Origin of the sequence: Desulfonatronum thiodismutans (assembly GCF_000717475.1) — a bacterium.
Lineage (GTDB): Bacteria > Desulfobacterota > Desulfovibrionia > Desulfovibrionales > Desulfonatronaceae > Desulfonatronum > Desulfonatronum thiodismutans.
In genome coordinates this window covers 1-56,297 of record NZ_JPIK01000026.1, presented here as the reverse complement: position 1 = coordinate 56,297, position 56,297 = coordinate 1, and the positions used below count along the sequence as shown (strand labels likewise).

The 56,297-nt window shown below is 57.9% G+C and carries 59 protein-coding genes and 1 riboswitch; of the genes, 44 read left to right on the top strand and 15 right to left on the bottom strand.

Annotation, left to right across the window (positions count from 1 at the left end; all coding sequences use genetic code 11):
* Positions 1-133: 133 nt before the first annotated feature.
* The 6 genes from GY33_RS0118010 (at position 134) to GY33_RS0117985 (ending at position 6,033) form a co-directional block, all read left to right on the top strand.
* Positions 134-1,129, top strand: coding sequence for a glycosyltransferase family 2 protein (locus GY33_RS0118010; RefSeq protein WP_051822819.1), 996 nt, complete (start codon positions 134-136; stop codon positions 1,127-1,129).
* A 13-nt stretch (positions 1,130-1,142) separates the two neighbouring features.
* The gene (locus GY33_RS0118005) at positions 1,143-1,967 is read left to right on the top strand and encodes a glycosyltransferase family 2 protein (protein WP_084185355.1); all 825 of its coding nucleotides are present in this window, start codon (positions 1,143-1,145) and stop codon (positions 1,965-1,967) included.
* Positions 1,964-3,049 carry a DUF1972 domain-containing protein gene (locus GY33_RS0118000; protein ID WP_031388657.1) on the top strand — a complete coding sequence of 362 codons (1,086 nt, stop codon included), beginning with the start codon at positions 1,964-1,966 and terminating at the stop codon, positions 3,047-3,049. Before GY33_RS0118005 ends, GY33_RS0118000 begins: the two co-directional genes overlap by 4 nt.
* A 47-nt stretch (positions 3,050-3,096) precedes the next feature.
* On the top strand, positions 3,097-3,246 hold the full coding sequence (locus tag GY33_RS21305; RefSeq protein WP_153304596.1) for a hypothetical protein: 150 nt from the start codon (positions 3,097-3,099) through the stop codon (positions 3,244-3,246).
* Between the two features lie 140 nt (positions 3,247-3,386).
* Entirely contained in the window at positions 3,387-4,508 is a 1,122-nt protein-coding gene (locus GY33_RS0117990) for an ATP-binding protein (protein WP_031388656.1), read from the top strand.
* 10 nt (positions 4,509-4,518) lie between these two features.
* A complete protein-coding gene (locus tag GY33_RS0117985; RefSeq protein WP_051822816.1) occupies positions 4,519-6,033 on the top strand; it encodes an MraY family glycosyltransferase in 1,515 nt (504 codons plus the stop codon).
* 48 nt (positions 6,034-6,081) lie between these two features.
* Here GY33_RS0117985 and GY33_RS0117980 read toward each other — a convergent pair whose 3' ends face one another.
* Both GY33_RS0117980 and GY33_RS21865 read right to left on the bottom strand, forming a co-directional pair.
* On the bottom strand, positions 6,082-8,334 hold the full coding sequence (locus GY33_RS0117980; protein WP_152555253.1) for an STT3 domain-containing protein: 2,253 nt from the start codon (positions 8,332-8,334) through the stop codon (positions 6,082-6,084).
* Positions 8,335-9,088: 754 nt separating this feature from the next.
* A complete protein-coding gene (locus GY33_RS21865; protein WP_035272644.1) occupies positions 9,089-9,544 on the bottom strand; it encodes a type II secretion system protein in 456 nt (151 codons plus the stop codon).
* A 237-nt stretch (positions 9,545-9,781) separates the two neighbouring features.
* Positions 9,782-9,888: riboswitch (cyclic di-GMP riboswitch) on the bottom strand.
* Between the two features lie 169 nt (positions 9,889-10,057).
* On the opposite strand from GY33_RS21865, the gene GY33_RS0117965 reads away from it, so the two are divergent.
* The 7 genes from GY33_RS0117965 to GY33_RS21160 all read left to right on the top strand — a co-directional run bounded on the left by GY33_RS0117965 (position 10,058) and on the right by GY33_RS21160 (position 13,107).
* Positions 10,058-10,294 (top strand): AbrB/MazE/SpoVT family DNA-binding domain-containing protein, encoded by a 237-nt coding sequence (locus GY33_RS0117965; RefSeq protein WP_031388653.1) that lies wholly within the window; start codon positions 10,058-10,060, stop codon positions 10,292-10,294.
* The gene (locus tag GY33_RS0117960) at positions 10,291-10,686 is read left to right on the top strand and encodes a PIN domain-containing protein (RefSeq protein ID WP_031388652.1); all 396 of its coding nucleotides are present in this window, start codon (positions 10,291-10,293) and stop codon (positions 10,684-10,686) included. Before GY33_RS0117965 ends, GY33_RS0117960 begins: the two co-directional genes overlap by 4 nt.
* Before the next feature lie 275 nt (positions 10,687-10,961).
* Positions 10,962-11,216, top strand: coding sequence for a hypothetical protein (locus GY33_RS0117955; RefSeq protein WP_051822814.1), 255 nt, complete (start codon positions 10,962-10,964; stop codon positions 11,214-11,216).
* On the top strand, positions 11,213-11,623 hold the full coding sequence (locus tag GY33_RS0117950) for a type II toxin-antitoxin system VapC family toxin (RefSeq protein ID WP_031388650.1): 411 nt from the start codon (positions 11,213-11,215) through the stop codon (positions 11,621-11,623). The genes GY33_RS0117955 and GY33_RS0117950 overlap by 4 nt, the downstream gene beginning before the upstream one ends.
* A gap of 359 nt (positions 11,624-11,982) precedes the next feature.
* Positions 11,983-12,252 (top strand): ribbon-helix-helix domain-containing protein, encoded by a 270-nt coding sequence (locus GY33_RS0117945; protein ID WP_031388649.1) that lies wholly within the window; start codon positions 11,983-11,985, stop codon positions 12,250-12,252.
* The gene (locus tag GY33_RS0117940; protein WP_031388648.1) at positions 12,233-12,565 is read left to right on the top strand and encodes a type II toxin-antitoxin system RelE family toxin; all 333 of its coding nucleotides are present in this window, start codon (positions 12,233-12,235) and stop codon (positions 12,563-12,565) included. The genes GY33_RS0117945 and GY33_RS0117940 overlap by 20 nt, the downstream gene beginning before the upstream one ends.
* Positions 12,566-12,873: 308 nt before the next feature.
* Positions 12,874-13,107: a hypothetical protein gene (locus tag GY33_RS21160; protein WP_152555252.1), complete on the top strand. Its 234-nt coding sequence runs from the start codon at positions 12,874-12,876 to the stop codon at positions 13,105-13,107.
* 105 nt (positions 13,108-13,212) lie between these two features.
* Here GY33_RS21160 and pstB read toward each other — a convergent pair whose 3' ends face one another.
* The 6 genes from pstB to GY33_RS0117905 form a co-directional block, all read right to left on the bottom strand.
* Positions 13,213-13,983 (bottom strand): phosphate ABC transporter ATP-binding protein PstB, encoded by a 771-nt coding sequence (gene pstB, locus GY33_RS0117935; protein ID WP_235185560.1) that lies wholly within the window; start codon positions 13,981-13,983, stop codon positions 13,213-13,215.
* A 302-nt stretch (positions 13,984-14,285) separates the two neighbouring features.
* On the bottom strand, positions 14,286-15,956 hold the full coding sequence (gene pstA, locus GY33_RS0117930; protein WP_031388646.1) for a phosphate ABC transporter permease PstA: 1,671 nt from the start codon (positions 15,954-15,956) through the stop codon (positions 14,286-14,288).
* A gap of 519 nt (positions 15,957-16,475) precedes the next feature.
* Positions 16,476-18,782 (bottom strand): ABC transporter permease subunit, encoded by a 2,307-nt coding sequence (locus GY33_RS0117920; protein WP_200874892.1) that lies wholly within the window; start codon positions 18,780-18,782, stop codon positions 16,476-16,478.
* 125 nt (positions 18,783-18,907) lie between these two features.
* Positions 18,908-19,870: a PstS family phosphate ABC transporter substrate-binding protein gene (locus GY33_RS0117915; RefSeq protein WP_031388644.1), complete on the bottom strand. Its 963-nt coding sequence runs from the start codon at positions 19,868-19,870 to the stop codon at positions 18,908-18,910.
* A gap of 430 nt (positions 19,871-20,300) precedes the next feature.
* A complete protein-coding gene (locus GY33_RS19430; protein ID WP_035272641.1) occupies positions 20,301-20,945 on the bottom strand; it encodes an acyloxyacyl hydrolase in 645 nt (214 codons plus the stop codon).
* Complete coding sequence (locus tag GY33_RS0117905; protein WP_161788504.1) at positions 20,917-21,990, bottom strand: beta-ketoacyl synthase N-terminal-like domain-containing protein; 1,074 nt, start codon at positions 21,988-21,990, stop codon at positions 20,917-20,919. Before GY33_RS0117905 ends, GY33_RS19430 begins: the two co-directional genes overlap by 29 nt.
* A 414-nt stretch (positions 21,991-22,404) precedes the next feature.
* Between GY33_RS0117905 and GY33_RS20110 the strand changes: the two genes are divergently transcribed.
* The 7 genes from GY33_RS20110 (at position 22,405) to GY33_RS0117870 (ending at position 29,095) form a co-directional block, all read left to right on the top strand.
* Positions 22,405-23,223: a hypothetical protein gene (locus GY33_RS20110; protein WP_152555251.1), complete on the top strand. Its 819-nt coding sequence runs from the start codon at positions 22,405-22,407 to the stop codon at positions 23,221-23,223.
* A 30-nt stretch (positions 23,224-23,253) separates the two neighbouring features.
* A complete protein-coding gene (gene fabG / locus GY33_RS0117895) occupies positions 23,254-24,000 on the top strand; it encodes a 3-oxoacyl-ACP reductase FabG (protein WP_031388640.1) in 747 nt (248 codons plus the stop codon).
* A 144-nt stretch (positions 24,001-24,144) separates the two neighbouring features.
* Positions 24,145-25,365: a beta-ketoacyl-[acyl-carrier-protein] synthase family protein gene (locus GY33_RS0117890; RefSeq protein WP_031388639.1), complete on the top strand. Its 1,221-nt coding sequence runs from the start codon at positions 24,145-24,147 to the stop codon at positions 25,363-25,365.
* Positions 25,362-26,846: a phytoene desaturase family protein gene (locus GY33_RS0117885; protein ID WP_031388638.1), complete on the top strand. Its 1,485-nt coding sequence runs from the start codon at positions 25,362-25,364 to the stop codon at positions 26,844-26,846. The genes GY33_RS0117890 and GY33_RS0117885 overlap by 4 nt, the downstream gene beginning before the upstream one ends.
* Positions 26,837-28,087, top strand: a complete 1,251-nt coding sequence (locus tag GY33_RS0117880; protein ID WP_031388637.1) for a beta-ketoacyl-[acyl-carrier-protein] synthase family protein — start codon at positions 26,837-26,839, stop codon at positions 28,085-28,087. The genes GY33_RS0117885 and GY33_RS0117880 overlap by 10 nt, the downstream gene beginning before the upstream one ends.
* Complete coding sequence (locus GY33_RS0117875; RefSeq protein ID WP_031388636.1) at positions 28,068-28,319, top strand: acyl carrier protein; 252 nt, start codon at positions 28,068-28,070, stop codon at positions 28,317-28,319. The genes GY33_RS0117880 and GY33_RS0117875 overlap by 20 nt, the downstream gene beginning before the upstream one ends.
* On the top strand, positions 28,316-29,095 hold the full coding sequence (locus GY33_RS0117870) for a lysophospholipid acyltransferase family protein (protein WP_051822811.1): 780 nt from the start codon (positions 28,316-28,318) through the stop codon (positions 29,093-29,095). Before GY33_RS0117875 ends, GY33_RS0117870 begins: the two co-directional genes overlap by 4 nt.
* Before the next feature lie 20 nt (positions 29,096-29,115).
* Here GY33_RS0117870 and GY33_RS0117865 read toward each other — a convergent pair whose 3' ends face one another.
* A complete protein-coding gene (locus GY33_RS0117865) occupies positions 29,116-30,360 on the bottom strand; it encodes an AMP-binding enzyme (protein ID WP_051822810.1) in 1,245 nt (414 codons plus the stop codon).
* A 38-nt stretch (positions 30,361-30,398) separates the two neighbouring features.
* On the opposite strand from GY33_RS0117865, the gene GY33_RS0117860 reads away from it, so the two are divergent.
* The 16 genes from GY33_RS0117860 to GY33_RS0117780 all read left to right on the top strand — a co-directional run bounded on the left by GY33_RS0117860 (position 30,399) and on the right by GY33_RS0117780 (position 45,539).
* A complete protein-coding gene (locus GY33_RS0117860; RefSeq protein ID WP_031388633.1) occupies positions 30,399-31,442 on the top strand; it encodes a radical SAM/SPASM domain-containing protein in 1,044 nt (347 codons plus the stop codon).
* A gap of 50 nt (positions 31,443-31,492) precedes the next feature.
* On the top strand, positions 31,493-31,963 hold the full coding sequence (locus GY33_RS0117855; RefSeq protein WP_051822808.1) for an ApeP family dehydratase: 471 nt from the start codon (positions 31,493-31,495) through the stop codon (positions 31,961-31,963).
* Positions 31,960-32,601, top strand: coding sequence for a LolA family protein (locus GY33_RS0117850; RefSeq protein WP_031388631.1), 642 nt, complete (start codon positions 31,960-31,962; stop codon positions 32,599-32,601). The genes GY33_RS0117855 and GY33_RS0117850 overlap by 4 nt, the downstream gene beginning before the upstream one ends.
* 4 nt (positions 32,602-32,605) lie before the next feature.
* A complete protein-coding gene (locus GY33_RS0117845) occupies positions 32,606-35,122 on the top strand; it encodes an MMPL family transporter (RefSeq protein WP_031388630.1) in 2,517 nt (838 codons plus the stop codon).
* 32 nt (positions 35,123-35,154) lie between these two features.
* Positions 35,155-35,427 carry a hypothetical protein gene (locus GY33_RS0117840; protein WP_146164766.1) on the top strand — a complete coding sequence of 91 codons (273 nt, stop codon included), beginning with the start codon at positions 35,155-35,157 and terminating at the stop codon, positions 35,425-35,427.
* Positions 35,420-35,830, top strand: coding sequence for a type II toxin-antitoxin system VapC family toxin (locus GY33_RS0117835; RefSeq protein WP_031388628.1), 411 nt, complete (start codon positions 35,420-35,422; stop codon positions 35,828-35,830). The genes GY33_RS0117840 and GY33_RS0117835 overlap by 8 nt, the downstream gene beginning before the upstream one ends.
* 1 nt (position 35,831) lies before the next feature.
* A complete protein-coding gene (locus GY33_RS0117830) occupies positions 35,832-36,566 on the top strand; it encodes a DUF3261 domain-containing protein (RefSeq protein WP_031388627.1) in 735 nt (244 codons plus the stop codon).
* A complete protein-coding gene (locus GY33_RS0117825) occupies positions 36,563-36,976 on the top strand; it encodes a hotdog family protein (RefSeq protein ID WP_051822807.1) in 414 nt (137 codons plus the stop codon). The genes GY33_RS0117830 and GY33_RS0117825 overlap by 4 nt, the downstream gene beginning before the upstream one ends.
* 4 nt (positions 36,977-36,980) lie before the next feature.
* Complete coding sequence (locus GY33_RS0117820; RefSeq protein ID WP_031388625.1) at positions 36,981-37,451, top strand: acyl-CoA thioesterase; 471 nt, start codon at positions 36,981-36,983, stop codon at positions 37,449-37,451.
* Positions 37,436-38,719: a B12-binding domain-containing radical SAM protein gene (locus tag GY33_RS0117815; RefSeq protein ID WP_031388624.1), complete on the top strand. Its 1,284-nt coding sequence runs from the start codon at positions 37,436-37,438 to the stop codon at positions 38,717-38,719. Before GY33_RS0117820 ends, GY33_RS0117815 begins: the two co-directional genes overlap by 16 nt.
* A 21-nt stretch (positions 38,720-38,740) precedes the next feature.
* Positions 38,741-40,255, top strand: coding sequence for a lipid biosynthesis B12-binding/radical SAM protein (locus tag GY33_RS0117810; protein ID WP_084185347.1), 1,515 nt, complete (start codon positions 38,741-38,743; stop codon positions 40,253-40,255).
* Positions 40,256-40,274: 19 nt separating this feature from the next.
* On the top strand, positions 40,275-41,726 hold the full coding sequence (locus GY33_RS0117800) for a B12-binding domain-containing radical SAM protein (RefSeq protein ID WP_031388669.1): 1,452 nt from the start codon (positions 40,275-40,277) through the stop codon (positions 41,724-41,726).
* Positions 41,716-42,915, top strand: a complete 1,200-nt coding sequence (locus tag GY33_RS0117795; RefSeq protein WP_031388622.1) for a DUF2062 domain-containing protein — start codon at positions 41,716-41,718, stop codon at positions 42,913-42,915. The genes GY33_RS0117800 and GY33_RS0117795 overlap by 11 nt, the downstream gene beginning before the upstream one ends.
* Positions 42,915-43,877 carry an LpxL/LpxP family acyltransferase gene (locus GY33_RS0117790; RefSeq protein WP_035272638.1) on the top strand — a complete coding sequence of 321 codons (963 nt, stop codon included), beginning with the start codon at positions 42,915-42,917 and terminating at the stop codon, positions 43,875-43,877. The genes GY33_RS0117795 and GY33_RS0117790 overlap by 1 nt, the downstream gene beginning before the upstream one ends.
* Positions 43,878-44,052: 175 nt before the next feature.
* On the top strand, positions 44,053-44,307 hold the full coding sequence (locus GY33_RS0117785; protein WP_031388620.1) for a phosphopantetheine-binding protein: 255 nt from the start codon (positions 44,053-44,055) through the stop codon (positions 44,305-44,307).
* Positions 44,304-45,539, top strand: coding sequence for a beta-ketoacyl-[acyl-carrier-protein] synthase family protein (locus GY33_RS0117780; RefSeq protein ID WP_235185559.1), 1,236 nt, complete (start codon positions 44,304-44,306; stop codon positions 45,537-45,539). The genes GY33_RS0117785 and GY33_RS0117780 overlap by 4 nt, the downstream gene beginning before the upstream one ends.
* Positions 45,540-45,553: 14 nt before the next feature.
* Here GY33_RS0117780 and GY33_RS0117775 read toward each other — a convergent pair whose 3' ends face one another.
* Positions 45,554-46,711, bottom strand: coding sequence for a hypothetical protein (locus GY33_RS0117775; protein ID WP_031388618.1), 1,158 nt, complete (start codon positions 46,709-46,711; stop codon positions 45,554-45,556).
* Positions 46,712-46,736: 25 nt separating this feature from the next.
* The gene (locus tag GY33_RS0117770) at positions 46,737-47,300 is read right to left on the bottom strand and encodes a class I SAM-dependent methyltransferase (RefSeq protein ID WP_051822806.1); all 564 of its coding nucleotides are present in this window, start codon (positions 47,298-47,300) and stop codon (positions 46,737-46,739) included.
* A gap of 530 nt (positions 47,301-47,830) precedes the next feature.
* Here GY33_RS0117770 and GY33_RS0117765 point away from each other — a divergent pair.
* The 8 genes from GY33_RS0117765 to GY33_RS0117730 all read left to right on the top strand — a co-directional run bounded on the left by GY33_RS0117765 (position 47,831) and on the right by GY33_RS0117730 (position 53,326).
* On the top strand, positions 47,831-48,604 hold the full coding sequence (locus GY33_RS0117765; RefSeq protein ID WP_031388616.1) for a hypothetical protein: 774 nt from the start codon (positions 47,831-47,833) through the stop codon (positions 48,602-48,604).
* Positions 48,605-48,652: 48 nt separating this feature from the next.
* A complete protein-coding gene (rfbA, locus tag GY33_RS0117760; RefSeq protein ID WP_031388615.1) occupies positions 48,653-49,573 on the top strand; it encodes a glucose-1-phosphate thymidylyltransferase RfbA in 921 nt (306 codons plus the stop codon).
* Positions 49,570-50,115 carry a dTDP-4-dehydrorhamnose 3,5-epimerase gene (gene rfbC, locus GY33_RS0117755; RefSeq protein WP_031388614.1) on the top strand — a complete coding sequence of 182 codons (546 nt, stop codon included), beginning with the start codon at positions 49,570-49,572 and terminating at the stop codon, positions 50,113-50,115. Before rfbA ends, rfbC begins: the two co-directional genes overlap by 4 nt.
* Positions 50,116-50,287: 172 nt before the next feature.
* Positions 50,288-50,530: a hypothetical protein gene (locus GY33_RS0117750; RefSeq protein ID WP_152555250.1), complete on the top strand. Its 243-nt coding sequence runs from the start codon at positions 50,288-50,290 to the stop codon at positions 50,528-50,530.
* Between the two features lie 58 nt (positions 50,531-50,588).
* Positions 50,589-51,683, top strand: a complete 1,095-nt coding sequence (yedE, locus tag GY33_RS0117745; RefSeq protein WP_031388612.1) for a YedE family putative selenium transporter — start codon at positions 50,589-50,591, stop codon at positions 51,681-51,683.
* Between the two features lie 16 nt (positions 51,684-51,699).
* Entirely contained in the window at positions 51,700-51,918 is a 219-nt protein-coding gene (locus GY33_RS0117740; RefSeq protein WP_031388611.1) for a sulfurtransferase TusA family protein, read from the top strand.
* Entirely contained in the window at positions 51,915-52,466 is a 552-nt protein-coding gene (locus tag GY33_RS0117735) for a DUF3343 domain-containing protein (protein WP_407637404.1), read from the top strand. The genes GY33_RS0117740 and GY33_RS0117735 overlap by 4 nt, the downstream gene beginning before the upstream one ends.
* Positions 52,454-53,326 (top strand): NAD(P)H-hydrate dehydratase, encoded by an 873-nt coding sequence (locus tag GY33_RS0117730; protein ID WP_031388609.1) that lies wholly within the window; start codon positions 52,454-52,456, stop codon positions 53,324-53,326. Before GY33_RS0117735 ends, GY33_RS0117730 begins: the two co-directional genes overlap by 13 nt.
* 110 nt (positions 53,327-53,436) lie before the next feature.
* Here GY33_RS0117730 and GY33_RS21300 read toward each other — a convergent pair whose 3' ends face one another.
* The 4 genes from GY33_RS21300 to GY33_RS0117710 form a co-directional block, all read right to left on the bottom strand.
* The gene (locus GY33_RS21300) at positions 53,437-53,607 is read right to left on the bottom strand and encodes a hypothetical protein (protein ID WP_153304595.1); all 171 of its coding nucleotides are present in this window, start codon (positions 53,605-53,607) and stop codon (positions 53,437-53,439) included.
* A gap of 211 nt (positions 53,608-53,818) precedes the next feature.
* On the bottom strand, positions 53,819-54,760 hold the full coding sequence (locus tag GY33_RS20765; RefSeq protein WP_084185343.1) for a DUF1848 domain-containing protein: 942 nt from the start codon (positions 54,758-54,760) through the stop codon (positions 53,819-53,821).
* On the bottom strand, positions 54,761-55,675 hold the full coding sequence (locus GY33_RS21155; RefSeq protein ID WP_152555249.1) for a hypothetical protein: 915 nt from the start codon (positions 55,673-55,675) through the stop codon (positions 54,761-54,763). It lies immediately after the preceding gene.
* Positions 55,676-55,777: 102 nt separating this feature from the next.
* Positions 55,778-56,086, bottom strand: coding sequence for a hypothetical protein (locus GY33_RS0117710; protein ID WP_031388605.1), 309 nt, complete (start codon positions 56,084-56,086; stop codon positions 55,778-55,780).
* Positions 56,087-56,297 lie beyond the last annotated feature (211 nt).

Here is a 56,297-nt window from a genome sequence, read left to right as displayed (position 1 = left end):
CCGAATCGGCAAGCAGGAACAGCCGCCGGACATTGTCGAAAGGTACCATGAACTCGTGGCCGCCGATTATTGTTGACCCCGCCTTTTCCGCCTTTGATTGCGGAACGTTCTGGTGACATCTGAGACTTGAATCATGCATGATCAGCACAACAGCACCTTCTGCCTGAACAACGACTACAGCACCACCCGGCTGGTGACTCGGGAAAAACCTGTCATCGAGAGCAAGTCTGGGGACGCGTTCGAAACGGTCCTGTTCCTGCCCGAGAGCGAAAACCGCACCGGACAAGGCGGCTTGCGCACCCAGGGGCTGTTCAAGCGCAGCCTCCCGGACAAGCCCCTGATCACAGTGATCACCGTGGTCCTCAACGGGGCGAAACATCTGGAAGAAACCATTCTCAGCGTCCTCAACCAGACCTACGATAACGTGGAGTATATCGTCATCGACGGAGGGAGCACGGACGGGACGCTGGGCATCATCCGGAAATATGAACATGCCATTGATTACTGGGTGAGCGAGAAAGATGAGGGAATATATGATGCGATGAATAAAGGAATAAGATTATCATATGGTTTTTTTATAGGAATTTTAAATTCAGACGATACATACTATATCTATATAATTCAAGATATTGCAAAAACATGCAAAATATATCCAAAAATTGATTACGTATATGGATATATCAATCTTAAAAACAAGAATGGAATTATATTTGGATACAGAAAAACGCTTCAAAGCAATGAAATTTACGAAAAAAGATACAAAGAGAATCCTTTATCACATCAATCATGCTTTATATCTTTAGATGTATACAAAAAAATACACTTTTATAATACATTATATAAATATTGTGCTGACTACGACTTCAACATTAGAATGATAAATTGTAATTATAATGGAATGAATATAAAAAAACAATTCGGAGAATACAGGGTATTCGGAAAAAGCAACACTGTATTTTCATTTTATGACAACTATAAAATTTATAAAAAAAACAAATTACCTTTATTAATTATATATAGAATTATTACTTTATCAATATTCAAATACTATTTAAAATTTATCATTCCAAACAAAATTATCAAATATATTAAAAAATACTTCAAAGATACTTCATACATATATAAATAATTATATATAAATCATGTTAGACATATTGCTTTCTACTTATAATGGAGAAAAGTATTTAGCTCAACAGCTAGATTCTCTTTTTGCACAAACATATAGAAATTTTAAAGTTTATATTCGCGATGATGGTTCAATAGACAAAACTTTAGACATCATTCGTTATTATTCAAAAAGAAATCCTCAATTAATTGAAATTATAAACGACAATTATGGAAATATTGGCGCATTCAAAAGTTTTATGAGATTGCTTAATATTTCTCAAAGTCATTATATCATGTTTTGTGATCAAGATGATATCTGGTTTCCAAAGAAAATTGAGAAAGCAATTTTAAAAATAAAGGAAATTGAGTCAAAACATGAAAACAACAAACCTATACTAATTTTTACAGATCTTACGATAGTTGATGAAAATCTCAACGTAATTAATAGATCTTTTTGGAAACATCAAAAAATTGATTGTAGAATTTCGTTAAATTGGAAAAATTTATTAGCACAAAATGTTGTTACGGGATGTACTATAATTATTAATCAGGCTGTAAAAAGTATAGTATTTCCTTATCCTGAAACAAATATTGTTCACGATCAGTGGATATCTATAAATGTTTCAAAAAAAGGATATATTTTCTGGATAAATGAACCGACAATTTATTATAGGCAGCATAATGAAAATTTAGAAGGTGCTAAAAAATTTTCTCTTCAGTATTCGTTTAAAAAAATTACAAAAATCAAGGTAATTATTGAATTTTACAAAAATATGTCATTATTTTTTAATAACGAAATATCGGTAATAAATATTATAGCAAGAAAAATAATAATTAACATTCAAAGACTTATGATGTGATAGTTTCAATCATTGGCACTACTGGTATTCCTGCTCAATATGGAGGATTTGAGACACTTGCTGAGTATATAACAAAATACTCAAGCAACACCTTATTATTCAACGTTTTCTGCAGTTCAAAGAAATATTGTATAAAAATTCAAACCTATGGTTATGCTAAACTAGTCTACCTCCCCCTCTCTGCCAACGGCATCCAAAGCATCCCCTACGACATCCTTTCCATGCTACACGCCTCCCGAAAGGCCGACGTGCTCTTGATCCTCGGCGTTTCTGGTTGCTCGTTCCTTCCAATTTTCCGGTTGCTCTTCCGCAAAAAAATCATCGTCAACATTGACGGCCTTGAGTGGAAACGGGCGAAGTGGTCCGGTCCGGCGAAGTCTTTCTTGAAATATTCTGAAAAGATGGCCGTGCGCCACGCCGATGTGGTCGTGGCGGATAGTCGTGTACTTGTTGAGTATGTTCGTAAGGAATATGGGAAGGAGGCTGTTTTCATCCCTTACGGTGGGGATCATGCAATAAAAGTCCCGATTGCGGATGAGACGCGCGAGGTATTTCCCTTCGTGAGCTCCCCGTACGCCTTTAAGGTCTGCCGCATCGAACCGGAAAACAATGTCCGCTTGATTCTCGAGGCCTTCAGGGACTGCTTCGCGCTGCCCCTCGTTGTCGCGGGCAATTGGCAGAACAGCGCATACGGCAGAAGCCTGCGCCGGAAATTCGAGGACTGCCAAAACATTTACATGCTCGACCCCATCTATGACCAGAACCTGCTCAATCAATTGCGCGGCAACTGCGTACTGTATGTTCATGGTCACAGCGCCGGCGGCACGAACCCATCCCTGGTTGAGGCCATGCACCTCGGCCTGCCCATCGCGGCCTACGATGTCGACTACAACCGGGAGACCACGAACCAAGAGGCATTGTACTTTTCCGACACGGCAGGACTCAAATCAATCATCGATTCGCTGAACCCGGAGCACAGCGGCAGGGTCGGTGCCGCCATGGCCGCGTATGCTCGGGAGCACTATACATGGGATATCGTGTCTCAGGCCTATTCCAGTTTGTTTGCTGGAGGGGTACATTGAATGCGCACTGGCCATGAATTTGCCTCCAACTCAAGATATAACAGCTCATGGGGACCCATACTTTCACCTCCAATCCTCTGGCCTGGATGATCACGGTCAACGGTCTGCTCGTTGATGCCCGGGATATCCCCCTGGAGGTTCAGAAAATAGCCTCCGCTAAGGGTTTGATCCCCAATATCCCGAGTAACAAGGCATAGGCCGCGACAGCCAGGGATCAGAATATTGGGAGGGGGCTAAGAACATATCCGCCCGGTACATGCCACAACCTTTCTTGCCTCCATTCCAAAAATAGCATAATTTCATTCGAATGAAATCGAAGCATTTTATATTCCGAGAAATGGAAGAACGCGTCCAGAAGCGCTTGTTTCTGGGCAAAGCCATCATCGTGCTTGGTCCCAGGCAGTCCGGCAAAACGACTCTGATCAAGAAGGTGCTTGAGAATTCTGGCAGGTCGTTTCTGCTCCTCAATGCCGACGAGCCTGATGTGCGCGAACTGTTGGACAGTCCGACGTCCACAAGGCTGCGCACCATTATCGGCCGACATGAAATCTTCTGCGTCGACGAGGCCCAGCGTGTCCCCAACATCGGTCTTACCCTGAAGCTGATTACGGACCAGATTCCCGAAACCCAGGTCATTGCAACCGGCTCGTCCTCACTGGAACTGCATTCCAGCATCAACGAACCACTGACCGGTCGGAAATACGAATTCACGCTTTTCCCACTTTCGTTTGCCGAGCTGGCGCAGAACCACGGCTTGCTCGAAGAGCGGCGCTACTTGGAACATCGCCTTGTATTCGGCTCCTACCCCGAAGTCGTCACCAACCCGGATCAGGCCCAGGAATTGATCAAGTTGCTGGCCGGAAGCTACCTGTACAAAGATCTGCTGATGATGGAGGGTCTCAAAAAACCGGTCCTGTTGGAAAAAATCGTCAAGGCTTTGGCGTTGCAGCTCGGCTCTGAGGTCGCTTTCCACGAAATCGGGCAACTGACCGGAGCGGACAGCCACACCGTCGAACGGTATGTCGATCTGCTGGAAAAGGCTTTTGTCCTGTTCAGGCTCCCGGCCTTTAGCCGAAATGTCCGCAATGAGATCAAGAAAGGCAAGAAAATCTATTTTCTGGACAATGGCATTCGTAATGCGCTGATTGGAAATTTTCTGCCCTTGACAAGCCGCACCGACGCCGGGGCGTTGTGGGAAAACTATATGGTTTCGGAGCGGCGAAAACTGCTTTGCAACAAGGGAGTCGATGTCTCTGGATATTTCTGGCGTACCACTCAGCAACAGGAAATCGACTACATCGAAGAGAGGGCGGATAGGCTTTTGGCTGTTGAATTCAAGTGGAATCCGGGCCGGAAGGCCTCCTTCCCCAAAACCTTCACCAACGCCTACCCCGAGGTATCGACCATGGCCGTGTCCCCAGCGGACTATGACCTGTTTTTGACCCAACCGGAAAGCTGACCCCGCCCCCATGACCACTATCCTGGCCACCTTTTTCCTCGCCCTGCTCCTGGGGCTGATCCTGATCCCCCTGGCCGGGCGGTTTGGACGGGCAGTGGGCGCGGTGGACCGACCGGGAGGGCGACGAGAGCATGACGGGATCATTCCTCGGACCGGCGGGCTGGCGATCTTCGTTGCCGTGGCTTTGTCCCTGCTGGCGGCTTGGGTGTGGGGTACGGACGTCTCCCGGCTGATCATCCCTGACCGATCCTTGCTCGGTTTGCTGGCCGGGGCAGTGATCGCCCTGGGGCTGGGGCTCTACGACGACCTTTTTCGACTGAATGCCTGGAAAAAACTCCCGGTCCAGATTCTGGCGGCCTCGGCGGCCTATGCCGGGGGCATCGCCCTGGACAAGTTCGCCCTGTTTGGCGTGGTTGTCTTCTTCGATCCGGTCACGTCGTATCTTCTTACCGTGTTCTGGTTTCTGCTGTTCATGAACGCCCTGAACCTGATGGATGGGATGGACGGCTTGGCGGGGGGGATTGTTTTTTTTGCGTCCCTGGTGATGATCGTGCTGGCCATTCCGCGGGAGGATTATCTCACGGCCCTGTTCTTCGCGGCCCTGGCTGGTGCGGTGCTGGGCTTTCTGCGCTCAAACTTCCACCCGGCCACGATTTTCCTGGGGGATGCGGGCACGTATTTTTTGGGTTATGCCATCGCCGGTTTCGGACTGATCACCTCGGTCAAGACCCACGTGGGCGCCGCCATCCTCATCCCGGTCCTGGCCATGGGCCTGCCCCTGCTGGACACCCTGCTGGCCACCCTACGCCGCTTTACCCAGGGCCGCCACATTTTCCAGCCGGACACCGACCACATCCACCATCGCCTGCTGCGTATGGGACTGGATACCCGCAAAGCGGTCCTGATACTCTATGCTCTGACCGCGGCCCTGTGCATCCTGGCCATTGTGCTTGTGCAACTTCGTGATGAACGCAGCGGACTGCTGCTGATCCTGATCGGGGCCGGGGCCTTTTTATTCGCCGGACGGCTGGGCTACATGGAAACCCTTCGGCTGCGCTGCATTCCCGGTTGGGGAGAAAACATACTTCGGCGCAAGAGCGACCTCGCTCCCGGCCAGGGTACGGTCCTGACTGCCCTGCTGCAGAAACTGGAAGCCAGCCAGAACTTGGCCACCCTGCACCAGGAGATCAAGGCCGCAAGCCGCGCCTTCGGCTTCGAGGGGAGGCTTATTGTGCCTGATGTTGCGGCTGAGCCCGGTGCGGGTTCAAGGGGGGGAAAGCATGCTTTTTCTGGGGCTGTTTCCGATTCCGACCCCGGAAGGAATGCCGGACACAACTGCCTGCAGTTGCGAATCCCCCTGCTTGATGAGCGAGGCAGCCTTCTTGGCACGCTTGCCCTGGTGAAGGCCCCTCAAAACCGCTCCATGACCGGCTCCTCCCTGGCCGACGCCGAACTACTCCGGCGATCAGCGGCCACGGCCCTCAAGCGTCTGGCGGCCGACCGGAAGCGACCGACACACTTCTGATCACATTTCAGACCGCCTCCTGCCGATACCGCAATCCACACCGGACAACTACCGAACCCGGTAGACCCTGGCCCAGGGAAAGCGATCCACTATCAGCTCGAAATATTTCGCGAACTCCCCAGGGTCGGCCAGAAGCATCCGAACCAGCATGGACTTGTACAGGATCCTGTCCATCAGTAGTAACTGCTTCAGGGAGTCGTTATACACGGCAAAACGACCACTGTCGTTTTCCCACAATTGTTCTCTCGAACTCTTTCCCTCGATATGGAGAAACCCGTCCAGCGGGATCGGCTCCCCTTCCGCCGGAACGAGAAAGCCGGTTTCCAGATCGAAATGCACATCAGCGGATACGCGCTGCATCCTTCCGCCCTGCCCCTGCCCCGTGCGCAGATCCCAGTTGCCGAACGTGGTGATCCATGGGGAAAGGTTCAGGTTGTCCCAGGACAGTAAGAAGAGCTGCTCCGGGAGATCATCCAGCCAACCACGAGGAACCGCGGCTAGACTGTCCACAACGGATTGAACCTCGTCACCGGGAAGGTCTCGCCAGTCGGTCAGGGGCCGTTGCAGGTAGAGCGGCCAGGGTATCTGTCCGGATTCTTGGTGCGGCGCGCCGGCCTGGTGCCAGCGTTCCATCTGGCTGGACGTGACCAGCTTGATCATCTGCGCCGCCTGCAGCGGCGAGTGCGTGGAATGGACCAGCGCCATGGGGTAGAGGTAAGAACCCGAGTTCAGGGTGCCGTCACCGAAACTGGCCCGTTGGCTGTAGTATTGCGTGGCGTAGCCGTAGTCCCACCACAGCCAGATCCGCGCATCCTGGGCCGCGACATGCCGCAGTTCCTGAAGGGTTTCAGCGAAAGTCCTGGCCATGATCGGCCGAGGTGTCAAACCCTGGACCTGGGCCCAGATCAGGGCCGCGGCCACAAGCCCGAAGGCGGTGAGCACCAGAGTTGCGACGCGCTGACGCAGCCCCAGATTGCGCAGCAGCAAGGCTAATCCGATTCCCAACCCCAGCCCTGCGGGCACCCCGCCGTACATGGTGAACCGAGCCCCCAGTTTGACCGAGCCGAGGGCCAAAGCCATTAACGGTAAAAAAATCAGGTATAAGGGCCTGTGCCAACAAAGATAGACATAGCCGACCACCCCGGCAGCGAAAAGCCACCACGTCCCTCCGGAGCGCTCGGCCATGAAAAACGGCGAGAGCACCCGGGCCTCTCGCACGCTTTGCATCACCGACGGCCAGACCAGGTCAGCGGAGGTTTGATTGCCTTCGCCGAGCATTGGGGCGTATTTCCCTAGCTGTCGCATGACCTCGTAGAACAAAATGTGGATTTCCGCGCCGATGAGCATCAGCCCTGCCAGTCCGGCCACCGCCACGCCCAAGGGCCATCCCTGCCCAAAGCGTTTGACCAGAGGCCCGAAAACCAGCCCCACCAGTGCGAGAATCAGCAGTCCCAAGAGCGGGTTCACGGCCAAGACGTACAAGCCTCCGAGGGCTAGCCCCAGCAGGATGCGCCGGCGCATGTCCCCTCCCAGCAGCACAACCAGAACAAGCCCCATGACCACTGTTCCCGCCAGGATCGGCTGGCCGGAGGCGTAGAAGCCCAGATATCCCCAGCCCAGCAGCCCCAGGCCCAGACACCCCGCAATCAGGCCGCCCATCCCCGCTTCCGGCCTATCGCTTGACGGGTTGGTACGGCTCGCCAACCAACGATCCAGAAAAACCAGCAGCCCAGCGGCAAAAAGCACGGGCAGCAAAAGGGAGAGCATGTCGTGGTCATAGTAGCCCAGCCGAGTGCGCACCAAAAAACCCATGCTCCCCCCGGCCAGGATGCCCATGGGCAGAACCGCCTCGGGCATTCCCTCCCGCCAAGCCAGCCAGGCCAGGGGGAAAACCACCAACGGCGCAAGAAACACCGGCAGCCAGAACCCCAGTTGATTCAGAGACATCCCGGTGACGGTTTGGAAAATCCGGGTCAACCGGAAAAAGCCTTCATGATCCGGGTGCGGTCGCCCCGTTCCCTGGGCTCCGGCCAGAAAATAATAGGCATCATGGGTGGCCATCAGCGGCTCGCCTTGAACCTGAAACCGTTCCTGACTCCAGGCCGGGGCTTCCACCAACCGCAGGTTCAAGCAGATCCCGTAGGCCAGGACTGCGGCCAATATCGTGACCAGAAGCAAGGTTCGCGGCAGGAGGGTGGTGACAGGGGCGGGTGGTGATGCGAGAAGAGAGCCGGGCGACGGCTTGCAGGAGGGCTCTGAAGCAGGATCGGATGCAGAATCGGAAGATGGGCCGTCGGTCATTTCATCTCCTGGTGTGCGGTAAAGGGGTTGATCTGAGGAATTGATCATGTTCCGTTTTCAACGGCTTCGTATAGCAGCGACCAACCCACCCCTGCTCGACTTGTCCACCAGCGCCTCAAAGACTTCCAGGGATTCGACATTCAGCAGGCCGATGGAAAGAGAGCCGTTCAGTGGTTAAAGCCTTTGGTCTATGGATAGGTTTTGGGTGCGCAGTGAAGGCATTTTTCAGAAATGGAAACCATCGTGTGCCTTCTGGATGCGTGCGCCCGTTTTCCCAAAAACCTTCTCGAACAACCCGACGCGCCTAGTCCGAACGTAGCCGGATTCCTGGCTCTGATCTTCGGCTTTCGTGGCTTTCAGTAAAGGGCAGCGGGGGAAAGCGGGCAAAAGGTCGACCAGAGATTACCCGTCAGAGTGGACGGCATGATAATGTAGAACAACTGCTCTGACACAGCACTTCACTAGCGATCAAGCCGATGGCCATGTCGTCGACAACGTAAAAATCGACCTTAATAATTACCGAGTCAAAGATTTCTTGGTATGCAAACATCGGGAGGTGTAATCTGGAAGGAATGGCTCTAATGGAGTTGGGGCAGGAGAGGATCAAATAAATACAATAAGAACAAGTCGTTAAACTTATACCTTATTATGTAAAAAGTAAAAAATGAAATTTTACATGCAATATTTTGAATTTTTATGTTTCAAATTAAAAAGGCGGCCTGCCGTGGCCGCCTTCTTAATTAATAAAAGATATTTATGGACATGTAAGAGCGTCTGGGTCACCAAGAGCCGACGGACAACATTTAAAAACTCCTGTAGGATCTTGCAAAGCTGTGCAGGTGACTGCAACATTGCTTACATTATAATTACCTCCATCGTATTCAATCTTACCATCACCTGTAAGTTCTATCACTTCAGGCGTGCTACCATCATCATCAACAAAACAATCCCATGCGTAAGTTGAAGTAGATTCGTCATAACGAAATGTTGCATTTTCATCACCAGCAGCGTCACCGGCTGCATATGCGGCTGAAAGTTGATTCATGCATGTTTTTACAGTTGCTGTAGCAGCCGCAGCCGCTGACCTTGCCTTATACTTCCCAAACTGCGGCAACGCAATCGCCGCCAAAATCCCAATAATCGCCACAACGATCAACAATTCGATCAACGTAAAGCCTTTCTCACCTTTTCTTGGCATAGTCAGAGACATGATGCCCTCCTTCGGTTTTTGAGTAAAATGGTTTGCCCGATTTCGTTCCAACAATTACCTGAACGCCGCCACAACGAGTCACTAGCACTGAACGACCGTCCTTTTTGGCGCGGGCTTTTTCAGAGGGCTGAGGGCTTAAAACAGAAGGCTGAAACCTGAGACCTGAGGTTTCTGCTCTGCATTTGCTCAACCTTGTCGGGCTTGGCCATGAAAATCTTACGGCGTCTGCCCGTTTCGTCCGGCAACCCTGCCGCCCTATCCCGCCCGCATGATGGTCACGGCGGGCGGAACGTAGGCCGTCGGCTTTGCGTCCCACCCTTTCGGATGGTTTGCCCTTGGCGGACTTCGTCATTCAGTTACTTTCATTAATACGTCCCCGGAAAAAAGAATGTCAAGGGGGGAAGGCAAGAAATAATGGTTGACGCCGCAAGCAATAGGGGCGTGACCCTCTCACTTGACGAGCAAAGACCAGTTCCTTACCTTTTGGTAAGAAAAGCAAGAATGGAGGATGTCATGCAAGCAACTTTGACCAGCAAAGGGCAACTCACCCTACCAAAGGCTTTGCGGGAAAAACTCAGCCTCTCGGCCGGTGATCGATTGGAATTCATTTTTGATGAAGAACAGGGAGTGCGGTTGGTGGCCAAACACGGTTCCATGCGCCGCTTAAGAGGCATGCTCCCCAGACCCGAGCGACCGGTATCCCTTGAGGCCATGGACAAGGCTATTCTGGAAGGGGCGGGAAGTTCATGATCGGCTTGGATACCAATATTTTGGTCCGGTATTTGACCCAGGACGATCCCGACCAGTCAGCACGGGCCAATCAACTGATTGAAAGTCGCTGCACCAAGGACGAGCCGGGGCTGGTGTCACTTGTCGTTCTGTGCGAGCTGGCATGGGTGCTGCGTGGGGCATACGGATACGATAAGCGTTTGGTGGTGGAGGTTCTTGACGCGATACTTGCCGCCAGCGAGCTGAAGGTCGAAAACGAACAGGTCGTGAGGTCCGCCCTGGCTCATTTTCGCAGGGGAAGCGCTGATTTCGCGGACTACGTCATTACGCTTGGCCATCGCGACGCTGGGTGCGAGGCGACCTACAGCTTTGATCAAAAACTGGCAAAGAATAAGTTTGTCCGGATGCCCTGATCGCGAGCTTGAGCATCCAGGTCAAAAACAATCGTAACTATTCAGCACATTGAGGGTAAAGCCTCATTTCGGCACTGGATTCCCGCCTGCGCGGGAATGACTTGTTTTGCCATGCCGCCTCATAATCAGTCATACCCGCGAAAGCGGGTATCCAGTCCGCATCTCATCGGATGAGCTGAGTAGTTACAAACAATCAATCCTGTTGATGCGTTCCAAGATCCGAACCCAGATCACGATGTCATACAATGATGTCAACACGCACAGAGGAGGATATCATGACGACTATCAGTCTTCGAGGAATTGATGCGGATACCAAGCAAATGCTCAAAGCCGAGGCCGATCGTACCGGAACCAGCATCAATTCTTTAATTCTTGGATATGTCAGGAAGGGCCTGGGAATAGGCCAGGATCTAGGGGCGCCTCATGACGACCTGGACCACTTGGCCGGCACATGGACTGAGGCGGACGAGAATTCGTTTCGCGAGGCCACGGAGCCTTTCGGGCAGATTGACGAGGGTATGTGGAAATGAAATGCGTCTTGATCGACACGAACGCTTACACAGCCTTCAAAAGAGGTCTTCCGGAAGTCGTTGAAGTCATCGGGAGAGCCAAGGCGATCCGTGTCAGCGTCATTGTGCTGGCGGAACTCCTGGCCGGATTTCACTTTGGCAATCAAGAACAACACAACCGCATGGAACTCAATGATTTTTTGACATCGCCTCGCGTTGCCTGCGTACCGGTGGACAAGGAAACAACGGAACACTACGCACGGATTTATCGGCAGCTCCGTGAAGACGGCAAGCCTATCCCGACAAACGACCTCTGGATCGCGGCAACCGCCATGCAGCACGGATGGCCCGTCCTGACCCAGGACCGACATTTTGCCTTCATCCGCAACCTGCTGCTTTTACGGTCTCCAGCGGATATGCTTCCTTAGAAATTGGCTGAAAGATATCAGAAAGAAATCCGAAGACCTTTGGAGTTTATACTCGTTTAGGCTGAAACATTATTTTTTCCATGATGCCATTTAGGGTCCTTTCAGGGCTCTTTCTTGTTTCATGACCTCATCCCAGGGCAACGCCCTGGGATGCCATATGCCGCCCCTTTGGGGCTACATGCAAGCCCTGAAGGGGCGGCATAAAAAGGCTGAAACTCGCACCTCTCGGCACAGCGGCAAATTAAAATCCTCAACCTCAGGCAGTATAAGAGGCTTACTGCCGCTCCACAAAGTGCTTGCAGGGCATATCCGAATTTGCATATATTATTGTTTTACAACAAGACAACGGGATAAATCCTATGCGTGAACCAACGAAATTGCAAAAACAACAAGTGGGCCTTCGACTGCCCAGGTATCTTGTCGATGAGCTTGACGACTTCACCCGGCAGTACGACCTGAACCGCAGCGAACTCATCACCGAGGCAATTCGGGCCTACATTGAGGAGCAGAAAGCACAGCGGTTTTATAGGGAATTCGATATGGCCGCACGGGAACTGAAAGCGCATCTCCAAGGAGAAAACAAGGTGCAATCGCTGGAGGCGCTGATCCATGAGCTTGAGGATCATTAGCCTGCCGTCCTTCAAAAAGGATGCAAAAAACCTTTCCAAGAAATACAAGAACCTGACGGCGGATCTCAGGCGCTTGCATCAAGTCCTGACCGGCGATCCACGATCAGGAATCGCGTTGTCCAAAAGCCTTTACAAGCTCCGCCTGGCCAACACGTCCACGACATCAGGCAAAAGCGGAGGATTCCGCGTCATCTACTATTATATCGACCACCAAGGCGCCATCTATCTCCTGAAACTCTATTCAAAAACAGACATCCCCTCGATCAGCGAAAGCAGGCTGGTGGAAATCCTCAAGGAAAACAACCTGGAATGACAGCCGGCGGGACGATGCCCCCCTTCCTCTGTTTTAAACAATTGCAGTAGGGGCGACCGGCCGGTCGCCCCTACACCGAATGGATGCCTGAAAGAAGGCGTTACGATTTGTCAACCAATTCTGAACCATCCCCTACTCAGCACAGGGTAATTGCCGTTGCCGGGGTCGGAATCGGGATCGGTATCGAAAACGCTGAGAAACTGTCTGAAAAATATGCAGACCGATCAGTGATGGTTCAGGTCAGATTGACACAGTGACATCCTGTTCCAGATGATCGTCGGCATAATCGCGTCGTGTAGGGGCAGGCCTTGCGCCTGCCCTTCGCTCATATCAACATGGCGGCACGGTTGATCTTTTGTTCGTCGTTGCTCCTCGTTGCCTCGCCCACCCAGGGCGGCCGCGAGGGCCGCCCCTACATTTGCGGCGAATTTTCACGGCAACAAAATGTGTCAAACAATTTTCCCGACAAGATGAACCATCTCGATTCTGTTCCGGTGGTTGAAACCACCGGCTCTACGACGCCTCCCCTTCAGGGAGATTGAGCAGTCAACCCGCACGTATTTCAGGCTCAACTTGCGCAATCAGCATTGAGGAGAAAGGGGGTCACCAGGAATCCGACAAAGTTCAGGAATGAACGAGGGACGAACCTACCCGAACCGACCGGTGATGTAGTCCTCGGTGGCCCGTTGTTTGGGCTGGGTGAAGAGAGTGATGGTGTCCATGTATTCCACCAGATTGCCCAGGTACATGTAGGCCGTGTAGTCCGAGACCCGGGCGGCCTGCTGCATGTTGTGGGTGACTATGATGATCGTGTATTTCTCCTTGAGTTTGAAGATAAGGTCCTCGACCTTGGCCGTGGAAATGGGGTCCAGGGCCGAGCAGGGCTCGTCCAGGAGGATCACTTCCGGCTCAATGGCCACGGCCCGGGCAATGACCAGGCGCTGCTGCTGGCCGCCGGACAGGCCGAAGGCGTTTTCGTGCAGCCGGTCCTTGACTTCCTCCCACAGAGCCGCGCCCCGCAGGGCGTATTCCACCACTTGATCCAGCTTCTTCCTGTCGTTGACCCCTTGCAGCCGTAGACCGTAGGCCACGTTCTCGTAGATGGACTTGGGAAAAGGGTTGGGCTTCTGAAAGACCATACCCACCCGCCGCCGCAGCTCGGCCACGTCCACGGTCCGGTCGTAGATGTTCTCGCCATCAAGCTTAATGCTGCCCTCGATGCGACAGATGTCGATCAGGTCGTTCATCCTGTTGAAGCAGCGCAGCAAGGTGGACTTGCCGCAGCCGCTGGGACCGATGAAGGCCGTGACCCGCCGGGTGGGGATCTTCATGGAGATGTCCTTCAGGGCTTGGTCCTTGCCGTAGTAAAGCTGAAGGTTCTCCACTTCCAGGGAAAACGTTTCCTTGCTGAAATCCATTTTTTCTCGCGGATTGTCGGCAAAAAAGTTGGCCATGACGCCGTGGGGCACCGGGGAGTTGTTCGTGGTACTCATATCACCTTTCCATAAGCTGCGTGGTTACGGTGGGGTTGCGGTTCAATGTCGGTTCGACGACGGGCGTTGAACGCGGCTTGCCGTTGTATTCAAAATATGCTCGCGGGCTGTTCAAAAACCCCAATTGCAAGGAGCAAGAAAAGTGCAAGATCGAAGTGTATGTATTGATACGTGAGAGTTTGAACTTTTTGCGGCGACGCGGCAATTGGGAGTTTTTCAACGGACCGCTAATCGCTTTCGCTGCGGTACTTTTCCCGCAGATAATTGCGGATGGTGATGGCCGTCAGGTTCAGGGTGATGATGATCAGGACCAGGACCAGGGCCGTGGCGTAGACCAGGGGCCGGGAGGCCTCCACGTTGGGGCTCTGGAAGCCCACGTCGTAAATGTGAAAGCCCAGGTGCATGAACTTGCGCTCCAGGTGCAGGTACGGGAAATACCCGTCCACAGGCAAGTTCGGGGCCAGTTTGACCACGCCCACCAGCATCAGCGGAGCGACCTCCCCGGCGGCCCGGGCCACGGCCAGGATCAGCCCGGTCATCATCGCCGGTGTGGACAGGGGCAGAACCGTTCGCCAGAGGGTCTCGGCCTTGGTCGCGCCCAAGGCCAGGGAGCCGTGGCGGATGGTGCTGGGGATCCGGGCCAGACCTTCTTCCGTGGACACGATGACCACGGGCAGGGTCAGCAGGGCCAGGGTCAAGGAAGCCCAGACCAGCCCCGGCGTGCCGAAGGTCGGCGCGGGCAGGGCGTCCTGATAGAACATCCGGTCCATGTTGCCGCCCACGAAGTAGACGAAAAAGGCCAGACCGAACACGCCAAAGACAATGGACGGCACCCCGGCCAGATTGTTCACCGAGATGCGCACCAGACGGACCAGGGGCCCCTGCTTGGCGTACTCCCGCAGATAGATCGCCGCCAGCACGCCCATGGGCGTGACCACGATGGACATCAGGATGACCATCAGCACCGTGCCGAAAATAGCCGGAAAAATCCCGCCCTCGGTGTTCGCTTCACGGGGAAAGCCGCTCAAGAATCCCCAGACCATGGTCACGTAGTGGCCCATCTTCTGAACCAGGGACATGTCGTTGGGCCAGTGCACATGGACCACGTTGGCCAGGGGAATCTCCACCTGTCTGCCGTCCATGGACTCAGCCACCATGATATCCCGGCGCATCTGTTCCAGCAGCTCAAGCCTACGAGCGTTAATCCCCTCGTACTGGCGATCCAGTTCGTCCTGCTCCGACTGCAATTCGGCCATTCGGCGCTGAACTTCAGCCGGTTCCAGATCCACGTTCCGGGACAAGCCGCGTTGAGCCAACCGAATCCGCTCAAGTTGCATGTTCAACCCGCCGATCTCGTAGCGTTCGATGCGGTTGATTTTCCCGGCCAGTTCGTTGGCCCGGGCCACGAGAGGCAAAAGTTTTTCCCTGCCCGCGTAGCCTTCGGCGATCACCACGCCGTCCTGCTTGACCTGGCTCAGAAAACCAATGAAATCGCCCCACTCTCGACGCTCGACGACCATGGCCTCCCGAGGGGTGGTCCACTCGGAGATCAGCGGCTCCGGGTACCACATGAAATCCCGACCTGTCAGATCCCGGTTGCCCTGCTTGATCAGGAATCGCTGGGTCAGATCCACGTCCTCCGGGATCTGGTGCCCGGATTCCCGCAGGATGAGTCCGGTAACATTCTGGGAGCGCATCGGGTTGCCAAGGATGCGCACCGTGGTCTCCGGGTCGGGATGGTACTCAAACTCCACCACCGGAGCCGGCCAAAAGTGACCCAATCCGCGCACGGCGATCAAGGCCAGCAGACCGAAGACCATGATCATGCTCAAGCTGATCATCCCCCCGGTCAGCCAGATCCACGGGGAACCGCTTTTGAACCATTGACGTGTATTCATGCCGTTATCCTACGGTTTTTCAATGTATCACGAATGAATCGAAATCGTGATCGAAATCGGTCCAGTATCTATTCTCCCTGAAAGGGAGGAATCGTAGAGCCGGTGGTTTCAACCACCGGCATGCAACACACCGATTTCGAGTCCTGAAGGGACGACGTAAAATGTCGCAAGAGGCCGAAATATGTCGTCCCTACAGGACTCATTCTCGTGGGGGCGTCCTTTCCGGTGGTTGAAACCACCGGCTTTACGATTCCATCCCTTCGGGATTGCAGGAAGCCTTTCGGACAAATGGAAAGCATTTCGTCCATCCTTTCGCCGCGGGAAATCACCTGACGGTTTCCGGTGGTTGAAACCACCGGCTTTACGATTCCATCCCTTCGGGATTGCATGAAGCCTGTGTTGATTTAAAAATGCACACCCTTCACCTTTCACCCTTCACCCTTCACCTTTCACCTTTCACCTTTCACCCCTTCACCTTTCACCTTTCACCTTTCACCCCTTCACCTTTCACCCATTCCCCTACAGCGAACTGTATTTCTTGCGCAGCCGCTGCCGGACGATTTCCGCGGCCGTGTTCACGATGAACGTCAGCACGAAGAGCACCAGGGCCGCCAGGAACAGAATCCGGTAGTGCGTGCTGCCCACCGCGGTCTCCGGCAGTTCCACGGCGATGTTCGCTGAGAGGGTGCGCATGCCTTCGAAAATGTTGAAGTTCATCACCGGACTGTTGCCCGTGGCCATGAGCACGATCATGGTCTCGCCCACGGCCCGACCAAAGCCGATCATCACGGCTGAAAAGATTCCCGGACTGGCCGTGAGCAGGACGACCCGGGTTACGGTCTGCCAGGGCGTGGCGCCCAGGGCCAGGGAGCCCTGAGTCAGGTGCTTGGGCACGTTGAAGATGGCGTCCTCGGCTATGGAGAAAATGGTCGGAATGACCGCGAAGCCCATGGCCAGTCCGACCACCAGGGCGTTGCGCTGGTCATAGGTGATGCCAACTTCGGTCAGCCATTGCCGGGCGCTGCCGTCGAAAAACCAGATTTCAATGTGCGGACTGAGCGTGACGCAGACCCAGCCGAAAACCAGAAGCATGGGCACGAGCAGAGCCGCTTCCCAGCCGTCCGGAACCAGCAAACGGACGCGGTGCGGCAACATGCTCCATAAAAAGGCGGTCAGAAGCATCATCAGGGGCATGAAGACCACGATGGAAAAAACCGCGGGCAGATTGCTCTCCACGAACGGCGCCAGCCAGAGCCCGGCCAGAAAGCCGAGAATAACCGTGGGCAGGGCTTCCATGACCTCGATGGACGGCTTGACCACGGCCCGCAGCTTGGGACTCATGAAATACGCCGCGTAGATGGCCCCGAGCACGGCCAGGGGCATGGCAATGAGCATGGCGTAGAACGAGGCCTTGAGCGTGCCCAAGGTCAGGGGCATCTGACTGAATTTGGATTCGAACTCGTCCGAGGCCGAGGAGGACTGCCAGACATAGTCCGGTGCGGACCGGCCCTCGTACCAGACCTTTTGCCACAAGGCGCTGAACGAGTATTCCGGGTGCGGATTGTCCACGTCCAGCAGGTGCAGACTTTGAGTCTCGTCCAGGGCCAGCAGGGCCGCGTTGGTCGGGGAAAAGGCCAAGGTCCGGATGGGCGAGTCCGCCACCGGCTTCAGGAGGAGGGTCCGCTGGGAGGTGGGATAGTGCAGCCCCACGACCCCGGCGGCGTCCGCCGCGGCAAACCCCTTGCGGGTGTACTCCGTGGCCAGGGTGGTGATCGGGGCGGCATGGCGGTCAAAATCCCGAACATGCGTGATGAAGTATTGGTTCCGCTCGTCCCGGACCAGAAAATATTGGCTCAAGGTTCCGTCGGACCTGCCGACGATGAGGGAAACCGTGCCCAACAGGAAGTCCACGGCGGTGATGGACACGGATACGTCCGGAACCACCTCCAGACTGTGCGCCGGTCCGGCCTGAGACGGTTGACGCAGGTCGTAATAATGCAGCTTGCCGTGCGCATCAGCCAGAAACAGATTGATCATGTTCGAGGAGATCAGCACATCCACGACCTCGCCCGGCGCAGACCCGAGATCGTGTTCAGTGGTGGTGACCACGGTCTCTCCAGTCAGGAAGGACGTCCGGGTGGCGAGCTGAACCAGGAGTACCCGGTTGTCATCCGTCACCGTTGCCACGGCAGTCCCGGCGGCGGCCCGCTGCACGGCAATGTGGCGCAGTGGTCGATGCATGGGATCCACCGGGACGGGATCATTGCCAAATGGAAAGGTCAATTTGGGAACAACGGTCCGGATGTTGTCGGTCCAGTCAAGCTCGAACTCATGGCGGACCAGGATGGCCGTGCCGTCCGAAAGTCCCAAGACCACGAGATTGGAACGCGGTTCTCCCTGGCCGAAAGAACGGATTTCCACGCCTTCCGGTACCGGAAGAACGACCTTCTCCATGGGCCTGCCGGTGGCCATCTCGAAAAAAAACACCTCGCCGTTGCCGCGATACCGGACACCGACTTCCTGATACCGGTCCATATCCAGCAACAACGTGTGCTCCTCCGGCCCTCCGGGGACGACATACGCGGTATTCTTCTCGATCTTGGCCGGAGCGAAAATCGGGACCAGTTCGATAAACAAGAAAATGAAGATCAGGGCCAAGGCTAAAACTACGCCCAGTCCACTGGCACTGATGAAATATTTGGCGGAAACGTCCTTGGTCGTCCGGTATTTCCGCAACGAGGCGCGGGCCGCGGCGTCGGGCATGGCCCCGAACAGCTTGTCCAGATCATGCGTGGAATTTGAGGAAGAAGATGAGCCGTTTTTCATGATACGCGCTTCCTGTACACGGTGCGAAAGCCGAATGGAGGTTCCGATGACGATCCGTCACGAGAGTGAAAAAACCGCCCCATGCCGAAGCATGGAGCGGCGTCAAGCGGGTGGTTCGGGGAGGCCTACAGTCCGATTTGGGCGCGGACCTGGGCGGCGACGGTTTCAGGCAGCGGGATGTACCCGTCGCGGACCACCACTTCCTGGCCCTGCTTGGAGAGCACCAGACGCAGGAATTCCCGCTCCACCGGGGCCAGCGGCTCGGTGGGGTTCTTATTCACGTACAGAAACAAACCCCGAGCCAGCGGGTAGTTGCCGGAGGCTGCATTTTCCGCGTTGGGTTCGTAACAGGTTCCGCCCATGTTGATGGACGCGGCCTTCACGCCGGAGGTGATGTAGCCGATCCCGGAGTAGCCGATGCCGTTGATGGACTCGGTCACGCCCTGGACCACGGAGGCGGAGCCGGGCTGTTCGTTGATGGTCGGCTTGTAGTCACCGCCGCACAAGGCCACGTCTTTGAAGAAGCCGTAGGTGCCGGACACGGCGTTACGGCTGTAGATGGTGAAGTCGCGGTTGGCCCAGGCGCCGGTCAGGCCGACCTGCCCCCAACGGGTGACGTCCTCGCCGTGACCGCAGCGGCGAGTGGCGGAGAAGATGGCGTCAACCTCGGGGATGGAAAGACAATCAAGGGGGTTGTCCTTGTTCAGGTACACGGCGATGGTGTCCACGGCCGTGGTCACCTTGGTGGGCTGATACCCAAAACGCTGCTCAAACTGCTCGATTTCCGTGGCCCGCATTTCCCGGCTCATGGGGCCGAAGCTGGCCGTGGCCTCGATCAAAGCCGGAGGCGCGGTGGACGAGCCGGCACCCTGGATCTGGATGTTCACGTTGGGGTAGTAGCCCTGAAATGCCTCGGCCCAGAGGGTCATCAGGTTGTTCAGGGTGTCCGAGCCCATGCTGGACAGGTTGCCGGAAATACCGGAAACCGGGGTGTATTCCGGCAGGGCCGGATCCACGGAAACCTGGGCGGACGCATTGCCCGCTACGAGCATTCCAAAAAGCATGACAGTCGCAATAATCTTCCGCATAAGAGTAATTCCTCCCGTTGATGTGTGCCGCTTTCAGCCCGCCGACATGGCGAACCGTCCAAGGCCATTTTCCATGCCCGTGAACATAGGAAGGAATTGTTACAGCAATATGACGGGAAGATGACAATTGTCCGAAGAAACGCAACGTCTCGAAAATCACGATCCGACCTGGGAACGAAAGAAGACGCTTCCATCCTTGAAAAACCGACATGGATACCCGCTTTCGCGGGCATGACTGACTCGGAGCCGACATTGAAAAAAGTCTTTCCCGCTAAAACGGGTATCCAGGTCATGCTTGTCGCAAGTTTTGAACAGGTACCTTTTCCAAATCTCAAGCTGGGTAGCTACGAAAAGACGAAGGGAAGAGAGAAAGGGGGAGGGAGAAAAAAAGAGAATCCGCGTCTAGGGGAGCCGATGGAGGACCAAAGATTCAATCGAAGTAATAGCCTACCATCAGCAACAGAGAATTCACGCCCCGGTTGTCCTTATGCAGTCCGGCGTTGGAGAGGTGGTGCAAACGCAGGGAGGCCCAGAATCGGGATTGGTCCTGGCCGGGGAACTCAACGCCGATCCCGATTTGGGGGTTAAAGTTCAGTCGCGAGCCTTGCCCGGCGACTTTATGCTCCGAGTACATCACCCCGACACCGGCCTCTCCGTAAGGACGAAACACGGAACCGCCCAGGCCGTCCAGGTAATAGAGGGCCAGCCCGCCCACCGAGGCCAGGCCTCGCGAAGAGCCTTCCGTCGTGGCACCCAGGCTTGCCTCGATCTTGAAGCGCAACGGCTCAGGCGCCGCATGCGGCCAGACGTCCTCATAATCGAAAAGCATGAACCCCGTGACCAGGGCGAAATTCCTGGCGTCTCCGGGATCGTAGGCCAAGCCGTATCCCAGGCCCAATCCCATCCGGGGAGTCGGACGCAAAGAGTGCTCATCCCCTCCGAGCGTGGACGACTCCGCCCGAGCCGTGAGCGCGGCGGCCTCAAAAAAAAGAAAGGCGACAAGGGTGACGGCCAGCGCCGTCTTCATCCAGAATCGAGGCTTTGGATCACGAACCAGCCAGGACAATCGTCCCATACTCTCCTCCCGAACCATATTTGAGGCAGGCGACTTGGGAAACTTCCCGAAGCGTTCCGGAACGACCGTTGCCGTACCACATGTGGTCCGCAAAAGACGGACATCCGTCCCGGATGGCCATGCCGGCGACGGCAAGATCAAAAGCCTGACCAATGGGCAGACTGCCGTAGGCCGGAGCGCAGGCCGCGACCATGAGAGACAGTCGCCCTGCTACTTCCAAAACATGCCGATACCGAGCACCGGCGGCCTTGTGCCCGTCAGCCCCCAACAGCAGGAGCGTCTCCGGGGAGTCCAAGCCAAGAGGCACCCCCCCCGTGAATCCGTCCGCCGGTCCATCGAAAAGAACATCAGGGTTTCGATGGTCCTCGCGGCCCATGCCGACGTTCGCCACATGGCCGTACTTTCCCGGGCGGCCGGGCACTGCGCGTTCCAGCACGAAAAACGCCGCCCCCTCGCCGGGGATGGCGGTTTGCCGGTCGAGTTCCAGGGGCAAGACGGTTTGATGGGCCTGGGGACCGAAAAAACGCGACCAGCAGTATCCACGCACCGGGCAGTGCTCGTCCACGGCCCCGAAAAGCACCCTCTCCACCCGACCTTCCGCCAGCCACTGCCGCGCCGTGAGCAGGGCCGAGGCCGTGGACAGCTCGAATTGGCTGGCGGTCAGGCAGGGTCCGGTGATTTTCAGCAGAATGGAGATATGGGCCGCGGCGGCATTATGGACGGAGTTGGAGAAATGGGTAGGCGAAGCGCAGACGTCGCCGTCGTGAATCACGGAGTCGAGAAAGGAAAACGTGGTGGCCGCCGCGCCGTAGCCCGTGGCCACTATGATGCCCGTCCTTGCTTCCGGCCTGTCCAGTGACTCGAATCTGGAAAGCCCTGCGTCCTTCAAGGCCAGACACGCTCCCAGCAGGGCCAGACGGGAGAAACGATCCACGCGGCGCAGGGCTCGCTTGGGAACGAATTCTTCCAAAGCCGCGAGATCGGTCTGAAGAACCGGGACGCTTTCCGTTCCCTGAAGCCCCTGAAACTCGAGCTTGCCGACCATCGGCGACCGCTTCCCCTCCAGTGTCAGCCGCAGTTCTCCCAACCCGACTCCGAACCCACCGACGACACCGACACCCGCAACAGCAAGAGGAGCGACTTCGGGCGCGGGGATGGATGGGGAAAAAGATGGAAAAGAGGCAAGACTCATTTTTGCGATTGTTTGATTCATTTGCGGAAAGTCTATGCAATGTCAAACCTGTAGGCAAGTCATACCTCGTTCCGACATGACGCTCATGGATTGACGGTCATCGCCGGGATGTGGCACTAAAAAAACATCTCCAGCATATCGAAACAACCTGACTAAATTGTGATGTATTTCGGAAACGTCTCCTCGGCCCGTGAGCGAAACATCCCTGAAACCCGGCGCGTGGACGACGTTTCTTCCTTAACCAAACTCAACAGGAGGATCTTCAACGTGATCGACAAACACTTCTCCCTCAATCTCCAGGGCCGCTGGCTGATGACGTTGGTTTTGCTGTGCGTCGCTTTGATTTTCCTGGCTTCTTGCCGCTCAACCGGTTCGACGCGGCAGGTCGCGGCCGCCCAAGCTCCGGAAATACGTTACGCCAAGTATAATATCCATGCTCAGGAAAGCCGCCGGGACATCAAGGCCAGCTATGCGGGACACGTCGATCCCGGCGCGGGCCATATAATCATCCCCGCGGGTTCGCGTCTGGAATTTCCCGGTGCGCGTCAACGCTATCGCAACGGTTTCTGGTTTACGGTGGCCGACACCGGCCAGAGGGTGTTTTTTGAATTTCATACTGGACGGATGGGGATGAGCGAACCCGATTTTATCAACCTGATCACGTCGAGTTCCCCGGTTTCCCTAGCCCATTTTTCCGGAGTCGACCGCAAGGGCATTGACTCCGGGGATGTGTACGTAGGGATGACCAAAGAAGGCGTCCTCACGGCCCTGGGTTATCCTCCCAGACACCGGACGCCCTCTCTGGACGCCAATACCTGGATTTACTGGCGCAACCGGTTCATGACCATGTCGGTGGAGTTTGACGCCAACGGGAAAGTCCGATCCGGGACCCACGTTCTTCCGGCCCCATCCCTCCCGGCGAGCCTTCCCGCGGCTCAACCCGCGGTCCAACAACAACCCGCACCGGCCCCGGCCAAAGCGGCCCCGACTCCAAAGCCGACCGTCGCTCCGCAGCCGGCATCCACTCCGTCGGCGTCTCAAAAGGAAGAGCCCGCCCCGGAACTGCTCATTGCCCCGGCTCGGTAACCCCGCTCCAGCCGACACCCAAAAAGAGACATGAACCAAATCGGAACACACGCCCCGCCTATCGCCCTGATCACCGGCGCGAGCAAGGGCATCGGCGCGGCGACGGCCCTGGTCCTGGCCCGTGACGGGTTCGACATCTGGCTGAACTACCGCGGAGACCATCAAGGCGCCGAGATGGTCCACTCCGCGGTGGCGGATCAGGGCCGGGACTGTCGGCTACTACCCTTCGACGTGGCCGACCCGGTAGCGACGACCGCCGCCCTGGAACCGCTTCTGGAAAAGGCCACGCCCTTTGCCGTGATCAACAACGCCGGATTCGCCGCGGACACCCTGATGCTGACCATGGACTTCGACAGGGAATGGAAGCGGGTCCTGAACGTGCACCTGGACGGTTTTTTTCTGGTCACCAAGCTGGTCCTGGCCAAAATGCTGCGCAAGCGTCAAGGCCGGGTGGTGAACATCGTCTCCACGTCCGGCCAGGCCGGGATGGCCGGGCAGGTCAACTATTCCGCGGCCAAGGCCGGACTCATCGGCGCGACCAAGGCCCTGGCTCAGGAAATGGGCAAACGCAATATCCTGGTCAATGCCGTGGCCCCGGGCTTCATCCAGACCGACATGACCAAGGATCTGCCCTGGGATGCCATCCTTCCGAAGATTCCCCTGGGCCGCGTCGGTCGGCCCGAGGAAGTCGCCGAAGTCGTCTCTTTCCTCTGTTCCGCCAAGGCCACGTACATCACCGGCCAGACCATCGCGGTCAACGGCGGGATATACATGTAAGCGTCACTCAGCCAAGTTCCATGTTTTTTTGGCTGAAGAGGGCAAGGTTGAAGGTTTGGAAAGTCGCGGCATGAGGCAACACATGTCTTCCCGTTCAGCCTTCAACCTTCAGCTTTCAACCTGAATTTCCATTTAAACCAGAACATGCATCAAGCAGCCATCACCGGCGTGGGGATCGTCTCTTCCCTGGGTAATGACGCGGACTCCGTGGTTCGGGCCCTGTACGAGGGCAGATCCGGAATCGGCGTGGACCAGGAACGGATCGAGCTGGGGTTCAGGAGCGCCTTGACCGGCCTGATCCGGGGGTTCGACCCCGCCAGACACCTCAGTCGCAAACAGCGCAAGACCATGCCCGAGTTCGCGGTCCAGGCCCATGCCGCGACCATGGAAGCCCTGGCCATGGCCGGGCTGGACCCGGACGATCTGCGCAACGACCGCACCGGACTGGTGTTCGGATGCGACTCCAGTTGCCTGGCCGGCGTGGAACAAGTGGACATGCTCCGCCAACGCCTGGACACGCGGTCCATCGGCAGCGGGCATATCTTTCGCTCCATGACCTCCACCATCACCATGAACCTAAACACCCTGCTGGGCACCCGGGGTGCCTGCTGGACCATCAGCTCGGCCTGCTCCAGCGGCGGGCACGCCGTGGGCCAGGCCGCGGACCTGATCGCCTCGGGCCGTCAGGATCGCGTGCTCTGCGGCGGGGCCCAGGAAATCAACTGGCAATCGGTGTGCAGCTTCGACGGTTTGGGAGCATTCTCCACCCGCATGGACCGGCCCCGGACCGCCAGCCGCCCCTTTGACGCGGACCGGGACGGGCTGGTACCCGGCGGCGGCGCGGCGACCCTGCTGCTGGAACGGCTGGATCTGGCCCGCGAACGCGGCGCCCGGGTGCTCGGCCTGGTCCGCGGATACGGCTTCTCTTCGGACGGCGAGCATATCTCCGTACCCAGCGGCGACGGCCTGGAACGGGCCATGCGCATGGCCCTGGACGAGGCCGGTTGGAGCCCTCCGGAAATCGACTATATCTGCGCCCACGCCACGTCCACGCCCGCGGGTGACTCCGTGGAGGCCGAAAGCATCGCCCGGCTTTTCGGAACACCCACCCCGCCCGTATCCTCGTTGAAATCCATGACCGGCCACGAACTCTGGATGTCCGGCGCGGCCCAGGTGGTCTACTGCGTACTCATGGCCCGGGAAGGTTTCATCGCCCCGAGCATCAACTTCGAACGCCCGGACGCCGCATCGGCCAAGCTGGACATCGTCACCGAAACCCGCTCCGCCCGGCTGCGCAACGTCCTCTGTAACTCCGCCGGCTTCGGCGGGACCAATGCCTGTCTGGCCCTGGGTTTTCCGGGATGAAGTTCGACCACGTCGTTATCGGGTCTGGCATTTCCGGGCTGGTCTGCGCCGTCATTCTAGGCCAAAAAGGCTTCCGTGTGGCCGTGGTGGAGAAGGCCGACCAGCCTGCTCCGCTGCTGAGAGGGTTCAGCCGCGGCGGCATTCAGTTCGACACCGGGTTTCACTACACCGGCGCATATGGCCCAGGCGAGGTGTTGGACGTCTACTTCAGGTACCTGGGAATCGAGAACGGGCTGACCAAGATTCCTTACGACGCCGACTGTTTCGACGCTGCTCGCTTTCCCCGTGACGATTTATCTTTCGCTTTTCCTCAGGGCTATAATCAGCTCCGTCAACGACTGCATGAAAACTTTCCTCGGGAAAAAGAAGGTATCGACGCCTACCTGCGGATCGTAGCCGATGAATTCGGCCGCTCCCCGCACCTGAATCTGGACCTGCCCATTGACGCCATCGGTGCGTTCAACCCCCTGCACGAGCAAAGCGTCGCGACCTGTCTGAGCGAACTGTTCAGGGACGCCCGGCTACGGGCTCTGCTGTCCCTGCACTTTCTGCTTTATGGCGTGGAGCCGGACCAGGCCTCCATGGCCCTTCACGCCCAGGTCTGCGGCTCCATGTACCAGTCCGTGCATGGGATCAAGGGCGGCGGCAAAAGCCTGGCAGCGGCCTTGACCCGTCGCCTGGAAGAACTGGACGTGGTCCTGCTGACCGGACGCGGCGTCGAACGGATCGAGTTTGCTTCCGGTCAATGCCGCGGCGTGGTCCTGGAAGATGGAGAGATGATCCAGACTGAGACCTGCATATCCAGCATCCACCCTTGTACCCTGTTGTCCATGGTCGACGAAGCTGCCTTTCGGCCCGTCACCAGACGCCGCTTCCAGACTTACGAGGAAACCACCTCGGGCTTCATGTTTTCCGCGGCGGTGAAGGCGTTCCCCAAGATACTGGATCGTAAAAACCTGTTTCTCTGTCCGGACCTGGACCTGGATGGATATTGCCGCCCCGAGCGGCCCATCGAGGAGCGTCCGTTTTTTCTGGCCGCCGCTGGAACGAAAAACGGTTCTCCGGCCAGAGGCTTGATCCTGCTCTGCCCGGCGTCCATGGAGGAAATGCGGCCCTGGCTGCATTCCGGTCCACGGGACCGTCCGGAATCCTACCGGGCAATGAAGCGGGAACTGATGGAACGGGTCCAGGCCCATGCTTCCAGAGCGGTCCCGGAAATCGGCGACATGACCATGCTGGACTGCGCCACCCCCCTGACTTTCAGGGATTGGGTCAATGTCCCCTCGGGCAGTCTCTATGGGATCAAACAGCACCACGGCCAAATTTCTCCGTCTCCCCTGACCAAGATCAAGGGGCTGTACCTGACCGGCCAAGCCCTGACCGGCCCGGGAATTCTGGGCGCGACAATTTCCGCCTTTCTGACCAGCGGTTTTATCCTGGGGCCGGAAACGCTGCGCAAGGAGGTCCAACAGTGTCGCTGAGCCGAGTGGTGATCACGGGGCTGGGAGCGGTTTCACCCTACGGAGTAGGCGTGGAGACGTTGTACGCGGCCATGGCGCAAGGCCGAAGCGCGGTGACCGAGCATCCGGAACTCAAGGCGATCAAGGGCTTGCGTTGTCACATCGCCGGACTCGTTCCGGACCTGGATGCCAAGGAGATTCCCCGAAAACACCGCCGCACCATGTCCCGGATGTCCGTCTTCGCCGTGCTGGCCGCCATGGAGGCCCTGGAATCCGCCCGGATCGACGAGGCCTTGCGTCGCTCCGAGCAGACCGGGGTGATCATCGGAACCACCGTGGGCAGCCCTCAGACCTTGCAGGATTTTTTCGCGGAATATTTACGGGATTTTTCCATTGAGCAGGTCAAGTCGTCCCTGTTCTTCAAAATCATGGGGCACACCTGCGCGGCCAACGTGGCCCAGGCCCTGGGCATCGGCGGCCGGGTCATGGCCCCTTCCGCCGCCTGCGCCACCGGAGCGCAGGCCATCGGCCTGGGATACGAGGCCATCGCCCTGGGCCGACAACGGATCATGCTCTGCGGCGGAGCCGAGGAACTGCATCCGTTGACCGTGGCCATTTTCGATATTATCAACGCGGCCTCCACCGGGTACAATTCCGATCCGGGCAGCTCGCCCCGACCGTTTGAGGCCCGGCGGGACGGCACGGTCTGTTCCGAGGGCGGCGGGGTTCTCGTCCTGGAATCCCTGGACTCCGCGCTGGATCGAGGCGCCCCGATCCTGGCCGAAATCATCGGGTTCGCCTCCAACTCCGACACCACGAACATCTCCACCCCGGACCCCGGTCGGATCGAGCAGTGCATGCGCCTGGCCCTGGCCGACGCCGGTCTGGACCCCGGCCAAGTCGACTACGTCAACGCCCACGCCACGGCCACGGAACTGGGCGACCCCGCCGAATGCCTGGCCATTGCCCGGCTCTTCGGCGACGCCGTGCCCGTCAGCGGCTTCAAGGGCCATCTGGGGCACACCCTGGCCGCCAGCGGAGCCCTGGAGCTGATCGCCGTGGTCCGCATGCTCCAGGACGGTCTGTGCCTGCCGACCTTGAACCTGGACCAGCCCGACCCGGAATGCGCCATGGTCCGCCATGTCCAGGCTCCGGAACCCCGCGTTATGGATATCGCCGTCAAAAACAACTTCGCCCTGGGCGGAGTCAACGCCTCATTGATCGTAAGGAAATTTTCTCAAGATGCAGCAACACATTATTGATACCGTGAACACCGCCCTGGCCGAAGAATTCGAACTGGAAGCGGAGACCATGCAGCCCGACTCGCACCTGTTCAACGACCTGGGGCTGGACAGCCTGGATGCCGTGGACATGGTCATTGTCCTGGAAAAGGCCTTCGGCTGTAAGCTCCGGGACGAGCAGGCCATTCGGGAAATCCGCACCCTGGGCGACCTGTACGCCTTTATCGAGGCCAAGCGGAAGGAGTTGGGATGACCGAAGCAACCGCCTCCCCCGGGGCTTCCAGGCGTTCGGGCCTGTGGGCATTGGTGATGAGCGCGGTGGTCTACCCCCTGCTGATTCTGCAAACACTGACCTTCATTCTCCTGGCCCCGATGGTTTTGCCCCTGGCGAGCGTCCTGACCGGTCGCCCCCTGGGCCGGATCGTGCGGTATTTCATCTGGATCTACGGCAAGGTCTGGATGATTCTGATCGCCCCTTTCACGCGCTTTGAAAAAATCGGTCTGACCCAGGACCGTTTCCCCCAACCCTGCATCATCGTTCTGAATCATCTCTCTTTTTTTGATGTCTTCTGCATGGGTGCTCTCCCTCACAGCAACGTCGGGTTCACCGTCCGCTCCTGGCCGTTTCGAATGATCTGGTATGCACCGTTCATGCGAATGGCCGAATACGTGGATATGGAGACACTGGGGCATGACGAGGCCTTACTCCGTTGCCGCGAACTGCTCGACAGCGACACCACCTTGGTTTTCTTTCCTGAAGGACACCGAGGACGGGACGGCAAGCTCGGCAGGTTCTACTCCGGGGCGTTCAAACTGGCCGTGGAAACCAACGTCCCCATCGTGCCGCTCTGCATTTCCGGCACGGACCGTCTCCTCCCGCCGGGCACCCTGCTCATGGCCCCGACCACGATCCGTCTCCAGGCCCTGGCGGCAGTTGATCCGTCCGGTTTTACCGGCGAATCCGCGCACGTGGCTTTGCGCAAAGCCGTCAAGACGGCCATGGCCGAGGCGTTGGAAAAGCAAAAGTGAGACGACCGCCCGGCATGTCCCTATCGCCGCGCCGCTTGCTCTAACGAAAGATCGAGCCCGGACGGGATGGTCCAGTCCGCCGCTTTGCCCAACTCGTTCTTGGGCAATTCAAGCCCGAAGATGACGGAGGCGGGTTGTTCAAGGTGGGACAGGTGGAGAGCAAGGTGGGCGCGCAGGGCCTCCCGGATGCCCGGATCGGCTTTCCGGTCCGGTTGGAGCACCACGAACGCCTTCAGGCGATGGCCCTCTTCCGGGCGCATCAGTCGCACGGCGCAGTCAGCCACGGCTTCATGCGCCAGTAGCACGTCGCGGACCCGGGAAGGATAGACGTTGATCCCGGCGACCTGGACGGCATGGTCCAGGCGTTTTTTGACGAAAAAATGGGTGTGATCCACCCAGTCCAGCCTGTCCTGGATGGTAAACGGCTCGGACGATCCGCCCTGCTCCAACTCACGCGCCAAGCTGTCCTCGCCGACCCGTTTCCAGGTAGGCAGCAAGGTCAATGGGGCATTCAGGCCGGTCCGGTAACCGATGGCCCCGTTTTCCGAAGAGCCGTAGATTTCAAGCATTGATTCCAAACCCCGGCTCTTCAGGGATCGGATGATCTCCGGCGGACAGGGCCCCGTGGACGTGACCCCGAGAACTCCCGGTGGGAATAATTCCCCGGTCTCCACGCAGAGCCGCCAGACATGCGGAAAACCGAGGATCGCGTCGCCCGGACGCAGTTCGTTGATCAGGGCGGAAGGATTTACGAACCGCCAATCCTCGTACGGCACGTTCAGCAACTTGGGAATCAGGACAGCGTGAATGAATCCGTAAATGTGGTGCGGCGGGGCCAGGGCCAGAAACCGGTTAACGCCGGAAAACAAGTCGGCCAGGTGCACGGCGTCCTGTTCCAGGAAAAAGAAGTCGCGAACAACGGTTTTCGGTTCGCCGGTGCTGCCGGAAGTGGAAAAGGCGATGCGGTCCGGGCGCGGACCAATCTGTTCCAGGAGATATCCGGCCCATTGTCCCAGGCTGGGCAGTTCGACCAAAACCGCGGCCTTTTCCGCCGACAGACCGAAATACCCGGCCACCTGTTCGGAGACCTGGCCCAGCTCATCCGGCGTTGCCTTCAACCGCTCCCGGATAAAATCGCTCTCCGGCGTAAGAAGCAGTTCATCACCGAACACGTCGGAGATGTTGCGAACCGCCTTGAGCCTGGCAAACGCGACAGCCCGAACCAGGATGAAATAATCGTAACTATTAAGCGCAATCCGCCGCACGCTGAGCCTCGCAGTGGATGCGCGTAAAGATTTTTGTCATGAAAAATAACCTTTCCTGTAAATTTTCCCCGGAAGACATCGAAGACGCCAAGCAAACGGGACGCTTATTGTCCATGGAACTGGAATTGTCCAGGGCGTGCAATCTGCGGTGCATTTACTGCTATGCGGATTCCGGGACGGCCCTGGACGCGGAGTTGTCCCTGTCGGAGATTCTGGACGCCGTGGATCAGGCCGTGGAACTGGGGGCCAGACGGATCATCGTCCTGGGCGGCGGAGAGCCGTTGGTTTATCCGGACATCCTGGCCATCCTGCGACATATCCACCGGCGCGGAGCGGCCATTGATCTGTTCACCAACGGCACGCGGATCACCGCCGAGCTGGCCAAGGAGTTCATGGCCCTGGGAGTCAGTCCGGTGATCAAGATGAACAGCATGCGCGAGGAGGTGCAGGACGTGCTGGCGGACAAGCCCGGGACCTTCGCGAAAATCCGCCAGGGGCTGCACCATCTGCGCGACGCGGGATACCCCGGACCGGACCTGCCGCTGGGTGTGCAAACCGTGATCTGCCGCCAAAATCTCTCGGAATTGCCGGACATGTGGGCCTGGATTCGCGACCAGGGCATGGTCCCGTACTTCGAGACCATCACCCTCCAGGGCCGGGCCCGCCAGTACCCGGAACTGCTCGTCGCCCCCGAGGAAATCCAGGCCCTGTTCCAAACCCTGGCCGACCTGGACAAAACCCGCTACGATATGGAATGGGATCCCCGCCCCCCGGTGGCCGGCCTGACCTGCAACCGTCATTTCTACACCTGCACGATAACCGTCCACGGCGACGTCGTCCCCTGCCCGGGCGTTGACATCGCCGTAGGCAACATCCGCACGGCCAAGCTCGCTGATATCCTCCACCAAAGCCCGGTGATCCGCGACCTGCGCAACATCCGCGAAACCATCAAAGGCGCCTGTAAAACCTGCGAGTTCCACCATTCCTGCTACGGTTGCCGAGGCATGGCCTACCAACACACCGGCGATTACCTAGCCGCGGACCCTCTTTGCTGGAGAAATCCGGAACGGATCAACTCATAACCAAGCCAAGTGCATGATATATTCCCGGCCAATCTGAAAGGACCGCACCCATGATCCAACTCCCCCACTCCGCCGCCGACCTGATGCCCCACCAGCGGCCCATGCGCCTGATCGACACGGTCCTGTCCGTGGAGCCGGACGGCTCGGGCACGGCGGAGACCGTTATCCGGGCGGACAATATTTTTCTGGACCGGGACGGCGCGTTGCTCCCCGAGGCCGTGGTGGAACTCATGGCCCAGGCCTTTGCCGCGGTCAGCGGCTCCATTGATCTCCAGGCCGGGCGTCCGGGACGGACGGGGTATCTGGTGGGGGTGAAAAAAGTCTCGTTTCCCGGTCCAGAAGCCAACCAGCCGGGCGTTTTAGTCGGCGACCGGCTGACCGTCGGGGTCCGGCCCACCGGAGAATTCGCCGGATTCGTGATCATCGACGCGGAGGTACGTCGTCACGATGACCTTTTGGCCCAGGGAGAACTGAAAATCTGGATCGCTTCGGACGGCGATGAGCAAGGAGGCCCGGCATGACGGTTCACCGCCTGGCCTTGTCCTGTTTTCTGCTCCTCTTGCTGTCTCTCGGACTTGCCCCAACCGCCGCGACTGACGAATTCAAGGAATTGACGCCGGCCCTACGGGAACGTCTGGCTGTCATTCACCAAGGCACCCGATCGGTCCAAGGGGATTTTGAGCAGGAAAAGCGCCTGAGCATGTTCGACCGAGCCTTTGTTTCCAAGGGCGTCTTCGCCGTGGAGCAACCCGGCAAAATTCACTGGGCCTATCAGGAGCCCTCCGCTTTTGGATTCGCCTCGGACGGGGAACAGGTCCGGCGCTGGAACGAGCACTCCGGGGTGTCCGCCCCCTCCCCTCTGGCCCGGGACCCGATCCTCTCGGTGATCGTGGACCAGATGCTGGCCTGGTCAACCATGGATACCGAGAAACTGGAAGCGTCCTTCACCCTTGCCGTACTGGAGACAACCCCGCTTACCCTGGAACTCCTGCCCAAAGTCCGGCAGCTCGCGGCGGTCCTCCAGCGCGTCCAGGTCTCCTTTGACCGGGACGAAACCCATCTTCAGGAGATCGTGCTCTTCGAACCCGACGGCGACACCACCCGCATCCGCTTCTTCAACGTCCGCGTCAATGAGAACGTTTCCCCGGGACTGTTCTAGAATCATGGCGCGAACTCCAGCCACGGTGCGCCTTTTCACCGTTTTATTGTCCCATAAATCCATCGTGCTCCTGCTTCTCGCGGGCTGCCTGTTCGTGGGGCTTTTTTTTCTGCGCCAAGCCACTTTGACGGAGGACATCGAGGCCATGCTGCCCGACGACGGCTCCGGCCTGGCCGAGGATGTCCGCCTGCTGGGCCATGCCCCGTTACTGTCCAAGGTGCTCGTGATCCTGGAACCGGCCCCGGGACGGTCCGGACTTGTCGATCTGGAAAAGCTGGAGCGGGCGGCTCAAGATATCAGGACCGCCGCCGGTCCACCCTGGTTCATCGGGCCAGACCACGCAAGAGAACAGTTGGACGTTCTGGATAAGGCTGATCAGTTTCTTTCCCTGCTCCCGGCGCTTTCCACGCCATCCGACCTGAAACGCATCGAAGCGTTGATCCAACCGGAATCCGTGCATCACGCCCTGGAGGAAGCCCGCGAGACGCTCCTGGGGTTGCAGGGTCTCGGCATGAAGGGGCTGATCAGCTCGGACCCGCTGGGATTGCGGAATCTGATTTGGGAAAAGCTTTCTTCCCTGGACATTCTCGGCGACGGCTTCGCCATGTCGAATCCGGATGAAGGCATTTTCCTGAACCCAGAGCAACCCGGAGCATTGATTATCCTGGACACACCGGTAGCCATGACCGACGCCCGAGGCTCCCGAGACATGCTGGCGGCCCTGGATGCCGTGCTGGCCGTGACGTTAGCGGATGCGTCTTCTGGTTCCTTTTCGGATAATCTTTCGAGCCCGATACGGGCCTTCGTGATCAGCGGCCACGCCTATACCGCGGCCAACGCCCAAGCCATCCAGCGGGATCTGGCCGTGGTGCTGCCCGTCTCGGCCCTGGGCATTCTGGCCCTGTTCGTTCTGTTTCTGCGCTCCTGGAGGGCCGTCTTCGCCTACGCCACGCCCCTTGTCGCCATGCTGGCCGGAGTGGCGGCCGTGGCCGCCACCGGCAACCCTCTCTCCGGCATCACGCTGGGCTTCGGGGCCGTGCTCATGGGCCTGGCCGTGGATTACGGGCTGCATGTCTGGTACGGGCTGCGCCGCGGGGCCGATCCGGCCCAAACCCTGGCCCTGCTGGCCAAGCCGATCCTGTTCTGCTGGCTGACCACCGCCGGAGTGTTCAGCCTGCTCTTGTTCTCCAGCCTGCCGGGACAGCGCCAGTTGGCTCTGTTCACGGTTTCCGGCCTGAGCGCGGCCATGCTTTTGTCCCTGACGGTCCTGCCGGTTTTGCTGCTGCGCCGAGACAAGCGGCATCAGTCCACGCCAGAGCGACCATTGGCGCATTTGGCCTCATGGCCGACTCGCCGCGGACCGGCGATCTCGGCGTTCGTCGCCCTGCTGGTGGCCGCCGTGCTCTGCTGGCCCTCGATTCATTTCGACGGACGCCTGCAGGCCCTGAGCATGGTCCCCGAGGAACTGGCTCAGGCCGAACGGGTCGTCACGGAGTCCTGGAGCGGAATTCGCAACCTGGCCATGCTTGTCGCCCAGGGCGATACCTTGGATAATGCGTTGCAAACGGCCCATGCCCAGCATGCCTTTCTGGAAAAAGCGGCCCCGGGCACGCCCGTAGTCAGCCTGGCTCCGTTGTTGCCGCCGGGCTCGGTGCAGGATTATTCCATCCAACGCTGGACGGATTTCTGGGCGCAACGAAAAACCGAGCTGCAAGAGATCATGGCCAGGGAAAGCGCCGAACTGGGGTTCGCCCCCCAGGCCTTTGCCCCGTTTTTCGATTTTCTTCAGACCGAGCCGCGCCGGGTGAACGGCGACCTCCTCCTCGACCTGGGAATGGGAGATTTGATCGACATGCTCGTTGTTCGGGACCATGGGCGCACGGCCATCCTCACGTTGATTCCCGACGAGCCCGCACTCCACGCCCTTCTGCCTTCCGAAACCCGACTGGTATCCCAGACCCTCCTAGGCCAACACATCGCCGCCGCCCTGCACCGGGACATGACCCGCTTTCTGCTGGCCGCGGGGGTCTTCGTGGTTCTGATGACCGCGATTTTGTTCCGCGACCCGCGGCGAATGCTCCAGGCCCTGACGCCGGCACTGGCCGGATTGTCGGCCCTGATCGTTGTCGTGACACTTCTGAACATTCCCTTTAATCTCTACTCCGTCGCGGCCACCTTCCTGGTGCTGGGGCTGGGCGTGGACTACGGCATCTTCATGGCCATGCGTCACGACACGCAAAGAAACAGCCTGGGAACTGACTTGGGCACGGGCCTGGACACGGCCCTGGACACGGAATGGGCCGTGTTGGTCTCCGGCCTGACCACCCTGCTCGGCTTCGGAGCCCTGGTCCTGGCCGACCATCCAGCCCTGCACTCCATCGGCCTGACCGTGCTCATCGGCATCGCCGCCGCGATCCCGGCGGCCCTGTTCGTGGTGCCGAGTCTGGAGCCGCCACCTTCAACGAACATGAAAAATACCACACCAGATCATAAGTTGCGTATGAAGCATGATGAGTTGTAGCCTTGCATCTGAATTCCATCGGGAGGCAGTTTATGACCGAGCTTACCTTCGAAACCATTGTATCTCCGAAACATGAACTTTGTTTTAACTTGCCAACCTCCTTGCCGATCGGCAGCGCCATCCGCGTTACGGTAGAAGCGGTCCAAGAGAACTCGCATGCACGTCGCTTCTCCCCCAAGTCGGAACTCGGCCGCAAGCTCTTAAAGGCACGAGAAGAATATGTTCAGCAGGGAGGAAGACTCCTGAACTGGGATGAAATCAATGAAGAGGTCCGCCGCCGCCGTGGAGGACTGACGGATGAATAAGCGGCGAACATATGTCGATGCCAACCTGCTCATCGCAGCTTGGCGTGGCAAGGATGAGGTCGCTGAGAAGGCATTGAGCATCCTGGATGACCCGTTCCGAATGCTCATTGTAAGTGAAGCTTTGTGGCTGGAAATCATGCCAAAAGCGATATTTCAAGAAGAACATCGGGAAAGAGCTTTTTATGAAGCCATTTTTGCGCATGCGGATCAATGCCCATGGAAGACAAATGTGTTGAAGTCCGCTCAAGACCTTGCTCAACGATACGGCCTCGCCGCAATGGATGCAATTCACATTGCCACGGCCATAGATGCCGGGGCCGACGAATTCATATCTGGAGAAAAACCGACAAAACCGATGTTCAAGATCAAGGAGATAAAGACTATATCCTTGCGAGACTCGTAACATGCATCCGGCCATCATGCTGTTCGATATTTTGTTCTTGAAAGCCGGACGCTGTAAATATTGGATTGAAAAGCGACCCCTTTTGCTCATTTTGCTGGCTCTCCTGTCGATCTTTGCCGGTTGCGCCAAGCCGTACACCCCGCCAGCGAATTTTTCGCCGCTGCCTTCTGGAACCCACATTACCTGCGCCCACCCGTTTTCCGCCCTGGAGGCAGGCACCCTGCATTTACGCCAGACCGTAATCTGGAAAGCTGGTGAACGGGTTCAGGTCATGCAGGGGATCATGCTGCTGGACGGCCAGCGGAAGCAGGTTCGACTTCTCGGTTTGTCGGAGATCGGGATCAAGCTTTTTGATTTGACGGTGGGCGGGGATGTGCACGAAGTTCACCTTCTGGCCCCGGTCCTGGGACCGGCTCGGGAACTGCTGGCGCGGCAGGTCGCCCAGAGCGTCCGGCGGGTCTTCTTGACGTATCCTGAAATGGAAACGGCCCAGGCCTTTGTCGGACCTGGCTCCGTGATTCTGGCCGATCACACTGGAGATGGAAATCTTGTCCTTGAATGCTCCCCGCCTGGAGAGCCGGTCCGCCGCGTCTGGAGCCCGGATCAACGCTGGGAGATTGACCTTGACGACTATTCCCTTATGAACGACATCACGTTGCCCGGGCGGATTGTCTACCAGGACCACCGAGCCGGCTACGTATTGACCATTATCCTGCATGAGGTCTTTGAGCCATGAACACGATCCGCGACGGCATTCTGGCCGCCCGGTTAGGGGCGGCCACCTGGGAGACCGACCAGGCCATCCGTCAGAACTTCTCCTTCCCGCCCGATTTCGTCGGTTTCGACGGGCACTTTCCAGGAGAGCCGATTCTGCCGGCCGTGGTCCAGATCGGAATCGGCGTTGTCCTGGCCCAATCCTTTCCAGCGAGGGAAACCGGCCCTTGTCGATTGAAAACCGTAACCCGGGCCAAGTTCCTGCGAAAATTGAAGCCCGGAGAAACCATTACGGCCCAATGCTCCAGGCGCGGCCCGGATGGAGGAGCGTTCGACGTCGCCTTGACCGTGGACCAGCAACAGGCCGCGGCGTACACCCTGACCTTTTCCTTGGCCTACACCTCTGAACCAAGCGACCCCACGGACGGATAAAACCATGCGCAAACCGTATTTCCCAAAACAGAACGGCCATCCCGAGCCCTTGCGAGCCGTCTGTTCACGACGGGTGCGCTTCGAGGAAGTGGACCCGCTGGGCATTGTCTGGCATGGCCGCTATCCCAGTTTTTTCGAGGACGCGCGCATGGCCCTGGGCGACAAATACGGAATCGGCTACATGGTCTTCTACGAGCACGGCGTGGTCACGCCCATCAAGATGATGCACGTGGACTACCACCAGCCCCTGCGCTTCGGCGAAGAGTTTACCGTGGAAGGAATCCAGCATTTTTCGGAGTCCGCGCGGATCAACACCGAATACGTGGTCCGCAACGGCGCTGGGGAAATCGCCACCACGGGCTATACCGTGCAGATGCTCCTGGACCTGAACATGAACGTGCTCATTGCCCTGCCTCCTTTTTTCGAAGCCTTCTGCGACCAATGGAAACGAGAAGAACCATGCGCATGCATCTGATCTACCCCAAATGGCCCAAGCTCGAACGCCAGACCGAGTTCCACCTGCCGCCTCACGGGCCGGTGGTGTTCGCGGCGGAAGTCCCCGAGGACGTGGAGATCACATTCACGGACGAAAATCTGGAGCCCCTGAACTTTGACGCCTCCACGGATCTGGCGGCCCTGTCGGTAATGCTCACCTGTCAACTGCCCGGGGCTCTGGCCATCGCGGACCGCTACCGGGAGCTGGGCGTGCCGGTGATCATGGGCGGCATCGGGACCATGCTCCATGCCGAGGAAGCGGCCCGACACGCGGACTCGCTCTTTCTGGGCGAAGTGGAAGGCCGCTTCGCCGAGGTGATCCGGGACGCAAAAGAAAGCCGTCTACGCCCCGTCTATGACTATCTCGGCGCACCTCCGGACATCTCTCTGGCGGGGACGGCCCGGCGCACCATTCTGAAACGCGACCTGTACAACTATCGCGGCGTCCAGATGGTGGACTTGCTCCACGCCTCCCGTGGCTGCAAATTCAACTGCATGCCCTGCTGCGTGGCGTACCTGGGCGGCAAGTCCTTCCGGCCGCGCCCCATTCACAAGGTCATCGCGGAAATGGAATCCATCGCCAACAACCGGCTGTTCTTCGTGGACAATTCCCTGGCCCAGGACCGGGAATGGCTGAAGGACCTGTTCACGGCCATGATCCCCTTGAAGCGCAAATGGATTTCCCATCCCATCATGTACGACCCGGAAATCCTCGACCTCGCGGCCCAGGCCGGCTGCTGGTACGTGTACCAGGCGGTGATCGACGACTCAAAAACCATTCGGGAACGGATCACGATGCTCAAGGACCACGACATCGGCATCGAAGGCACCATTCTGCTGGGTCTGGACGATCACGACGAATCCTACATCAAACGGATGGTGGACTTTCTTCTGGAAGTGGAACTGGACATGGCCGAGTTCACGATCCTGACCCCGTTCCCGCACACCCCCATCCGGGAGATGTTCGAAAAGCAGCACCGCATCATCAGCAACAACTGGCTTGACTACACCTGCGACAAGGTGGTTTTTCAGCCCAAGCAAATGTCCCCGGACACCCTGCAGGACCTCTTTCATTATGCCTGGGATACGTTTTACGCCGAAGGCGGCCCCCAACTGCGCATGGGCAACTTGTTCAAAAAGGTCATTTCCAAGGAAATGGACGACGGCACCTACCGCCGCTACGACCTGAAACGCAAACGGGCCTTTCCCAAAAAGAAAACTGACACGGAGCATTCCCGCCATGATTGATCTTGTACCTTCCCCACGCCGATGAAAATTCTTCTGCTTGCCACAAACACGGATCGCGAGCCCTATCCGGTGTATCCCCTGGGCATGGCCGTGGTCGCCCAGGCGCTGTTCACCGCGGGTCATGAAGTCCGGCAGCTCGACTATCTGGCCATGGGCGAGTCCGACGAAGCGCTGCGGGCAGCCCTGCTGGAGTTTCAACCCCAGGTTGTCGGCCTGTCGCTGCGCAACATCGACGACGTGGACTCCTGCGGCTCTCCGGAACAGTGGTTTCTGGACCGGAGCAGGCGAATCGTGGAACTGCTCCGCGCGACCCTCGACGTCCCGATCATTGTCGGCGGTCCGGCATTTTCCATCATGCCCGAAGCCATCCTGGAGTATCTGGGCGCGGATTTCGGCGTGGCCGGGGAAGGAGAGCGGGCCGTCCCGGACCTGCTTTCCCGCATCGAGCGGGGAGAGCCCGGGCCGCGGATCGTCAAAAGCACCCCGCTGGACGCGACGGGAATGCGTTCGCCCCGGATGGACCCCGTCATCCTGGAGTATTATCAGCGGGAAAGCGGCCTGCCGGGCGTGCATACCAAGCGAGGATGTCCGCACGACTGCGTGTATTGCAGCTATCCGGCCATCGAGGGACGCACCATCCGTCCGCGGGACCCGGAGCATGTGGTAGACGACATGGCCGAATTGGCTCGGAACCACGGAGTGGACCACGTCTTTTTCACCGACTCCGTATTCAACGACGATCAAGGCCACTATCTGGCCGTGGCCGAAGCCCTGCTCAGACGCAACCTGCCCGTGCGCTGGAGCGCGTTTTTTCGCCCCGGCCCCATTCGCAATGAGGAACTGGACCTGCTGCTCCGCTCCGGCCTGCTGGGCATGGAGGTCGGCTCCGACGCCCTGGCCGAAGCAACCCTTGCCGGACTCGGCAAAGGCTTCTGCTGTTCGGACGTGTTGCGGTTCAATGCCGCCTGCGCGGCCCGAGACATTCCCCTGGCCCATTATCTGATCATCGGCGGACCTGAGGAAACCGAAGCGACCATCAAGGAAACCCTGGTCAACCTCGAAAAGATGGAACACTGCGTGGCCTTCCTTTATTCCGGCTTGCGCATCCTGCCGCGAACCAGGCTGCGCAAACGCGCCGTGGCCGAAGGCCTGATCGACCGGCAAACCTCGCTGCTTCATCCCGCCTATTACCACAGTCCCCTGTTGGACCGCGAAACCATGCATGCAATCGTGAGCCAGGCCCTGCGCGGTCGTCGCGACCGTTTCTTCCCGCCGCGAAACGCCCAGGATCGTATGAACGTGATGCGCCGCTTCGGATACCGAGGCCTGGTCTGGGACCAGTTGATCAACGCGGAGAAGCAGCGCCGGGGAAAAAATGGGAACGGCCGGGCAAACGGGAGGGCCAACGGAGGCTCGTCAAAAGAGGCTTTTCCCGCCGCATCACCGCATTGCTCCCAAGGAAGCGCCCAAACCGCGCCCTTCTCCCCGCCCCTCGCCGCGCAACACCTCGCGAGCATTTCGACTTCCAAAGCCTGACACCCGACTTCACCCAATCATGCCCACCCTTGACCACAATCGCGTTCTCCTGGTCCATCCTTTGGGATACGCCGCCGGACGGGCCGGTGGAGACATTTCCCGCTTGGCCAACATCATGCCGCCCCTGGGACTGGCCACAATGGCCGCGTACCTGGAAAAACTGGGCATTGAGTCGGACATCGTGGATTTTTACGCTTGGCCGGACTCGGAACGGCGGATGCGCGACCTGCTGCTGGAAAAACGGCCCGGATTCGTCGGTTTTTCCTGCACCACCTCCACCTTCCTGGACGGGGTCCGGCTGGCCGGGCTGGCCAAGGCGGTGCTGCCCGGCGTACGCGTGGTCTTTGGCGGGGTGCATGTCTCGGCCTTGCGGGAACGAATGCTGCGCGACCACCCGGTGATCGACCACATCGTCGTCGGCGAGGGCGAGCAGAGCCTGGCGGAGCTGATCCAAACCGAAGGCCTGAGTCACGATGTCCTCGGAGTGATCTCCCGAGGCGCTTGCGCCGACGAAATCGTCTTTGCCGGGCCCCGGCCACGAATTCCGAATCTGGACGACCTGCCGTACCCGGCCTATGAGCGTCTGCCGGGCTACCCCGGCCGCTACACGCTGCCCGTGTTCAACTACCCCACGACTCCCAACGCCAGCGCCTTGTCCAGCCGCGGATGTCCGTACGCCTGCGCCTATTGCGACCGATCCGTGTTTGAACGCAGCTACCGCTTCAACTCCGCCGCCTACCTGTATGACCACATGCGCTATCTCAAGGAGCGCTTCGGCATCCGGCATGTCAATTTCTACGACGACCAGTTCACGTTTCATCTCCAGCGCATCGAACAACTCACGGACCTGATGATTGATGCACCTCTGGACATGACCTTCAACTGCGCGGTGCGCGCCGAACACGTCACCGAACCCCTGCTTCGCCGCCTCAAGGCCGCCGGGTGCTGGATGATCAGCCTGGGCATCGAAACCGGGGATCAGGACTTGCTTCGCGCCATGAACCGCAAGATAGACCTGGATCAATTGGCCGAACGCATCCGGCTGATCAAGAAGGTCGGCATCCGCGTCAAGGGACTGTTGATGATCGGCCTACCCGGCGAGACCGAGGAAAGCGTGGAAAAAACCCGCCGGTTCCTGTTCTCCCTGCCCGTGGACGACTTCAACCTGACCAAGTTCACCCCCTTCCCCGGCGCTCCGGCCTACGCGACCATCCGCGACCACGGAGAGTTCGACGAGGATTGGAGCCGCATGGACTGCATGCACTTCCTCTTCGTGCCCCGAGGCTTTACCCGTGAACGCCTGGAAGAGCTCCATGTCTCCTTCTACCGCCAACATTACCAGCGCCACCACGTGCTCCTGGACTACGCCACCATGCTCTGGCGCTCCCCGGACAGTTGGCGTCGGTTCCTCCTCAATCTTGGATCATTCATCCGCTTTGCGCGGGGCCGGGACAGGTTCGATGGTGCGTGACACGGAGCGTAACCGGGAACCCCGCATCCTCGTGGTCGTGCCCGTGTACAACCACGGTTCCACCCTCAGGCAGGTGGTGGAGGGCGTTTTGGCGGTGTATCCGGAGGTGATGGTGGTGGACGACGGAAGCACGGACCAGGGGCTGAAGCATATCGCCGACCTGCCCGTGCATATCCGGGCGCACCAAACGAACCAGGGCAAGGGAGCGGCCATTCGCACCGCGGCTCGGGAGGCCGCCGCCCACGGCTCGACGCACATCGTGACCATCGACGCGGACGGCCAGCACGATCCCGGCGATCTGCCCCAATTCTTCGACACCGTTCGAAATCACCCCTTGGCCGTCATCGTGGGGGCACGGGATTTCACCACGGCCAACGTACCCCGGGCTTCCCGGTTCGGGCGCTGGTTCTCCAACTTCTGGCTGCGCGTCCAGACCGGCCGCAAACTGCTGGACACGCAAAGCGGTTTCCGGGCTTACCCCGTGGCCCTGTTCGAGCATCTGGAGTTCACCGAAACCCGCTACGCCTTTGAAGTGGAAGTGCTGGTCCGCTCGGCCTGGGCCGGACTGGATCTGCTGGACGTGCCGGTTCGGGTCCACTATCCCCCGGCTGAACAGCGGGTTTCCCACTTTCGGGCATTCATGGACAATGTCCGGATATCCTGGCTGAACACCCGACTGACCCTGCGCTCCATGCTCCCCTGGCCCCATCGCCGGATCATCGAGCGGACCCAGGGGAGTGCGGCCATAAGTATTCTTCGGCCGATCCAGTCCCTGAAGATCCTGCTGCGCGAAGCGATCACGCCGGGCGGCCTGGCCAGGGCCGCCTTCCTGGGCGTGTTTTTGGGAACATTGCCCCTGGTGGGCATCCATACCATGGCTATCCTGTTCACGGCCGGATATCTGGGCCAGAACCGGGTTATGGCCGTTGCCGCCAGCCAGTTGTGCATGCCGCCGCTGGTACCGGCGCTGTGCATCGAAACCGGCCATTATCTGCGCCACGGCTCGCTTCTGACCGAATTCACCATCCAGACCCTGGGGCATCAGGCCCCGGCCCGACTCTGGGAATGGGTGCTCGGCTCCCTGGTACTGGCTCCGGTCCTGGCTTCCCTGGTAGCAGGGGCCACGTTCATCACGGCCCACCTTGTGCGCCTTTCCATCCGGCGAAACGCCAAGGAACGCGACGCATAATGACCAGCCCCACCTCTTCATCCGCATCGTCATCCGCATCTGCGTCCGCCTCTTCCGGCGGCTCTTCCGCCTGGTCCAGCCGGAGCATCGCAGCCAGATGGCAGCACCAGTTTTTCTATCTGGCCATTCGCCTGGGCGGGCGTCGCCTGGCCTATGCCTGGACCTACCCGGTGGTTGCGTATTACCTGCTTTTTCGGCCTCGAATTCGAGCCAGGACCCGGCACTACCTAAGTCGCCGTTTCCCGACTCACACCGGCTTCCAGGCCTTTACGGACAGCTTCCGACTCAGCCTTTCCTTTGCTCAGGCCCTGGTGGACCGGGCAAGGGCGGGAATTCTCGGACCGGAAAGCATGGCCGTCCGTTTCAACGGATTTCAAACACTTCGGGAGTTGCTGGACCAGGGGCGGGGACTGATTCTGATGGGCGCCCACGTGGGCTGCTGGCAGGCAGCCATGTCCGGCCTGAATAGGCTTCAGGTCCCGACGCACCTGCTCATGCAGCGGGATCAGGGAGACGTTGACCGGCACTACCATGAACATAAGGGACTGGAATCGCCGTACAGGATCATCGACCCCAACGGATTTCTCGGCGGAGCCGTGGAAATTGTCCAGGCTCTGGGACGCGGAGAAATCGTCAGCGTCATGGGCGACCGGATCTTCGGCCACGACCAGAACCATCTGGATCTGCCGTTTCTGGGCGAGTCGGCTGCCTTTCCAGTAGGGGCCTACAAAATCGCCGCCACCACCGGAGCGCCCGTGGCCGTGCTTTTCTCGAACAAAACCGGGCCTGACGCCTATGCCCTGAACCTGGCCCGGGTGATCCAGGTCCCCCAAGTCCGGGACCGTCGATTGGAAGCCCTGCGACCGTTCGCCCTGGAGTTCGTTGAATCCCTGGAAACGTATTCCAAGGACTATCCCTACCAGTTCTACAACTTTCACGATATGTGGAGTACGCCCCGATAAGATCGTGCCATCGATCACCAAAAAGAGACCTGGATTCCGGCCTTCGCCGGAATGACTGAATTCAACAGGGCCTTTCCGCAAAGTCACCCCGGCGCAGGCCGGGGTCCAGGCGAAGCTGCTCGGAGCTATTGAAAAATTATCCCGACAACAAATACGACGAACAAAGGACAACACGATGAGCTTCAAGGACAAAGTCAAACAAACTCTGATCGAGGAACTGAATCTGGAGGACATCTCCCCCGAAGATATCGACGACGATGCGCCGCTCTTCGGCGAGGGACTGGGGCTGGACTCCCTGGACGCCGTGGAACTGGTGGTCATCATCCAGAAACACTTCGGGGTGGTCATCGCGGACATGGAGCAAGGGCGGACGGCATTTCAATCCGTCAACGCGCTGTGCGACTTCATCCAGGAGCGCAGTCCCCAGTGAGCGTACCGTGTCCCAACCATACCTCGACCAGCCTCGTGCCGGTACCCGTAACGGGCATGGGATGCATCTGCGCTACCGGGATGAACCTGGAGCATTGCATGCAAACCATTTTTTCCGGTCGGCGTGCCCCTGCTCCTCCTCGACGATTTCAGAGCAGCCATCCCACGATGTACCCCGTCTTTGAGGCTCCCGAGGCGTTCTTCGCCGAAAATCAGGACACCCACCGGACCTTGACCGTGCGCTTTGCCTTGCACGCGGCCCGCGAAGCTCTTTACCAGGCAAGTCTCTCCGCGGATCGTTGCCGAAATTTGCGCGTCGGGGTGTGCATCGGCACCACCGTGGGCGGGACGTTGAACAGTGAGGAATTTTACCGCGAGTATCTCCAATCCCAGAACCCGGACATGGAGCCGGTACGTCGCTATCTGCGCGGCAACCCCGCGGCGGCCATTGCACGGGAATTCGGATTCCAGGGGCCGTGTCAGACCGTGACCAACGCCTGTTCCTCGGGTACGGACGCCATCGGGATCGGGGCCGGATGGATCCGGGCGGGGCTGTGCGACGTGGTGGTGGCCGGGGGCGCGGACGAGCTGTGCCGGGTGACCTACAACGGCTTCGCTTCCCTGAAGATCATGGACCCGGAGCCGTGCCGCCCCTTTGACCGGGATCGTCGGGGGCTGAATCTGGGAGAGGGCGCGGGGATCATGATCCTGGAGGCCCAGCCTTCGGGAAAAGAGACGGAGAAGGGAGTATTGGGGGGGAATCCCGAGAAAATTCTCGGAAAAATTCTCGGATACGGAACGGCCTGCGACGCCCACCACCTGACCGCGCCGCACCCGGAAGGACTGGGCCTCAAAAACGCCCTGGCCGAGGCTTTGCGCATCGCCGGACTGACCCAGGACGACATCGCCTTTGTCAATGCCCACGGCACGGGAACCAAGGACAACGACGCCGTGGAAAGCAGGGTGTTGGCCGAGGACTTGCCCGCCGTCCCGTTCCTGTCCACCAAAGGGGCCACTGGGCACGCCCTCGGTGCCGCCGGGGCCATCGAAGCCGTGCTCAGCCTGGCGTTTCTGCGCCTGGGCAAGGTCCCCGCGAGCCCCGGATTCAGCGAACCGGGCGAGGACATCGCCCTGTCTCCCCTCACCATAACGACCAACCGCGACCAGCCCCACGCCCTGTCCCAATCCCTGGCCTTCGGCGGGACCAACAGCGTCCTGGCCCTTTCCCGGTGAGAGGGAGACGAAAATCAGGAACCCGGATTCAACCGCAGGGACAACTCGCGGAATTTGTCGGCCATGTGACGAAGGGCCTGGGTACGTTCGGGGTGAGCGTGGGTGCGGCGATGGAGCCATTCGGCGAGATAGACCAACTCGGATTCGCTCAGATCGGGACGAGAACGTCCGGTTGCGAATATCTCCAGCAATTCCCGCCGGGCTTGTTCCCTGGCGGCGATGGCCTGCATGATGCCCTGGGCCGCGGCATCCCGCTCCAGGCGTTCGGCCAGGATGCGGACCTGATCGTCCGGGGCTTCTTCCTGGGAGGTCAACAGTTCGGTCTCAGCCAGCTGATAGCGGGAATGGGCGGCATAAGCATTGGTCTGGGCCTGGAACCACCGCGCCATCAGGGCCGGAGCGTCTTGATGGTCCGCGTAGGCTTGCACAGCCTGGGACAGGGCCGCAACGGAACCGGACAATAACCGATAGAACTCCTGCTGCTCCTGGATGTTCAGGCCGCGCTCTTCGGACGATCCTCCCTGGGCCGGGAACGACCATCGCCCGGTCAGCACCGCTTCATCCAGGGCCTGCTCGAAGACCGGCACGAACAGCACCCAGATGGTTTCCAGGGCTTCGGGCTGAAGCAGATTCCGGAAAATCTCCTCCCTGCCCTGGATCAAGGAAGGGCTTTGGTGATCCAGGCCGACCAAATCCATCCCATAGCGCCGATTCAGGGACGAAAAATGGAATTGCAGCCGTCCCTGGGCTTGGGGATTGAACTCGGAATTGGGCGGATGGTACCCGGCCACGATCTGGTGGGCCAGGTCGTCGAAAAACGATCCGCTGATGTTCGTCAGGCCGGAGGGTTGGGATTCCAGAGGGTCTTCCGGGGGGGCAGACTGGGCTTCCGGCAAGCCGGGAACATCCGTCTCGTCGGGTGGGGCAATTGATGGGTCAGGTGGAGACCCTGGAGCTTCAAGGGCCGCGTCAGGCTCGCCCTCAAGCACGGGAGGAAGAATCGGGAGGGGCGCGACGTATCGTGATTCCGCGGGAGCTTGCGGTTCGGGAGAAACCGTCCGCGCGGGGGGAACATCCACCACCGCTTGCTCATCTCCGGGACGCCACATCAGGATCAAGGCCGCGGCGGCCAGAACCACCGCGCCGATTGCAACCATCAGGACCTTGCGCACGACGCCCCTCCTTTGTTCGACAGGGTTACTTCACGGCTTCATAAATCCGCATCGGGGGAATGTTCAGCAGTTCGAACTCGGATTTGACGTTCCGGAAAAAATGCTCCAGGTGCACGAACAGGTGGTCGTCCTTCTGGTAGAACGTCTGGTAAGCCAGGAATTTGCCGTTCTCGGCCAGAATCTGATGGGTTTGATGGATGATTTCCTGTCGGGTTTGCTGGTCGAGGTAGGAGAAGGGAATTCCGGAAATGATGTAGTCCGGCTTACCCGGCAACTGGCCGTTGACCAGAGCGCCGACGTTTTCCACGCTGTCGTTGAAAATGTGCACCCGCTCGCTGCGAAACGCCTTGGTCAGACACTTGAACATGTCCTTGTTGCGCTCGATCAGGACAAGATGGGCGCTGGGCCGCATCTTTTTGAGCAGATACTCCGTAAAAACCCCGGCGCCGGGGCCGTATTCGACGATCACGTTGGCCTGGGAAAAATCGATCTTTTTGCACACCCGTTTGACCCCAAAGGGGGATGTCGGCGTGATGGAGGCGACGTTTTTGTCCCGCAAAAAACATTTCACATAGTTGACTGTGCTCATGACGCTGCTGCTTCCATGTTGGGTTGTTTGAATTATTGTGGACTCCCAGAACCAAAATGGCAAGCGCGTGTCGCTTGGGCATTTTGACAACCGGGGCAAAGGATGCTTTGTTCTCAAGGGCTTGTCTTCAGCCGACCCTAGGCGGGATTTCACCATCGATTTCGTGGCGGAAAAAGCTTGGCTCCCCTCGCCGAAGACGGCATCACCCATATTCGGCTGGTAAGCCATACATGCTGTTTTTTTCAAATGTCAATGCGCGCATATCCGGCGTCCAGGGTAAATCTGTTCTCACCATAATCCAAATCGGTATCGAAATCGAAATCGAAATCGAAATTAAAAAATACTGTGCACCACCCTGTGGTTACTTATCTTCTTAGACATGACGTTCGATTTCGATCACGATTTCGATTTCGATTTCGATACCGATTCAGATAGCGGTGGAGGATCGAAGAGCATATTTGCCTTGATCCGGCATCACGAAGAGCCGGAGTCGTAATCTGAACGACACGGAACCAGTCAGGAGCGAACAGATGAACCATATCGAGCAGATGGCCGACGAACTGGCGAACGAAGTCATTTCCGAAGCCGCGCAGACGTTTTTCGGGCAACGCAAGACCCTTGAAGAAGAACTGGATCGGTTCATGTCCCGTTCCCGACAAGTGCTGGAGCTGGGCAAGCGGGTCATGGACGAACAAAACGTCCTCCACGGCGTCTTGCTGGACGCGGAAACCATTCAGGCTTTTTATGCCGCCATCGGCCTTCCCACTCCGGAGTATCTCTCTCCCGCCCCTCGGGACGAAATCGCCCGCCGCCTCTCCAAACCCACTTCCTGGACGCTGCACGGCGGATATTCTAAATTGCTCTTTTCCGCGTACTCCCGCACCCAGTCTGAAGTGGACGTCTATCTGCACGGCGGATACAGGGACGATCCCACGCACCCCAAGCGTAAGATCGGCTTTAGCGGATATCGCTATCTGGTGGAGTGGGCGGAAAAGCTGAACCACACCATCACCAAGCTGAACACGGAGCAATCAGCTGGAGAGGTGCTGCAATTCGTGAAAAGGCTGGATTCCCGGTCCTGCGCCATGGAAAAGGCCGCCGGGGCGTCGTGCGAGATCGGCAGGGACCGGGGCATGCTGTTCACGTGCATTGATTTCGCCTCGCTGTGCCTGCCCGTTTTCCCGGAATACCCGCCCCCAGCCACCGTGCAAAAGGACATCCAGCGATTCGCCAAGACGACCTGCGCCCGTCGCGAACCGGATGTTCGCGAACTGCTGCGGGATCTGAAAAACAAAGGCGCATAGCTGACTAACTACCATCATCCATTCAACCAATTTTCCTCGGGAGAAATCGTGACGTCCGTCGAGAACAAACGCAAGGGGATCATTCTGGCCGGAGGCTCGGGCACCCGACTGTATCCGCTGACCAGGGCCACGAGCAAGCAGCTGATGGCCGTGTACGACAAGCCGATGATCTACTATCCGCTCAGCGTGCTGATGCTGGCCGGCATCCGGGAGATCCTGGTCATTACCACCCCCCAGGACGGTCCGGCCTTTCGGAACCTGCTCGGCGACGGAAGCCACTGGGGCGTCGATTTGGAATACGCGGTCCAACCCGAGCCCGGCGGCATTGCCCAGGCCTTTCTGATCGGACGTGACTTCCTGGCCGACCGGGGCTGCGCCCTGATCCTTGGAGACAACATCTTTTACGGCCACGGATTGACCGAAAAACTGCGCCGGGCCATGACCGCCGATCGCGGGGCTACGGTGTTCGGCTATTGGGTCAGCGATCCGGAGCGCTACGGCGTGGTGGACTTCGACGACCGGGGCAAGGCCCGGAGCATCGAGGAAAAACCCGAGGCCCCAAAATCCAATTGGGCCGTCACCGGCCTGTACGTGTATGACCATCAGGTCACGGATATCGCCTCCGAACTGCAACCCTCCCCGCGCGGTGAACTGGAAATCACCGACGTGAACATGGTCTATCTCCAGCGAGAGCAGTTGCACGTGGAATGCCTGGGCCGCGGCTATGCCTGGCTGGACACGGGCACCCACGCCTCCCTGCTCCAGGCCGGGAATTTCGTGCAGACCATGGAAGAACGTCAGGGTCTGAAAATCGCCTGTCCGGAAGAAATCGCCTACGCCAACGGCTGGATCACCGCCGAGGACATCCTGGAGCTGGCCAAGCCGCTGCGCAAGAGCGGGTACGGCCGCTACCTGGAAGCCCTGGTCCGGCGCGACCCGCTTTTCCCCGACCAGGGAGGCCGGCCATGAATGTCCAGACCACGCCTCTCGATGGAATCCTGCTGATCGCCCCCAAAATCTTCGGCGACGCCCGCGGCTTTTTCCTGGAAACCTTTCAGGCCCAACGCTACGCCGATGCCGGGATACACGCCCCCTTTGTCCAGGACAACCATTCCCGCTCCGCCCGGGGCGTGCTGCGCGGACTGCACTACCAGATTGAACGGCCCCAGGGAAAACTGGTCATGGTCACCAAGGGCGCGGTGTTCGACGTGGCCGTGGACATCCGCCGGAACTCGCCGACCTTCGGCCAATGGTTCGGGGCCGAACTCAACGACGAAAACCATCACCAGCTCTACGTTCCACCAGGCTTTGCCCACGGGTTCCGCGTCCTCTCGGAACAGGCCGACTTTCTCTACAAATGCACCGAATACTACGCCCCGGAACTGGAGCGCTCCATCATCTGGAACGACCCGGACATCGCCATCGCCTGGCCCCTGGAAGCCCCCAGCCTCTCGGCCCGGGACGCCCAGGCACCGCGCCTGAAAGACGTCCCACCCGCCGATCTCTTCTGATCCCGTCGCCCCCACCCCGCTCTCCACGGCCGGAATGCACAGCGCATCCCGGCCGTTTGTTTTTTCGCCGCTATCTCTCCGATCCATCGAAAAAACAAATCGATCAAACTTGACGTCATTCGTGAATCCGATTGGACGGAAACTCCAAAAACCGTGTATGCAGCGCCAGATCATGTTCGAACTTCATTTCACCTGTCCAAAGCAAGGCAAGGAATTCCGATCCGCGCGATGGTCCGTGGATCCGGACCTGGAAGCCGTCACCGACCCGGAAGACCGCAAACACCTGCGCGGCCTGGTCCACGTCCCCTGTCCCTTCTGCGACGAACCCCACGCCTACACCCCGGACGAACTGGCATGCCCCCTCCAGCCCCCGAACACCGCTCCAGCATCCAACTCTCAACCTCCTGACTCCTGACTCCTGACTTCTGACTCCTGACTTCTCCCCCTCAACCCCAACAAGGAGGACACCCCCCATGTCTCGGGCCGTCAAAAACATCTTCGCCACCACCCTGGGCATCATCGCCGTGGGTTCGATCATCGGCGTGGTGGCCGGTTTTCTGCAGCAGGCCGGAAACCCGGCGAACATGGCCATCTGCGTGGCCTGTTTCGGCCGGGACATCGCCGGGGCCATCGGCATTCACCGTGCCGGGGTGGTCCAGTACCTCCGCCCGGAGATTCTGGGCTTTGTCCTGGGCTCCTTTGCCGCGGCCCTGGCCTTCAAGGAGTTCAAGCCCAGCGGCGGCTCCGCGCCGGTGACCCGGTTCGTGCTGGGGATGATCGCCATGATCGGGGCCCTGGTCTTTCTGGGGTGCCCCTGGCGGGTGATCCTGCGCCTGGCCGGCGGGGACGGCAACGCCCTGTTCGGGCTGGCCGGATTGGCCGCCGGAGTGTGGATCGGCACGCTGTTCTTCAAAAAAGGCTTCAATCTCGGTCGCGGCCAAGTCCAAAGCTGGAGCGCGGGACTGATGATCCCCCTGCTCATGCTCGGCCTGCTGGCCTTGCGGCTGCTGTATCCACCCGTTCCCGGCGAGGCCCAAAGCGGCGTGCTCTGGTACTCCCTGAGCGGACCGGGCGCGGCCTACGCCCCGTTGGGCTTTTCCCTGGCCGCGGGCCTGGGCATCGGCTTTCTGGCCCAACGCAGCCGGTTTTGCACCATGGGCGCGATCCGGGACGTGATCCTGTTCCGCCAGATGTATCTGATGTACGGCTTCATCGCCCTGCTGGTCGCGGCGTTCATCACCAATCTGTTCCTGGGCCAGTTCAACCCCGGATTTGAGGGCCAACCCGTGGCCCATACCATGGGACTTTGGAACTTCATGGGCATGGTGGTGGCCGGTCTGGCCTTCGCCCTGGCCGGCGGGTGCCCCGGCAGACAGTTGTTCCTATCCGGCGAAGGCAACACGGACGCCGGAATCTTCGCCCTGGGCCTGCTGGCCGGAGCGGCCCTGGCCCACAACTTCGGCCTGGCCAGCTCGCCCGCGGGCATCGGCCCCCACGGCATGGCCGCGGTGATCATCGGCCTGGCGGTACTGCTGTTCATCGGCGTGGCCAACTGCAAAAAATCCTGAAGACGGAGAAACGATCATGGCACGACAACACATCGACGCACGCGGCTTATCCTGCCCCCAACCCGTGCTCCTGGCCGCCAAGGCCATGGACGCGGCGGACGGCGGAGAACTGGAAATCCTCATTGACAACGAAGCCAGCCGGGAAAATGTCGGACGGGCCGCCCAAAGCAAAGGCTGGACCGTGGCGGCCAGCGAGGAAGTGGACCAGGATTTCCGCCTGGTGCTGACAAAGTGATCGGTTTCCTCCGCAACCTGTTCGGCAAGGAGGATGACGCCAAGCGCGGCGTCTCCGAAAAGGGCCTGCTGCTCTACCACAGCACCGGCGAGGTGATCCGGGCCGAGACCCTGCTCAAGGAAGCTGGAGTAGCGGTGGCGGTCAAAGGGCCGCCCCCGGATCTGCGCCAGGGCTGCGACATGGTCATCGAGTTTCCGCTGCTGGAGGAGATGCGCATCCGCGAGCTGCTGGAACAGGCGGGCCTCGCCCCCATGCGCGTGGCCGCGGCCCAGGATCATCTCCTGGAACCCGTATCCCTGTACCATGTCAAGGATTTCGGGGACTATTTGATGGTCCGGGCCGCGAACATGAAGATCACCTTGGACAAGCGGGACCGCCGGATCGTCAACGTCTCCGGCGGAGGCTGCCCGGACGTGCCCTTTCTGGCGGAAACCCTCGTGGGCAAGGTTCTGGACCAAGCGCCGGAACCGCGGTCCCTGGGCCGAACCCTGTGCGGCTATTCCCTGCAACTGGCGTTTGAGGAGTTGCGCCGACGATGTCCTGGTTGATCGTGGGCAGCGTGCCCCGGGCCGACTTCCCCCTGGTCCGGGGCGACTACCGGCTCCAGGGCGACACGCTCATCTTGAACGGCGAGCATGCGGACGAACAGCGCATCCGCGTGGCCCGCGGCACCCCGGCCCTGATGGCCGTGGCCGCCGCGGCCGCCGAGGTCCTGGGCATCCCCGCGCCCCAGGCCCTGGTGGCCGGAGACGTCGGCACCGGGGAAGGCAGTCGGGCGGTTTACGCCCATCTGGTGGATAACATCGACCAAATCGACCATGCCGGACTGACCTTCCACTACCTGCTGCCGGATATCGCCTGGCACAATCAGGTGCTCTGGGCCTTGGAAGCCCGAAACCCGGCCCCGCTTTTGGTTGCGGACGCCGGGTTCATGTACGCGGCCAAGATGAGCGGCTACGCCGCTCACTACGACCTCTTCACCCCGGACGCCGGGGAAATGGCCTTCCTGGCCGACGAGGTCGCCCCGCACCCGTTCTACACCCGGGGCTTTCTGCTCCAGGAGGAAGATCGGGTCCCCGAACTGATTGAGCGGGCCTACGCCGAGGAAAACGCGGCCAGGCATCTGCTGGTCAAAGGCAAGACGGACTACGTGGTCGCCCAAGGGACGACAGTGGCCGAAATCAGCGCCCCTGACGTCCCGGCCATGGAACCCATCGGCGGCACCGGAGACAGCCTCACCGGCCTGGTCACGGCCCTGCTGGCCTCAGGCATGGAAATAACCCAAGCCTGCCACACCGCGGCCCTAACCAACCGCCACCTCGGCCACCTCGCCAACCCCACCCCGGCCTTCGGCGTGGCGGATTTGTTGCCGTTTTTGCGCCGGGCGTTGGAGCGGACGCTGGAATAGGGGGATCATCTATCCTGAAACAGCAACGCCCCCTTCCCGCGATTCTTGCGGGAAGGGAGCGTTTTATGTGCCGGTGACGGGCTGACGAGAAGAGAACGAGCGAGCCGCTCCTACGCCAACCGCGCACCAGTAGCAATGATTTCCTGAACAAACGGGTCGGGATGTTCAAAGTCCTTCCGGGAAAAAGAATGCGGCTCGATACATGCGTCCATGGAACGGGTAAGCTGCATCAAGCGCACATCCTCGTCATATCCGTCAATCTCGTCCTTGTCCCAGAACACGGCCAGATCGATATCGCGTCGCCCGTGGGTCGCGCCCTTTGACGCATCACCTTGATTTGTTCCTCCTTAGCCTGGGTGATGTTACGGGTCGTTTTACGGGCGACACGTTGCTTATAGTTCGAGTACCGGGCCTGATTTTCAAAGCGGCTTGTGCGACGAGAGCTACCGCGTTGGCGCAATAATCCCCCAACTTCTGGGCATTACCTTGTTACTATAAAAACAGTTTTCGTTGTCTTAGGCGAAATGGCTGAACCTTTCTTTCTGTAATTTTTTCATCACCGCATAGATTTCCGACAAGAAAAGGGGAGGTTGTTTCATGTTTTTTACAATTATTTACAACAGCCTTCTCGCTATAATTTGCGTAACAATACTTGCATCCATGTTTGCAAGTATTGTATGATCCTATATCTATACTTCTTACGCAACCACACTCTTTTCTTTGCGTTTTATCTTTTTGAAAAGATAATTGATCTCCAATAATTTTAGAAATCAGCTGATCATCAATGCATTTTCCTGGATTTACTCCAAATTTTGATAGCAAAATAATCTCAGCGCAAGATTCAACAGAAATACCGAAAAAGTTTGCAGATTTTGAAAAGCTATTTGCCAACTGCTTTTTGATTTCCTCACTAATTGTTTCAAGTGAAATATTTTTCAAATTTCTTTCGCACTTTTTGTACATATCAATGAAACTTATGACGCATTTATTTGTGTACCCACATAAATTTTCAGCAAGGTAACTAAACCATTTTTCGTGGTAGACAACACTATAATCTGTCGTAAGCAAAATTGGATCATATCGCCAAACAACCTTCTCTTTTCCAATTTCGTTCGACAACTCTTGAAATGTTTGAATTATTGACTTTTTTACTGGAAGGTTTGTTTCAAAATTTTGATCATACGACGTAATAGTAAACTGAAAATAATACTTGAAACCTAATCTATCTATTTCATGTAATTTATTTATCATGGAAAGTGGATTTTTAGTCCAAAAAACTATACAATCGACGTTGCTAGGATGTAATAAAACTTTTGATACTTGATTCGCATTAAATGGATTTCGAACCAAAACATAACCAGCTTTGAGTCGGTTTATAAACCAATCTGCATAAAAAGCAGGTATATCGGTTCTTCTGCTCGCACTTATTATCATTTATTGCTTAATACCTATGCTGTAAATTATATTCCAAGTCAACCGCGGCTTTCTTGTCTGCGAAAGAGCCAAGAAGACATTACCCAAGTCTTCAGGAAACTCGTCATAATCTTTATTCAATTGTGATTCGTAGAAATTTGACAATATTAAATTTGCTTCTGCCGCAATTTTTTGAATTCTGCTAGCCCACATTGAACCTTTTCTTTCTATAAAAACAAATCGCGAACCAACAGGTGCCATTGATGCAATTTCCTTAATAAATATTCTAACACCTGGATCGTCATTGAATACCTCAGAAAGCAAAAAGTTTATTACATAAACATCTTGCCCCCATATGTTTCCAGTATTCATGAGGGAGCCAGGATTAGTGACGTCGCAAGTGATAAAATTACCTGATGGCAAAATAGGCCATCCATTGCGGTCTACACCATATATTGATTGCAATGTGCAATTGATTGTATTGCGTATGCCATACCATGAGTTTGCCCACTCTTGGACTTTGTCCAACAACTGAAAATCGACAGAGACACAATATCCAAGTCGCTGTTCATGAAAGAACTTAGTCATTGCCAAGAGTTCAGTCCCTGGCCCTCCGCCAAGTGCACAAATTTTTATATTTTTGTTATTTCTTGCCAAGTTCATGACATAGGTATTCAGATCAGCATTAGTTTCCAATACATGTTTAAATGTATTAGCATTTGAAGAGGCTACAATATACAGATAGGCCAATCGACAATCTTGGCATTGATAATTCAGATTTGGGACACCATTCGAAAACCACTCTTGCTGATTTCTTGCTGCTTCCGCAAGGATCATTTGATAAACGTCAGATACAGATATACCAAGCTGTTGTGCTGCAAACTTAATGTCTTTTTCAATTACAGGAGCAAGAAGTTTGTAGAATGTTATTGCCATGAATTACTCTCTTCTATTATATTTTTCCAATGCCGGGGCTGACCGGATTCGGCCTATGCTGGAATAAACTCGCTTGCAAAAGGACATGTCAAAGTCCGCAAATCAGTGGCGTGGTTTACAGCTTACGCTGGATTTGTCTTGTTGGGTACTCGCCATCATTCTTTCGACTTCCTGCTTCACGAGTTTTTTGCGTATCAGTTGTGACGCGAGGGCTGCTGAGCCAAAAACAACAGCCCCCCCCGCAGCGTACGCGCCGAGCAGCGGAAGTGACAACACTGAACCTGTGGTAATTAGTCCAAAGAAGACTGTTGTCTTGACGCTTGTGAGCCCTGCCCCAGTGGCTGCCAGACCTGCCAGCGCACCACCTTTGGCTGCACTAGCAGCCACTTTAAACTTCTCTGATTTTCTCATCGCTGTCGCCTTAGGGCTTGGCGGAGTTCCTCTCCGACCACACGTGCCACAGCTTCGCGTTCGGCCTTAGCCTTCCTGTCGCGGATGAACCCAGCGATACCTGCACCAGCGCCCATGATCTCGCTGGCTCGATCTGCCGTAAGGCAAACAACAATTTCACTGAAAGGAATGTTGAAGTTCAGGAGATTATCGACTCAACTTTCGGGGTTGC

Bases quoted from the DNA above. Each gene is read 5' to 3' on its own strand.
- GY33_RS0118010 (WP_051822819.1), top strand. From the start codon at position 134: ATGCATGATCAGCACAACAGCACCTTCTGCCTGAACAACGACTACAGC.
- GY33_RS0118005 (WP_084185355.1), top strand. From the start codon at position 1,143: ATGTTAGACATATTGCTTTCTACTTATAATGGAGAAAAGTATTTAGCT.
- GY33_RS21305 (WP_153304596.1), top strand. From the start codon at position 3,097: ATGGGGACCCATACTTTCACCTCCAATCCTCTGGCCTGGATGATCACG.
- GY33_RS0117990 (WP_031388656.1), top strand. From the start codon at position 3,387: ATGGAAGAACGCGTCCAGAAGCGCTTGTTTCTGGGCAAAGCCATCATC.
- GY33_RS0117985 (WP_051822816.1), top strand. From the start codon at position 4,519: ATGACCACTATCCTGGCCACCTTTTTCCTCGCCCTGCTCCTGGGGCTG.
- GY33_RS0117980 (WP_152555253.1), bottom strand. From the start codon at position 8,334: ATGACCGACGGCCCATCTTCCGATTCTGCATCCGATCCTGCTTCAGAG.
- GY33_RS21865 (WP_035272644.1), bottom strand. From the start codon at position 9,544: ATGTCTCTGACTATGCCAAGAAAAGGTGAGAAAGGCTTTACGTTGATC.
- GY33_RS0117965 (WP_031388653.1), top strand. From the start codon at position 10,058: ATGCAAGCAACTTTGACCAGCAAAGGGCAACTCACCCTACCAAAGGCT.
- GY33_RS0117960 (WP_031388652.1), top strand. From the start codon at position 10,291: ATGATCGGCTTGGATACCAATATTTTGGTCCGGTATTTGACCCAGGAC.
- GY33_RS0117955 (WP_051822814.1), top strand. From the start codon at position 10,962: ATGACGACTATCAGTCTTCGAGGAATTGATGCGGATACCAAGCAAATG.
- GY33_RS0117950 (WP_031388650.1), top strand. From the start codon at position 11,213: ATGAAATGCGTCTTGATCGACACGAACGCTTACACAGCCTTCAAAAGA.
- GY33_RS0117945 (WP_031388649.1), top strand. From the start codon at position 11,983: ATGCGTGAACCAACGAAATTGCAAAAACAACAAGTGGGCCTTCGACTG.
- GY33_RS0117940 (WP_031388648.1), top strand. From the start codon at position 12,233: ATGAGCTTGAGGATCATTAGCCTGCCGTCCTTCAAAAAGGATGCAAAA.
- pstB (WP_235185560.1), bottom strand. From the start codon at position 13,983: ATGGATTTCAGCAAGGAAACGTTTTCCCTGGAAGTGGAGAACCTTCAG.
- pstA (WP_031388646.1), bottom strand. From the start codon at position 15,956: ATGAATACACGTCAATGGTTCAAAAGCGGTTCCCCGTGGATCTGGCTG.
- GY33_RS0117920 (WP_200874892.1), bottom strand. From the start codon at position 18,782: ATGAAAAACGGCTCATCTTCTTCCTCAAATTCCACGCATGATCTGGAC.
- GY33_RS0117915 (WP_031388644.1), bottom strand. From the start codon at position 19,870: ATGCGGAAGATTATTGCGACTGTCATGCTTTTTGGAATGCTCGTAGCG.
- GY33_RS19430 (WP_035272641.1), bottom strand. From the start codon at position 20,945: ATGGGACGATTGTCCTGGCTGGTTCGTGATCCAAAGCCTCGATTCTGG.
- GY33_RS0117905 (WP_161788504.1), bottom strand. From the start codon at position 21,990: ATGGTCGGCAAGCTCGAGTTTCAGGGGCTTCAGGGAACGGAAAGCGTC.
- fabG (WP_031388640.1), top strand. From the start codon at position 23,254: ATGAACCAAATCGGAACACACGCCCCGCCTATCGCCCTGATCACCGGC.
- GY33_RS0117890 (WP_031388639.1), top strand. From the start codon at position 24,145: ATGCATCAAGCAGCCATCACCGGCGTGGGGATCGTCTCTTCCCTGGGT.
- GY33_RS0117885 (WP_031388638.1), top strand. From the start codon at position 25,362: ATGAAGTTCGACCACGTCGTTATCGGGTCTGGCATTTCCGGGCTGGTC.
- GY33_RS0117875 (WP_031388636.1), top strand. From the start codon at position 28,068: ATGCAGCAACACATTATTGATACCGTGAACACCGCCCTGGCCGAAGAA.
- GY33_RS0117870 (WP_051822811.1), top strand. From the start codon at position 28,316: ATGACCGAAGCAACCGCCTCCCCCGGGGCTTCCAGGCGTTCGGGCCTG.
- GY33_RS0117860 (WP_031388633.1), top strand. From the start codon at position 30,399: ATGAAAAATAACCTTTCCTGTAAATTTTCCCCGGAAGACATCGAAGAC.
- GY33_RS0117855 (WP_051822808.1), top strand. From the start codon at position 31,493: ATGATCCAACTCCCCCACTCCGCCGCCGACCTGATGCCCCACCAGCGG.
- GY33_RS0117850 (WP_031388631.1), top strand. From the start codon at position 31,960: ATGACGGTTCACCGCCTGGCCTTGTCCTGTTTTCTGCTCCTCTTGCTG.
- GY33_RS0117845 (WP_031388630.1), top strand. From the start codon at position 32,606: ATGGCGCGAACTCCAGCCACGGTGCGCCTTTTCACCGTTTTATTGTCC.
- GY33_RS0117840 (WP_146164766.1), top strand. From the start codon at position 35,155: ATGACCGAGCTTACCTTCGAAACCATTGTATCTCCGAAACATGAACTT.
- GY33_RS0117835 (WP_031388628.1), top strand. From the start codon at position 35,420: ATGAATAAGCGGCGAACATATGTCGATGCCAACCTGCTCATCGCAGCT.
- GY33_RS0117830 (WP_031388627.1), top strand. From the start codon at position 35,832: ATGCATCCGGCCATCATGCTGTTCGATATTTTGTTCTTGAAAGCCGGA.
- GY33_RS0117825 (WP_051822807.1), top strand. From the start codon at position 36,563: ATGAACACGATCCGCGACGGCATTCTGGCCGCCCGGTTAGGGGCGGCC.
- GY33_RS0117820 (WP_031388625.1), top strand. From the start codon at position 36,981: ATGCGCAAACCGTATTTCCCAAAACAGAACGGCCATCCCGAGCCCTTG.
- GY33_RS0117815 (WP_031388624.1), top strand. From the start codon at position 37,436: ATGCGCATGCATCTGATCTACCCCAAATGGCCCAAGCTCGAACGCCAG.
- GY33_RS0117810 (WP_084185347.1), top strand. From the start codon at position 38,741: ATGAAAATTCTTCTGCTTGCCACAAACACGGATCGCGAGCCCTATCCG.
- GY33_RS0117800 (WP_031388669.1), top strand. From the start codon at position 40,275: ATGCCCACCCTTGACCACAATCGCGTTCTCCTGGTCCATCCTTTGGGA.
- GY33_RS0117795 (WP_031388622.1), top strand. From the start codon at position 41,716: ATGGTGCGTGACACGGAGCGTAACCGGGAACCCCGCATCCTCGTGGTC.
- GY33_RS0117790 (WP_035272638.1), top strand. From the start codon at position 42,915: ATGACCAGCCCCACCTCTTCATCCGCATCGTCATCCGCATCTGCGTCC.
- GY33_RS0117785 (WP_031388620.1), top strand. From the start codon at position 44,053: ATGAGCTTCAAGGACAAAGTCAAACAAACTCTGATCGAGGAACTGAAT.
- GY33_RS0117770 (WP_051822806.1), bottom strand. From the start codon at position 47,300: ATGAGCACAGTCAACTATGTGAAATGTTTTTTGCGGGACAAAAACGTC.
- GY33_RS0117765 (WP_031388616.1), top strand. From the start codon at position 47,831: ATGAACCATATCGAGCAGATGGCCGACGAACTGGCGAACGAAGTCATT.
- rfbC (WP_031388614.1), top strand. From the start codon at position 49,570: ATGAATGTCCAGACCACGCCTCTCGATGGAATCCTGCTGATCGCCCCC.
- GY33_RS0117750 (WP_152555250.1), top strand. From the start codon at position 50,288: ATGTTCGAACTTCATTTCACCTGTCCAAAGCAAGGCAAGGAATTCCGA.
- yedE (WP_031388612.1), top strand. From the start codon at position 50,589: ATGTCTCGGGCCGTCAAAAACATCTTCGCCACCACCCTGGGCATCATC.
- GY33_RS0117740 (WP_031388611.1), top strand. From the start codon at position 51,700: ATGGCACGACAACACATCGACGCACGCGGCTTATCCTGCCCCCAACCC.
- GY33_RS0117730 (WP_031388609.1), top strand. From the start codon at position 52,454: ATGTCCTGGTTGATCGTGGGCAGCGTGCCCCGGGCCGACTTCCCCCTG.
- GY33_RS20765 (WP_084185343.1), bottom strand. From the start codon at position 54,760: ATGATAATAAGTGCGAGCAGAAGAACCGATATACCTGCTTTTTATGCA.
- GY33_RS21155 (WP_152555249.1), bottom strand. From the start codon at position 55,675: ATGGCAATAACATTCTACAAACTTCTTGCTCCTGTAATTGAAAAAGAC.
- GY33_RS0117710 (WP_031388605.1), bottom strand. From the start codon at position 56,086: ATGAGAAAATCAGAGAAGTTTAAAGTGGCTGCTAGTGCAGCCAAAGGT.